The organism is Pseudomonas hunanensis, from assembly GCF_013393325.1.
GTDB lineage: Bacteria > Pseudomonadota > Gammaproteobacteria > Pseudomonadales > Pseudomonadaceae > Aquipseudomonas > Aquipseudomonas putida_P.
Genome location: NZ_QJRC01000084.1, coordinates 112930 through 169663 on the forward strand (window position 1 = coordinate 112930; position 56734 = coordinate 169663).

53 protein-coding genes, 2 tRNA genes and 1 pseudogene (2 of these 56 running past the window's edge) are annotated in these 56734 nt (G+C 62.1%); 18 read left to right on the forward strand and 38 right to left on the reverse strand.

Annotated features, from left to right (window positions below):
* The 3 genes from DM807_RS11645 to DM807_RS11655 form a co-directional block, all read right to left on the reverse strand.
* Positions 1-311: the start of an AI-2E family transporter gene (locus tag DM807_RS11645; protein ID WP_012274423.1), read on the reverse strand. The gene continues 697 nt to the left of window position 1, outside the view; only the first 311 of its 1008 coding nucleotides appear in the window; the start codon lies at positions 309-311; its stop codon lies beyond the left edge, outside the window.
* A gap of 70 nt (positions 312-381) precedes the next feature.
* The gene (locus DM807_RS11650; RefSeq protein ID WP_012274424.1) at positions 382-669 is read right to left on the reverse strand and encodes a PsiF family protein; all 288 of its coding nucleotides are present in this window, start codon (positions 667-669) and stop codon (positions 382-384) included.
* A 63-nt stretch (positions 670-732) separates the two neighbouring features.
* Entirely contained in the window at positions 733-1521 is a 789-nt protein-coding gene (locus DM807_RS11655; RefSeq protein WP_060514279.1) for an AraC family transcriptional regulator, read from the reverse strand.
* 162 nt (positions 1522-1683) lie between these two features.
* Here DM807_RS11655 and DM807_RS11660 point away from each other — a divergent pair, with 162 nt between their 5' ends.
* Entirely contained in the window at positions 1684-2556 is an 873-nt protein-coding gene (locus DM807_RS11660; RefSeq protein ID WP_012274426.1) for a DMT family transporter, read from the forward strand.
* Here DM807_RS11660 and DM807_RS11665 read toward each other — a convergent pair.
* Positions 2553-3443 (reverse strand): esterase/lipase family protein, encoded by an 891-nt coding sequence (locus DM807_RS11665; RefSeq protein WP_012274427.1) that lies wholly within the window; start codon positions 3441-3443, stop codon positions 2553-2555. The genes DM807_RS11660 and DM807_RS11665 overlap by 4 nt on opposite strands.
* A gap of 122 nt (positions 3444-3565) precedes the next feature.
* On the opposite strand from DM807_RS11665, the gene osmE reads away from it, so the two are divergent.
* Together osmE and DM807_RS11675 are read left to right on the forward strand one after the other, a co-directional pair.
* Complete coding sequence (gene osmE, locus DM807_RS11670) at positions 3566-3907, forward strand: osmotically-inducible lipoprotein OsmE (protein ID WP_060493420.1); 342 nt, start codon at positions 3566-3568, stop codon at positions 3905-3907.
* A 36-nt stretch (positions 3908-3943) separates the two neighbouring features.
* On the forward strand, positions 3944-4474 hold the full coding sequence (locus tag DM807_RS11675; protein ID WP_012274428.1) for a ferritin-like domain-containing protein: 531 nt from the start codon (positions 3944-3946) through the stop codon (positions 4472-4474).
* 111 nt (positions 4475-4585) lie between these two features.
* Here the strand turns inward: DM807_RS11675 and DM807_RS11680 are convergent, their stop codons facing one another.
* Positions 4586-6652 carry an AsmA family protein gene (locus DM807_RS11680; RefSeq protein ID WP_179027401.1) on the reverse strand — a complete coding sequence of 689 codons (2067 nt, stop codon included), beginning with the start codon at positions 6650-6652 and terminating at the stop codon, positions 4586-4588.
* Positions 6653-6993: 341 nt separating this feature from the next.
* Between DM807_RS11680 and DM807_RS11685 the strand changes: the two genes are divergently transcribed.
* From DM807_RS11685 to DM807_RS11695, 3 genes are all read left to right on the forward strand, one after another.
* Positions 6994-7491, forward strand: a complete 498-nt coding sequence (locus DM807_RS11685) for a hypothetical protein (RefSeq protein ID WP_012274430.1) — start codon at positions 6994-6996, stop codon at positions 7489-7491.
* A 122-nt stretch (positions 7492-7613) separates the two neighbouring features.
* Positions 7614-8249, forward strand: coding sequence for a TetR family transcriptional regulator (locus DM807_RS11690; protein WP_012274431.1), 636 nt, complete (start codon positions 7614-7616; stop codon positions 8247-8249).
* A gap of 43 nt (positions 8250-8292) precedes the next feature.
* Positions 8293-9390, forward strand: a complete 1098-nt coding sequence (locus tag DM807_RS11695) for an AGE family epimerase/isomerase (RefSeq protein WP_179027402.1) — start codon at positions 8293-8295, stop codon at positions 9388-9390.
* A gap of 127 nt (positions 9391-9517) precedes the next feature.
* Here DM807_RS11695 and DM807_RS11700 read toward each other — a convergent pair whose 3' ends face one another.
* The 6 genes from DM807_RS11700 to DM807_RS11725 all read right to left on the reverse strand — a co-directional run bounded on the left by DM807_RS11700 (position 9518) and on the right by DM807_RS11725 (position 15977).
* The gene (locus DM807_RS11700; RefSeq protein WP_012274433.1) at positions 9518-10285 is read right to left on the reverse strand and encodes an SDR family oxidoreductase; all 768 of its coding nucleotides are present in this window, start codon (positions 10283-10285) and stop codon (positions 9518-9520) included.
* A gap of 594 nt (positions 10286-10879) precedes the next feature.
* Positions 10880-11596: an ABC transporter ATP-binding protein gene (locus DM807_RS11705; RefSeq protein ID WP_004576969.1), complete on the reverse strand. Its 717-nt coding sequence runs from the start codon at positions 11594-11596 to the stop codon at positions 10880-10882.
* Positions 11593-12468, reverse strand: a complete 876-nt coding sequence (locus tag DM807_RS11710; protein WP_010955466.1) for an ATP-binding cassette domain-containing protein — start codon at positions 12466-12468, stop codon at positions 11593-11595. The genes DM807_RS11705 and DM807_RS11710 overlap by 4 nt, the downstream gene beginning before the upstream one ends.
* A complete protein-coding gene (livM, locus tag DM807_RS11715) occupies positions 12465-13766 on the reverse strand; it encodes a high-affinity branched-chain amino acid ABC transporter permease LivM (RefSeq protein ID WP_060494688.1) in 1302 nt (433 codons plus the stop codon). The genes DM807_RS11710 and livM overlap by 4 nt, the downstream gene beginning before the upstream one ends.
* Before the next feature lie 5 nt (positions 13767-13771).
* Positions 13772-14686: an ABC transporter permease subunit gene (locus DM807_RS11720; RefSeq protein WP_012274436.1), complete on the reverse strand. Its 915-nt coding sequence runs from the start codon at positions 14684-14686 to the stop codon at positions 13772-13774.
* Positions 14687-14840: 154 nt separating this feature from the next.
* Positions 14841-15977 carry a branched-chain amino acid ABC transporter substrate-binding protein gene (locus DM807_RS11725; RefSeq protein ID WP_012274437.1) on the reverse strand — a complete coding sequence of 379 codons (1137 nt, stop codon included), beginning with the start codon at positions 15975-15977 and terminating at the stop codon, positions 14841-14843.
* A 448-nt stretch (positions 15978-16425) separates the two neighbouring features.
* Here DM807_RS11725 and pncB point away from each other — a divergent pair, with 448 nt between their 5' ends.
* Both pncB and nadE read left to right on the forward strand, forming a co-directional pair.
* Positions 16426-17631, forward strand: a complete 1206-nt coding sequence (pncB, locus tag DM807_RS11730; RefSeq protein ID WP_012274438.1) for a nicotinate phosphoribosyltransferase — start codon at positions 16426-16428, stop codon at positions 17629-17631.
* 3 nt (positions 17632-17634) lie between these two features.
* Entirely contained in the window at positions 17635-18462 is an 828-nt protein-coding gene (nadE, locus tag DM807_RS11735; protein WP_060494309.1) for an ammonia-dependent NAD(+) synthetase, read from the forward strand.
* A gap of 114 nt (positions 18463-18576) precedes the next feature.
* Here the strand turns inward: nadE and azu are convergent, their stop codons facing one another.
* Positions 18577-19026, reverse strand: a complete 450-nt coding sequence (gene azu, locus DM807_RS11740) for an azurin (RefSeq protein ID WP_008099951.1) — start codon at positions 19024-19026, stop codon at positions 18577-18579.
* A 349-nt stretch (positions 19027-19375) separates the two neighbouring features.
* Here azu and DM807_RS11745 point away from each other — a divergent pair, with 349 nt between their 5' ends.
* Complete coding sequence (locus DM807_RS11745; RefSeq protein ID WP_179027403.1) at positions 19376-19963, forward strand: cytokinin riboside 5'-monophosphate phosphoribohydrolase; 588 nt, start codon at positions 19376-19378, stop codon at positions 19961-19963.
* Between the two features lie 43 nt (positions 19964-20006).
* Here DM807_RS11745 and DM807_RS11750 read toward each other — a convergent pair whose 3' ends face one another.
* Positions 20007-22307, reverse strand: a complete 2301-nt coding sequence (locus DM807_RS11750; protein WP_041166605.1) for a YgiQ family radical SAM protein — start codon at positions 22305-22307, stop codon at positions 20007-20009.
* A 476-nt stretch (positions 22308-22783) separates the two neighbouring features.
* On the opposite strand from DM807_RS11750, the gene DM807_RS11755 reads away from it, so the two are divergent.
* Positions 22784-23722 (forward strand): RHS repeat-associated core domain-containing protein, encoded by a 939-nt coding sequence (locus DM807_RS11755; protein WP_060514284.1) that lies wholly within the window; start codon positions 22784-22786, stop codon positions 23720-23722.
* Positions 23723-23764: 42 nt separating this feature from the next.
* Here DM807_RS11755 and dnaB read toward each other — a convergent pair whose 3' ends face one another.
* From dnaB to rnr, 7 genes are all read right to left on the reverse strand, one after another.
* Positions 23765-25162 (reverse strand): replicative DNA helicase, encoded by a 1398-nt coding sequence (gene dnaB / locus DM807_RS11760; protein ID WP_012274444.1) that lies wholly within the window; start codon positions 25160-25162, stop codon positions 23765-23767.
* A gap of 113 nt (positions 25163-25275) precedes the next feature.
* Positions 25276-25722 (reverse strand): 50S ribosomal protein L9, encoded by a 447-nt coding sequence (rplI, locus tag DM807_RS11765; protein WP_012274445.1) that lies wholly within the window; start codon positions 25720-25722, stop codon positions 25276-25278.
* Between the two features lie 20 nt (positions 25723-25742).
* Positions 25743-26606 carry a hypothetical protein gene (locus tag DM807_RS11770; protein ID WP_179027404.1) on the reverse strand — a complete coding sequence of 288 codons (864 nt, stop codon included), beginning with the start codon at positions 26604-26606 and terminating at the stop codon, positions 25743-25745.
* A 33-nt stretch (positions 26607-26639) separates the two neighbouring features.
* A complete protein-coding gene (gene rpsR, locus DM807_RS11775; protein WP_003249563.1) occupies positions 26640-26870 on the reverse strand; it encodes a 30S ribosomal protein S18 in 231 nt (76 codons plus the stop codon).
* Between the two features lie 28 nt (positions 26871-26898).
* On the reverse strand, positions 26899-27324 hold the full coding sequence (rpsF, locus tag DM807_RS11780; protein WP_003249557.1) for a 30S ribosomal protein S6: 426 nt from the start codon (positions 27322-27324) through the stop codon (positions 26899-26901).
* A 285-nt stretch (positions 27325-27609) separates the two neighbouring features.
* A complete protein-coding gene (gene rlmB, locus DM807_RS11785) occupies positions 27610-28356 on the reverse strand; it encodes a 23S rRNA (guanosine(2251)-2'-O)-methyltransferase RlmB (RefSeq protein WP_060494312.1) in 747 nt (248 codons plus the stop codon).
* A complete protein-coding gene (gene rnr, locus DM807_RS11790; RefSeq protein WP_060494313.1) occupies positions 28353-30926 on the reverse strand; it encodes a ribonuclease R in 2574 nt (857 codons plus the stop codon). The genes rlmB and rnr overlap by 4 nt, the downstream gene beginning before the upstream one ends.
* A 272-nt stretch (positions 30927-31198) precedes the next feature.
* Between rnr and DM807_RS11795 the strand changes: the two genes are divergently transcribed.
* The 4 genes from DM807_RS11795 (at position 31199) to DM807_RS11810 (ending at position 34238) form a co-directional block, all read left to right on the forward strand.
* A tRNA-Leu gene (locus DM807_RS11795) sits at positions 31199-31285 on the forward strand.
* A gap of 88 nt (positions 31286-31373) precedes the next feature.
* Positions 31374-31460 (forward strand) — tRNA-Leu (locus tag DM807_RS11800).
* Between the two features lie 199 nt (positions 31461-31659).
* On the forward strand, positions 31660-32673 hold the full coding sequence (locus tag DM807_RS11805; RefSeq protein WP_012274449.1) for an extracellular solute-binding protein: 1014 nt from the start codon (positions 31660-31662) through the stop codon (positions 32671-32673).
* Positions 32673-34238: an ABC transporter permease gene (locus DM807_RS11810; RefSeq protein WP_060514286.1), complete on the forward strand. Its 1566-nt coding sequence runs from the start codon at positions 32673-32675 to the stop codon at positions 34236-34238. The genes DM807_RS11805 and DM807_RS11810 overlap by 1 nt, the downstream gene beginning before the upstream one ends.
* Before the next feature lie 50 nt (positions 34239-34288).
* Here the strand turns inward: DM807_RS11810 and DM807_RS11815 are convergent, their stop codons facing one another.
* The 14 genes and pseudogenes from DM807_RS11815 to DM807_RS11875 form a co-directional block, all read right to left on the reverse strand.
* The gene (locus DM807_RS11815; protein ID WP_012274451.1) at positions 34289-34759 is read right to left on the reverse strand and encodes a DUF2867 domain-containing protein; all 471 of its coding nucleotides are present in this window, start codon (positions 34757-34759) and stop codon (positions 34289-34291) included.
* A gap of 89 nt (positions 34760-34848) precedes the next feature.
* Complete coding sequence (locus DM807_RS28105; RefSeq protein WP_370739372.1) at positions 34849-35733, reverse strand: methyl-accepting chemotaxis protein; 885 nt, start codon at positions 35731-35733, stop codon at positions 34849-34851.
* A gap of 21 nt (positions 35734-35754) precedes the next feature.
* Positions 35755-36447 (reverse strand): annotated as a pseudogene (locus tag DM807_RS28110) (methyl-accepting chemotaxis protein); the annotation flags it as partial.
* A gap of 522 nt (positions 36448-36969) precedes the next feature.
* Entirely contained in the window at positions 36970-38262 is a 1293-nt protein-coding gene (locus DM807_RS11825) for an adenylosuccinate synthase (protein WP_003249542.1), read from the reverse strand.
* A gap of 56 nt (positions 38263-38318) precedes the next feature.
* Positions 38319-39506: an ATP phosphoribosyltransferase regulatory subunit gene (locus DM807_RS11830; protein ID WP_060494316.1), complete on the reverse strand. Its 1188-nt coding sequence runs from the start codon at positions 39504-39506 to the stop codon at positions 38319-38321.
* A gap of 301 nt (positions 39507-39807) precedes the next feature.
* Positions 39808-40677, reverse strand: a complete 870-nt coding sequence (gene hflC / locus DM807_RS11835; protein ID WP_012274454.1) for a protease modulator HflC — start codon at positions 40675-40677, stop codon at positions 39808-39810.
* Entirely contained in the window at positions 40677-41858 is a 1182-nt protein-coding gene (gene hflK, locus DM807_RS11840; RefSeq protein ID WP_012274455.1) for an FtsH protease activity modulator HflK, read from the reverse strand. Before hflK ends, hflC begins: the two co-directional genes overlap by 1 nt.
* Before the next feature lie 96 nt (positions 41859-41954).
* Positions 41955-43256, reverse strand: coding sequence for a ribosome rescue GTPase HflX (gene hflX / locus DM807_RS11845; RefSeq protein ID WP_012274456.1), 1302 nt, complete (start codon positions 43254-43256; stop codon positions 41955-41957).
* Positions 43257-43268: 12 nt separating this feature from the next.
* Entirely contained in the window at positions 43269-43529 is a 261-nt protein-coding gene (hfq, locus tag DM807_RS11850; protein ID WP_012274457.1) for an RNA chaperone Hfq, read from the reverse strand.
* 94 nt (positions 43530-43623) lie between these two features.
* On the reverse strand, positions 43624-44595 hold the full coding sequence (gene miaA, locus DM807_RS11855) for a tRNA (adenosine(37)-N6)-dimethylallyltransferase MiaA (RefSeq protein ID WP_012274458.1): 972 nt from the start codon (positions 44593-44595) through the stop codon (positions 43624-43626).
* A gap of 1 nt (position 44596) precedes the next feature.
* Positions 44597-46495, reverse strand: a complete 1899-nt coding sequence (mutL, locus tag DM807_RS11860) for a DNA mismatch repair endonuclease MutL (protein ID WP_012274459.1) — start codon at positions 46493-46495, stop codon at positions 44597-44599.
* The gene (locus DM807_RS11865; protein WP_060493949.1) at positions 46495-47925 is read right to left on the reverse strand and encodes an N-acetylmuramoyl-L-alanine amidase; all 1431 of its coding nucleotides are present in this window, start codon (positions 47923-47925) and stop codon (positions 46495-46497) included. Before DM807_RS11865 ends, mutL begins: the two co-directional genes overlap by 1 nt.
* 11 nt (positions 47926-47936) lie before the next feature.
* Positions 47937-48395, reverse strand: a complete 459-nt coding sequence (tsaE, locus tag DM807_RS11870; RefSeq protein WP_256667174.1) for a tRNA (adenosine(37)-N6)-threonylcarbamoyltransferase complex ATPase subunit type 1 TsaE — start codon at positions 48393-48395, stop codon at positions 47937-47939.
* Positions 48396-48397: 2 nt separating this feature from the next.
* A complete protein-coding gene (locus DM807_RS11875) occupies positions 48398-49258 on the reverse strand; it encodes an NAD(P)H-hydrate dehydratase (protein WP_041166606.1) in 861 nt (286 codons plus the stop codon).
* Positions 49259-49323: 65 nt separating this feature from the next.
* Here DM807_RS11875 and queG point away from each other — a divergent pair, with 65 nt between their 5' ends.
* A complete protein-coding gene (gene queG / locus DM807_RS11880) occupies positions 49324-50388 on the forward strand; it encodes a tRNA epoxyqueuosine(34) reductase QueG (protein WP_012274463.1) in 1065 nt (354 codons plus the stop codon).
* 25 nt (positions 50389-50413) lie between these two features.
* Here queG and DM807_RS11885 read toward each other — a convergent pair whose 3' ends face one another.
* Positions 50414-51025: a trimeric intracellular cation channel family protein gene (locus DM807_RS11885; protein ID WP_012274464.1), complete on the reverse strand. Its 612-nt coding sequence runs from the start codon at positions 51023-51025 to the stop codon at positions 50414-50416.
* A 91-nt stretch (positions 51026-51116) separates the two neighbouring features.
* Positions 51117-51659, reverse strand: coding sequence for an oligoribonuclease (gene orn / locus DM807_RS11890; protein ID WP_012274465.1), 543 nt, complete (start codon positions 51657-51659; stop codon positions 51117-51119).
* Positions 51660-51811: 152 nt separating this feature from the next.
* Here orn and rsgA point away from each other — a divergent pair, with 152 nt between their 5' ends.
* The gene (rsgA, locus tag DM807_RS11895) at positions 51812-52843 is read left to right on the forward strand and encodes a small ribosomal subunit biogenesis GTPase RsgA (protein ID WP_012274466.1); all 1032 of its coding nucleotides are present in this window, start codon (positions 51812-51814) and stop codon (positions 52841-52843) included.
* A gap of 134 nt (positions 52844-52977) precedes the next feature.
* Positions 52978-53457, forward strand: a complete 480-nt coding sequence (locus DM807_RS11900; protein WP_012274467.1) for a hypothetical protein — start codon at positions 52978-52980, stop codon at positions 53455-53457.
* 89 nt (positions 53458-53546) lie between these two features.
* Here the strand turns inward: DM807_RS11900 and motB are convergent, their stop codons facing one another.
* Entirely contained in the window at positions 53547-54599 is a 1053-nt protein-coding gene (gene motB, locus DM807_RS11905) for a flagellar motor protein MotB (protein WP_012274468.1), read from the reverse strand.
* A 3-nt stretch (positions 54600-54602) separates the two neighbouring features.
* The gene (motA, locus tag DM807_RS11910) at positions 54603-55454 is read right to left on the reverse strand and encodes a flagellar motor stator protein MotA (protein WP_012274469.1); all 852 of its coding nucleotides are present in this window, start codon (positions 55452-55454) and stop codon (positions 54603-54605) included.
* Positions 55455-55584: 130 nt separating this feature from the next.
* Between motA and DM807_RS11915 the strand changes: the two genes are divergently transcribed.
* Positions 55585-56734, forward strand: the 5' portion of a protein-coding gene (locus DM807_RS11915) for an HDOD domain-containing protein (RefSeq protein WP_179027405.1). The gene runs 386 nt beyond the window's last position; only the first 1150 of its 1536 coding nucleotides appear in the window; the start codon lies at positions 55585-55587; the stop codon falls past the right edge of the window.

Consider the following 56734-nt stretch of genomic DNA (forward strand, 5'->3'; position numbering starts at 1 on the left):
TCGACCAAGGCCATGAACTTGTCCAGCGAGGCGCCGGGGTTCTCCGCCTCGTGCAGCAAAAAGCTGAAGGCACCGGCAATCAGCAGCGTCAGGGTGCTGACCACCAGCGTGCCGAGCAGGGCCACCGCCAGCCAGCGCGCGCGTTGCCCAGCCAACAGCGGCTGCAGGCGCGGGGTCAGCATGTTGACCAGTTCGAACACCAGCAGGCCGGCCAGCAGGCTGGGCAGCAACTTCAGGGGCAAAGCCAGCAGCAGCCCGGCCATGACGATGATCAGGCTGGCCAGGGTGATCTGACGGGGGGTAAAGGTCATACAGCCTCGACGGCAGACAGCGGGAATGCCCGCAGTCTGCCAGCCTTGGCGGCGCAGGCATAGGCGCAGGTCATTTCTTCTTCAAGCAGTCGCTCATGTAGGCTTTACGCTCGTCACCCTTCAGGGCTTTGGTGGTGGCGTCGGCGTTGCAGGTTTTCATCTTCTCTTGTTGGGTTTGCGGCACATCCTTCTTCAGGCAGGTGCTCATGAAGGCTTTGCGCTCATCGCCCTTCAGGGCCTTGGTGGTGGCGTCGGCATTGCAGGTTTTCATTTTTTCCTGCTGCGCGGTATTGGCCGCGAAGCCTTGGGCGCTGAACAACACAGCCAACGCCAGCAATGGAATGTGCAGCACTTTCATGGAGTGGTCTCCTTGGCTCCGCGCCCGATGCACGGGGGTCGAGCTGAGTGTAGCCAAGAATTCTCAGCGCCCCGCCCGCGCCTGCCGGCGGTATTGCTCGGGCGTGCATTGGGCCTGGCGCTGGAACATGGCGATGAACGCCGAAGCGCTGCTGTAGCCCAGGTCGAAGGCGATGGCCTGAATCGGCAGGCCAGCTTCCAGCGCTTCGATGGCGCGCAAAAAACGCAGGCGTAAGCGCCATTCGCCAAAACTGATGCCCAATTCGCGCAGAAACTGGCGGGCCAGGGTGCGTTCGCTGACATGCACTCGGGCAGCCCAGTCGGCCAACGGGCGGTTGTCGCCAGGCTCGGCGCTGAGCGCGTCGAGCACCTGGCGCAAGCCATCGCTGTGGGCAAACGGCAGGTAGCAGGCCTGGGTGGGTGCCAGCAGCAATTGATCGAGCAGAACCTGCACCAGGCGTTGGTCGCGCGGGTCTTCGGCCACCTTGAGGTCGCGGCGGGCGAAGTCGGCGAGGATGGCCTTGAGAATGTCACTGATCATCAAGCTGCACGGTTGCCGTGGCAGCGCGGCGCACAGGCTGCGGTCGAGGTAGATGGAGCGGTAGACGATGGCCTGCGGGTTGTAGCAACCATGCGCGGTGTCGGGCGGCACCCACACGGCGTAGCTTGGCGGTGACAGGAAGCGCTGGCCGGCAACGTCCAGATGCATCACGCCGTGAGCGGTGTAGTTCAGTTGACCCCAGGCGTGGCAGTGCACGGCGCTGTGGGTGTCGGCAACGAACTCATCGTGGCGGAAGTACACCGGGGCCGGGAGCTGGGTGAACTGAGGGATGTCCAGGTATTTGCGCGGCATGCTGTCTGCTTGGCAGGGTGGGTTGTCTGGATGGAAGTATAGGCTTTTAGACAGACAGTTGATAATGGCTGCCATCGGGGCCTGCTGCGCAGGCCTTGTGTCGCAAAAGGGGCGCACAGCGCTCCAAAAAATCATCGCGATACTTCAGAGAATCTCTGCAACATGAATTACCTGTTCCCCCTCACCGCCATCCTCATCTGGGCCGGTAACACCGTGGTCACCAAGATGTCCGCCGGCGCCATCCACCCCGCCGAGATCGGCTTTTATCGCTGGCTGCTGGCTGCCTTGCTGTTCACCCCGTTCCTGCTGCCCGCCGTGTGGCGCAACCGAGCGGCCATCCGCCCGCACCTGGGCAAGGTGTTCGTGCTCGGCGTACTGGGCATGGCGATGTACCAAAGCCTGGCCTACTTCGCCGCCGGCATCACCAGCGCCACCAACATGGGCATCATTCTCTCGCTGATGCCGCTGATGTCACTGGCACTGTCCATCGCCTGGCTGGGCCAGCGCCTGAGCTACGGCGCCCTGTTGGGTGCGCTGGTATCGTTCTTCGGGGTACTGGAGGTGGTCAGCGCCGGCCACCCCGCCAGCCTGCTGCAACAAGGGCTGAACAGCGGCGACCTGCTGATGCTGGTGGCTACCCTGGCCTATGCGCTGTACAGCTTCCTGCTGAAGAAATGGCAGCTCCGCCTGCCGCCGATGCAGTTGCTGTACCTGCAGGTGCTGGTGGCCATCGTCGTGTTGCTGCCGCTGTTCCTGCTGTCGGACAAAACCGGCCTGAACAGCCACAACATCGGCCTGGTGCTGTATGCCTGCGTGCTGGCTTCGATGATCGCGCCACGGGTGTGGATGCAGGCCGTGCACCGCCTAGGGCCAAGCCGCACCACGCTGTTCTTCAACCTGCTGCCGTTGGTCACTGCGCTGATCGCCGCCGGTGTGCTCGACGAGCAACTGGCCAGTTACCACCTGGTCGGCGGCTTGCTGACCCTGGCCGGCGTAGTGCTGGCCGAGCGCTGGACCACGCCGATCCGCCGCTAAAGCCCGGCGGCCTTGAGCCGGGCGGCATGTTCGGTAAACAGCCGCACGGGCTCGGCGCCCTTGCCCACAGCGCCGAGCGACTGGTTGACGATGTCCAGGTGATCGAGCGGGTAATCGTCGCCGATCACCTGCCCCAGGTGCGAACTGAAACGCCCGACCATACCGTCGCACTGGCCCTTTTCCTTGATGAAACTGCGCGCGAACAGGCGGCAGAAACGGTTGCTGCCGTCAAAACGGTTACGCCCCTGGTCGGTTAGGCCGGGCTGCAAGGTGCCCGACCAAGAGTAATAGCGCACGCCGTTGACCTCATGGGCTCCTTCCCCACCCCAGGTCTGCGGCAGGCCCTGTGGATAAGCCTGGTTGAACAGTGCCACCCCGGCACTGGTCAGCGACTGGTGCGAGGCGTGCACATCCACCGGCAGCGGCTCGCGGCGCCAGCCCGTTTCCAGCCATACCAGCAAAACGGCAAAGCCATGCAGCACGGCCTTGAGGATGCGCCCCTGGGGTGAATCGCCCGGTGCCGTGCGCGCCAGGTGGTCGGCCAGTTCCGAACCATGGTTGGGCCCGGCCACCGAGGTGACCGAAGCCACCCGCTCAGGCCGCTTGGCCGCGGCGTAGCGTGCACTCAGGGCGCCCTGGCTGTGGCCGATGAGGTTGACCTTGTCGGCGCCGGTGCGTTGGCAGATGTCTTCGATGATCGCCAGCAACTGCTCACCGCGCACCTCGCTGCAATGCAGCGGCGAAACCTGCACCGGAAATACCTGCGCCCCACCCTTGCGCAGGGCCGGCACGATGCCGAACCAGTAGGGGTAGAGCACCATCCGAACAAACCCGAGCATGCCCGGCACCAGCACCAACGGGTATCGCGTGGCCAATTCCTGTGGCATCACCCAGCCCCTTTGCGTGAACGACCGGCCAACACTACAGCGGCCATCATGACCATCGCAATCGAACTCCCGGCGTGCGCTGTGGTTCCAAACCACACAGACCCTTTGCAAGGAGCGGGACCATGTACAAGCAGACCCTGGCAGTCCTTCTGGCAAGCGCCACCCTGGCCGCCTGCGGCAGCCGCCCGGAAAACCCGGTGGACTACGTCACCTACCGCGACGAGCCGCTGGTCAAGCAGGTGGAGAACGGCATGACCATGCAGAAGGTCATCGCCATTGGCGGCAGCCCGTCGAACGTGATCGACCTGCCGCACGGGGGCACCTGCAACGACTACATCCTCAACCGCGATGGCAAACAGCAGCCCTACTACGTGCGCTTCGACGCCACCGGCCATGTCGACGCCAAAGGCTTCAAGACCTGCAAGCAACGCCAGGAAGACAGCGACGCCTTGCATGGCGCATAAGCCAATGCCCAAACCTGACCCCTGCTGGAGATAACCATGAGCAACGTTGAACTCACCGATGTGAAAACCCTGCGCGAACGTGCCCGCCAGCATGTAGAGCAAGGCGCCGTGACCGAGGGCTATCACGCCGATCGCAAAGAGATCCTGCGCCTGCTGAACGAGTCGCTGGCCACCGAGCTGGTCTGCGTACTGCGCTACAAGCGCCACTACTTCATGGCCAGCGGCATCAAGGCCAGCGTGGCAGCCGAGGAGTTTCTGGAGCATGCCACCCAGGAAGCCGAACACGCCGACAAGCTGGCCGAGCGCATCGTGCAGTTGGGCGGCGAGCCAGACTTCAACCCCGATAACCTGACCAAGAATTCGCATGCCCAGTACGTGGCAGGCAATTCGTTGAAAGAGATGGTGCTGGAAGACCTGGTGGCGGAGCGGATTGCCATTGATAGCTACCGCGAGATCATTCAGTACATTGGCGATAAAGACCCGACTACGCGGCGCATCTTCGAAGACATCCTGGCACAGGAAGAAGAGCACGCGGACGACATGTCCGACCTGTTGCAAGGGTTGTAATCGTTAGGGGCTGCTGTGCAGCCCATCGCGACACAAGGCCGCTCCTACAAGGGATCGCGTACCCCTGTAGGAGCGGCCTTGTGTCGCGATGGGCCGCACAGCGGCCCCCTGCTATTTCCGCCCTTTCACCGCCGCCGGTGCCTTGCCCGCTTTCATCTGCTGCAACAACGGCGTGCACTGGTTTGGATCATCCCCGCTGCTGGGCGCAATCAGTGCCAGCAACCCTGCCGCCGGCCCGGCCACCACACCCAGCGCCACCATTCCCGCGCCGCGCAACGCCAGCGGCAGCGCCTGCACACCGGCACTCGGTTTGGCAAACGGTCCACGCACGTACAACGGCGAGCGCAGCGAGAACAACCGCAGCCCTTTCGACTCCGGGGTGATCTTCAAGTCCAACTGCTCGGAGGCAAAATTGGCGGTGCCGTTGATGTAGATGATCGCGTTCTCGGTATCGAAGATGAACAGCCGCGTAGTCGCCAGGCCATCCTTGATACCCACATCGGCTGCCGCGCAGTTGATCTTCACGTCCTCATCACCGAACAGCTTGCCGACCACATAGTTACCCACGTTCAAACCGGCAATCTCCATCAGGCTGCGGCTGATGGCGCCATCGTTGATCAGCATGCGCAGGTCGCCATTGGCCGTACCCAGCAAGGCTGCCACCGAGTTGCCACGGCCCGTGATGTCGGCATCGCCGTTCAATTCGCCAAAGCTGGTCTGCATCGGCGCAAACGTGGGGAACAGTTGCTTGAGCTTGAAACCCCGTGCCGTCAACTGTGCCCGGCCCTGCAAGGGCACGCTGCGCCCGTCCAGGCGGATATTGGAGGCCAGGCTGCCACCGGCCACGCCAAAACGCAGGGGCTCCAGGCGCAGCAGGCCGTCATCGAGTATCACGTGGGCCGACAGGTCATTGAACGGCAGTTGCGTGCTGTGCACGATGCGCTTGCCAGCAAAAGTGACGTCAGCATCCATCGCGCGCCAGCGCTCGGTGCGGAACTCTTCAACCGGTAGCACCTTGCCCGTCGGCTGCTTGCTGGCACCACCCCGGGCCTTCTGCTCGGCGTTGGAATCGGCGCCGATCAGCGGCGCCAGGTCTTTGAACAGTAACTGGTTCGATACCAGTTTGCCGGACAGTTTGGGCCGTGGCTGGCTGGCGACGAAGGCCAGGTCACCGTGAATATCGCTGTCGCCGATCTTGCCGTTGAAGCCCTGGTAATTGAACGACGCCCCTTGTGCCGCGTGCAGGTTGGCGCTGAGGCGGCCATCGGTGGAGTAGGCCGGCGTGTCCGGCAGGGTTACCCCGGTCAACGGGTAGAGGTTGCCCAGGCTGGCACCCGACAGGCGCAAGCGCAGGTCGAGGGCGCCGAGGTTGCGCGGGTCGGTCAGGGTGCCGGCTAGCACCACGTGGGTGTCGGCGATGCGCACATCGGCCTGCAGCGGGAACGGCTGGCTGGCGTCCTGCAGCGCCAGCAGGCCGCCGATCTTGCCAGTGCCGGACACTGGCTGGCCTTTGTAGCGGCCCTGGGCCTTGAGGCCGAAGGCATAGTCCTGTGCAGCGCCAGCCTTCTCGGCGCTGGCCTTGCCGACAATGTCGCTGAACGGGATTGGCTTGCCCAGCGGGTCGATCTGCACCTTCATGCTGGTTTTCAGTGTCTGGTCGTCGAAGCTGACGTTGCCCTGGTCGAAGCCGATGGCGCCAATATCCAACTGCCACTTTGAAGGTTCCGCGTTTTCATCCTTGGGGCCGAAGTCGAACACCCAGTTAGCGCGGCCATCGGCCAGTCGGGTGAGGCTGGCGGTAGGCTTGGTAAGGTTGATGCGAGGGATGCTGATCTGCTGGAACACCAGCGGCAGCGGCGCCAGGCGGAACTCCACGCGCGCCAGGCCGACCATATCAGGCTCCTTGAGCCAGTCCGGGTTGCCCAAGGTCAGGTCCTCGGCAATGAAGTGTGGCCACGGCACCCAGGCACGCCAGCCACCCTCTTCGGGCTCGGTACGCCAATGCACAGCGAGGTTGCCATTGATTGCGAAAGGCCGGTGCAAGGCCTCGGAGACCTTCTCGTTGAGCAGCGGCTTGACGCGGTTCCAGTCGAAGGTGGCGATCACCACCACCAGGATTGCCAGCAGGGTGAACAGGCTGGTGAGGGTCCAGACGAGAATTCTGGCGGGACGCGTCATTGCGTGAATCTCCTTGCGGTATGACACAGAACAGGCACTTCAGTGGCACTCAATATCTCGGACTCATGAAAACCCATGGGGTTTTATCGATGGCGCCATGATAGCGAAGTTTTTCCTGGCCCTTTGCTCAGCAATTTATCGCGCCAGGCTGTACATGTTACCCAACGGAGGCACGGCCAGCGGTTTGCCTGCGCGCCTGAAAGGCGCTGATTAGAGGCGTTGCGAACCTCTATCAATACGGTCGATTGTTACCATTACCCGTATGAACTTCTCTCTGGCGTTACGCGGCGTAGCATTGGCTTCGTACCCACTTTCCAGCCCCCGAGAGGAGCACCGAAATCATGAAACGCCACCTGCTGACCCTGACCCTGTCCCTTTTGGCCGCCAACGCTTTTGCCCTGCCGGCTTCCGAGCAACACCTGACCGCCGAATCGCGCTCCAGCGCTGCCGAAATCGCCCAGCCACTGAAAACCGTAGCTGAAGGTGGTTCCGATCGGTTGATCGAACGCAGTGGCCGCGTTGCCGAAGGTGGTTCCGATCGCCTGATCGAACGCAGTGGCCGCGTTGCCGAAGGTGGTTCCGATCGCCTGATCGAACGCAGTGGCCGCGTTGCCGAAGGTGGTTCCGATCGCCTGATCGAACGCAGTGGCCGCGTTGCCGAAGGTGGCTCGGATCGCCTGATCGAACGCAGTGGCCGCGTTGCCGAAGGTGGTTCCGATCGCCTGATCGAACGCAATGGCCGCGTCGCCGAAGGTGGCTCGGATCGCCTGATCGAACGCAATGGCCGCGTTGCCGAAGGTGGCTCGGATCGTCTGGTTGAACTCAGCCGTGTGAGCTGATCACCATGGCCGAAAAGAACAACCTCTGTCACAACGCTTGCTCCCCTCCAGGCCCGGTCCATTGACCGGGCTTTGTTTTTTTATCTAGAGTGCCCAGCCTTACCGTCACAGAAGCCCGCATCATGCTACCGCGCGCCGAACAGAAGCTTCAGACCCGCCAGGCCCTGCTCGATGCAGCCTGCCTGCTCATGGAGAGTGGCCGTGGTTTCGGCAGTGTCAGCCTGCGCGAAGTGGCGAAGACCGCTGGCATCGTACCGACCGGCTTCTACCGGCATTTTTCCGACATGGATGCCCTGGGCCTGGCCTTGGTGGCCGAAATCGACACCACCTTCCGCCAGACCATCCGCCTGGTGCGGCAAAACGAATTCGAACTGGGCGGCATCACCGACGCTTCGGTGCGCATCTTCCTCGACGTGGTAGCCGCCCACCGCGCGCAGTTCCTGTTCCTGGCCCGCGAACAGTACGGCGGTTCGCAGGCCGTGCGCCAGGCCATTGCCCGCCTGCGCCAGGACATAAGCGACGACCTGGCCACCGACCTTGCGCGCATGAAGCGCTGGCAGCACCTGGACAGCGCCGCGCTGGCGGTGATGGCCGACCTGGTGGTGAAGACCGTGTTCGCCACCCTGCCCGAACTTATCGACAGCCCGGAAGCGGGTTACCCACAGGCGCTGACGCCGCAGGAAAAGATCACCCAGCAGTTGCGCTTCATCTTCGTCGGGGCGCGGCATTGGCAGGGCTTGGGCAACCCTCAACCCTAGTTCTGCTAACATGGCGCCCTGCCCGACAGCGACGAGCGCCGACATGTCCGACCCCCGCCCCACCCTGCCCGAACTGGCCCGTTTCAACCAGCACTTCGCCGAACGCATCGTGCCAATGTGGCAAGGCCCAGGCTGGAACGCCGACATGGCCCTGCCCTACGAGGCGCTGGACGCCCAGCACCAACCCTTGCCGGTGCAGCGCTACCGGGCCATGGCCTGCGCACGCCAGCTGTACCTGTTCAGCAGCCGTATCGGGCAACCGGGCGCCGCCGAGCGCGCATCAGCCCTGTTCCGTTCGCTGCAAAAGCACTTCCACGATGCCGAGCACGGTGGCTGGTTCTACAGCATCGACGCCCAGGGCAAGCCGCTGGACCGGCGCAAAGACCTGTACACCCATGCCTTCATCGTGTTCGCCTGCGCGCACTACTGGGGCAAGGTGCGTGAAAGCCTGGTGGAATCCACCCTCAACGCCGCGCTCGACATCATCGACCAGCAGTTCGCCCGTGACGACGGCCTGTACGAAGCCAGCCTGGGCGAAGACTGGGCCGACCTGGGCAGCGGCCCACTGCAGAACCCGCAGATGCACTTGGCCGAGGCGTTTCTGCAGGTACTGGCAGTGCGTGACGATGAACATGTCCGCCAGTCACTGCTGCAACTGTGCGAGGCGCTTGAGGCGCACTTCATCGAACCGGCCCACGGCCTGATGCTGGAAAAGCCACGCGGGGCTGTGGATAACTGGTTCGAACCGGGGCACCAGTTCGAATGGTTCTACTTGCTGCACACCTCGCCGCTGCTACGTGACACGCCGCTTTATGCGTCCATCGACCGGGCTTTCGGCTTTGCCGAACAGTTCGGAGTGAACGATGCGGCGGTGTTGGCGATGCTGAATGTGGACGGTCAGGTGCTTGATGCCACCCAGCGCATCTGGGCACAGGCGGAATACCTGCGAGCGCTTGTGTTGCGCGCGGGGGGCAAGGCGAAGCTGTCGGGGCAGTTGCAGGCGCTGCAAACGCGGTTCCTGCGGGAAGCGGGCTGGTATGAGTGCCGCGATGGTGAGGGGGCGGTGAGTCGGCATGATATGCCCTCTACTACGCCCTATCATTTGGCGACCTGCCTGGAAGGGTTGCAGCGCCTGAACTGACGCATTCGCGGGTAAACCCGCTCCCACAGTGATCGCGCCAGCTTTTAGGTTTTGTGCAAGACCGGTGCTCCCACAAGGATTGCACAGTACCTGTGAGAGCGGGTTTACCTGCGAAAAGGCCCTTGGATCAGCCCTTGGCCGACCGGTCGATCGAGAAGCCTGCCCAGTCCTGACTCACCGGCATCAGCTCCAGGCTGTTGATGTTGATGTGCGCCGGCTGGTTAAGGATCCAGAAGATGGTCTCGGCAATGTCCTGCGGCTGGATCGGCTCGGCACCTGCGTAGGTGGCGTCGTACTTGGCCTGGTCACCGCCGAAACGCACCAGCGAGAACTCGCTCTCGCACAGGCCCGGCTCGATGTTGCTCACGCGCACGCCGGTGCCGCGCAGGTCGCAGCGCAGGCTCAACGAGAACTGGCCGACGAAGGCCTTGGTGCCACCGTAGACGTTGCTGCCCGGGTACGGGTAGTTGCCCGCCACGGAACCTACGTTGAGGATCGAAGCGCCGCGGCCATGGGCGATCAGCCGTGGCAGCAGCAGCCGGGTGGTATACATCAGGCCCTTGATGTTGGTATCGACCATGGTTTCCCAGTCGTCCAGGCTACAGTTCTGCGCCGCATCCACACCCAGTGCAAGGCCGGCGTTGTTGACCAGGCCGCGAATCTTCTCGAACCCGGCCGGCAGATTGGCGATGGCCTGCTCCATTGCCTTGCGGTCACGTACGTCGAGCACCAGGCCATGCACTTCGGTCTTTGCCGACAGCTCGGCGCACAGGGCGTCCAGGCGCTCCTTGCGGCGGCCAGTGAGCACCAGCTTCCAGCCAGCTTCAGCGAAACGGCGGGCGGTGGCCTCACCGAAACCGGAAGTGGCACCAGTGATGAATACGGTGGACGTCATGCTCTGTTCCTCAAGGTAGGTTGTCATGGCAGCTTTGCAGCATGCCCTCGCCAAGCGCCGGCAGCAAGCCGTTCAAGGCACTGATCATTTTTTGTTCATATTCGGCAAACCCTTGTGACAGAGGGCTCGGCGACAGGTATGCGCATGTTATCCACAAGGCTTTCCCCACGGATTGGGGGCAACTTTTCCACCGTGCGGAATCCATTCAGCGTTCCGTGGTCGGTGGATATCTTTCAGGTGATGGCGCAAGGCTTTCAAGCATGCCGCCTGCAGCGGTCTGTCCAAGGTTTTTGCACAGAGTTATGCACAGGCTTGGCGCTAATTCCGGCATGCTTTCCGGGCTGTGGGAAACACCGAAAAAACATCCACAAGCGGGATGTGGTCAAAAAATGATCGCATTGATGGAGGGCTTGCTATCACAGGGCTGGAGCGAGATGCCACCATGTTTTCCACAGGCGGTTCCACATTATCCGTGGACAAGATCAAGCCTGTGGAAACAAGGGCTTGCGGGGGAGTATTGGCGTGTGTCGAGAGAAAGACACGGCAAGTTGTCCACATTGAGAATGGGGCTGCCTTGCAGCCCCCGAATACAACTCAGTGCCCGCCAAGGTAGGCGTTACGCACCTCCTCGTTGACCAACAGCTCCTGCCCGGTACCGGTCATGCGAATCTGCCCGTTGACCATCACATACGCCCGGTCCGACAGTTTCAGCGCATGGTTGGCGTTCTGCTCCACCAGGAAGATGGTCATCCCGGTCTTGGCCAGCTCTCGCAAGGTCGAGAAGATCTGCTTGACCACGATCGGCGCCAGCCCCAGCGAGGGCTCGTCCAGCAACAACAACTTCGGCCGGCTCATCAGCGCCCGGGCAATAGCCAACATCTGCTGCTCGCCACCGGACATGGTCATGGCCCGCTGGTTACGCCGCTCCTTCAAGCGTGGGAACAACTCGTACATGCGCTGCATGTCTTCGTCGGCATGTTTGTCGCCGATGGGGATGGTACCCATCATCAGGTTTTCCTCGACGGTCATGTCAGGGAACACCCGGCGCCCTTCCGGCGACTGGGCAATACCGTTGGAAGCGATGTAGTGCGACGACTTGCGGGTAATGTCGGTGCCGCGATAGACGATATGCCCAGACGCTGCCCGCGGCTGGCCGAAAATCGACATCAGCAGGGTCGACTTACCGGCACCGTTGGCACCAATCAGGCTGACCGTCTCACCTTCGTTGATGTGCATCGAGACCTTTTTCAACGCCTGGATCGGCCCATAGAACACGTCCAGGTCCTTCAGCTCCAGAATGGGTGCACTCATACCAGTTCCTCTTCGTCTGCACCCAGGTAGGCGGCGATCACCGTCGGGTTGTGGCGGATGTCCTGCGGCGCGCCTTCGGCAATCACGTTGCCATGGTCCAGCACCACGATATGGTCGGAAATGCTCATGACCATGCCCATGTCATGCTCGATCAGCACCACGGTGATGTCGTGCTCGTCACGCAGTACGCGGATCATGCGGCTGAGGGCTTCGGTTTCCTGGGGGTTCAGGCCCGCCGCCGGTTCATCCAGGCAGATGATTTTCGGCCGTGTGCACATGGCTCGGGCAATTTCCAGGCGCCGCTGCTGGCCGTACGACAACTCGCCGGCCAGGCGGTTGGCGCAGTCGACCAGGTCGACCACTTCAAGCCAGTAGAACGCGTGGTCCAACGCATCGCTTTCGGCCTTGCGGTAGGCCTTGGTGTTGAGCACCCCGGCCAGCAGGTTGCGATTGACCCACATGTGCTGGGCCACCAGCAGGTTCTCCACCACCGACATTTCCTTGAACAGGCGAATGTTCTGGAAGGTGCGCGCCAGGCCCGCGCGGTTGACCAGGTGGGTGCCGCCGAACATCTTGTAGTACATGCGGTTGGCAAAGCGCGCAGGCGACACGAAATCGGCCGCCTGGAAGCGTTCGCCAAGCAGCTGGATGACGTTGGTGTGGCTGCCGCGCACGTTCAGCTCGATACGCCCGCCACTGGCCTTGTAGAAGCCGGTCAGGCAGTTGAATACCGTGGTCTTGCCGGCGCCGTTGGGGCCGATCAAGGCAAAGATCTGATTGCGCCGGACCTTGAGGCTGACGTCGCTGAGCGCCTTGATGCCACCGAACTGCATCATCAGGTTGTCGACCGAGAGAATGATATCGTCGCTCATGGCGCCACTCCTTTACGCGGGGTCACACCGGTACGGCTGATGCGGATCAGCCCACGCGGTCGCCAGATCATCATCAGCACCATCAACACGCCGAACAGCAACACCCGGTACTCGGAGAAGCTGCGCAGCAGCTCCGGCGCCACTGTAAGCACGAACGCCGCGATGACCACGCCCACGGTCGAGCCCATGCCACCCAGTACGACGATGGCCAAGATCAGCGCCGACTCGAAGAAGGTGAACGACGACGGGTTGACAAAGCCCTGGTAGGTGGCGAAGAACACCCCGGCCAAGCCGGCGGTGGAGGCACCCAAGGTAAACGCCGAAAGCTTGACCAGCACGTGGTTCAAGCCCATCGAACGGCAGGCGATTTCGTCTTCGCGCAGCGCTTCCCAGGCCCGGCCGACCGGCATGCGGGTCAGGCGGTGCTTGATGTACAGCACGGCCAGCACAACCAGGAACAGCACGGCGTAGATGAACACGAACTTGAGGTTGGCGTTGTACTCGAAGCCGAAGAACTCGTGGATCGGCACCCCGCCATCCTTGGCCCGGCGGCCGAACTCCAGGCCGAAGAAGGTTGGCGAAGGCGCCGGCATGCCGTTGGGGCCACCGGTGAACGACAGCCAGTTGTTCAGCACCAGGCGGATGATCTCGCCAAAGCCCAGGGTCACGATCGCCAGGTAGTCACCGTGCATTCGTAGCACCGGGAAACCAAGGATGCACCCCGCCAGCGCCGCAGCGATGGCCGCCAGCGGCAGCACGCTCCAGAAGCCCAGGCCGAGGTACTGGTAACCCAGCGCCAGGCCGTAGGCACCGATGGCGTAGAACGCCACGTAGCCCAGGTCGAGCAGGCCGGCCAAGCCGACCACGATGTTCAGGCCAAGGCCCAGCAGCACGTAGATCAGGCCGAGGATGACCACGGTCAGCAGGTACTTGTTGGCGAAGATCGGGAAGACGATGGCAATCACGATCAGTGCAGGGATGATGTAGCGCAGGCGCGACTTGTAGTCCGGGGCATTCACATGCACGCCCGAGCCACCGCTGTCGAAGCCCTGGAGCATGCGCTGCCCAGGGGCGGTCTGCAGGAACAGGCTGAGCAGGAAGCGCCCGACCATCACACCACCGACCAGCCACGCCACGCGGCGCGGCTCGGCATTGAAGGTGTAGCCGTCGAGCACCACGCCAACGACCGGGCCAAACACGATGAGTGCCAGCAGGCCAGCGACGAGGGTCTCCAGCAGGCTGCGTTTAATGTCGAAACCCTTGGTTTCGCTAACAGAGGCAGTTTTGGCAACGGACATGTTCATCACACCTTAGCCACGAGCGGGCGACCCAGCAGGCCTTGTGGGCGGAAGATAAGGATCATCACCAGCAGCGAGAAGCTGAACACATCCTTGTAGTCGGAGTTGATCAAGCCAGAGAACAGCGACTCGGAAATACCCAGGATGATGCCGCCGAGCATGGCGCCAGGCAGTGAGCCGATCCCCCCGAGCACCGCGGCGGTGAATGCCTTGATACCGATGATGAAGCCGGCATAGAAGTCGAACGTGCCGTAGTTCATGGTGATCAGCACGCCGGCCAGGGCGGCCATCACTGCACCGATGACGAACACGTAGGAGATTACCCGGTCGGTGTTGATGCCCAGGATCGAGGCCATCTTGCGGTCTTGCTGGGTGGCACGGCACATGCGGCCGAGCTTGGTGTACTTGATCACGTAGGTCAGCAGGCCCATGCCGACGAAGGCTGCCACCAGAATGAAGATCTTGGTATAGGTCAGTTGCACGAAGCCGGTGCCGACTTCGACACGCATGGCACCTTCCAGCAAGGTTGGCACGCCTTGCTGGCGGGCGCCCTGGCTGATCTGTGCGTAGTTTTGCAGGATCAGCGAAATGCCGATGGCACTGATCAGCGGCGCCAGACGGGTGGAGTTACGCAGGGGTTTGTAGGCGATGCGCTCGATGGTGAAGCCATAGACGCCCGTGACGACGACGGTGAACAACAGCGTGCCCAACATCAGTAGCGGGAACGACTCGACGCCGAAGTAAGCCAGCAATGCCAGGCTGATTGCCGCGAGGTACGCGGAAATCATATACACCTCGCCGTGCGCGAAGTTGATCATGCCGATGATGCCATAGACCATTGTGTAGCCGATGGCGATCAGGCCATAGACCGACCCGAGGGTCAGGCCGTTGACCAGTTGCTGCAGGAAAATACCATCCATAACGCAATCTCACCTGATTGAGATTGCACGAGCGCCGACCACGGCGCGGGCCACCTGAGCGGGGCCCTCGCAGCGCAGAACTGTGCAGATCTACGAATAAAGACTGGTACCGCGGGGCTTGGGCCCGAGCATCAGCCCGGGCCGTGGGCCGTTTTTATTTTTGTTTTTCCAGCTGGTGGTATTTACCGTCTTTGTCCCACTGGTAGACCACATAGTCGGAGACGGTCAGGTCACCTTTGCTGTCCCACTTTTTCTCGCCCATGACGGTCTGCACCGGGTTGGCCTTGAGCCACTTGGCAGCGTCTTCGCCTTTGTTCGACTTGGCGCCATTGAACGCGGCGGCCAGGGCCTGCAGCGAGGCATAGGCGTACAGGGTGTAGCCTTCAGGTTCGGTACCGGCCTTACGGAACTCCTCCACCACCGCCTTGCTGTCTGGCAGCAGGCGCGGGTCGGCACCGAAGGTCATGTACACGCCATCGACGTACTGCGCACCGCCAGCGGTGGACACCAGTTCGTCGGTGACGATGCCGTCATCGGACATGAACTTGACGTCCTTCAGGCCCTGCTCGCGCAGCTGGCGTACCAGCGGGCCAGCTTCCGGGTGCAGACCACCGAAGTAGACCACGTCGGCGCCGGTGGAGCGGATCTTGGTCACCACGGCGCTGAAGTCTTTCTCGCCACGGGTCAGGCCTTCGTACAACACTGGCTTCACGCCGCGTTTTTCCAGCTGCGCCTTGGTCGCGTCCGCCAGGCCCTGGCCATAGGTGTCCTTGTCGTGCAGTACCGCGACTTTCTTGCCCTTGAGCACGTCGACGATGTAGTCGCCAGCGACGATACCCTGCTGGTCGTCACGGCCGCACATGCGGAACATGGCGCTCAGGCCGCGCTCGGTAACCTGTGGGTTGGTGGAGCCCGGAGTAATGGCGATGACACCCGCCTCGTCATACACCTCGGACGCCGGGATGGTGTTGGAGGAACAGAAGTGGCCGACCACGCCGATCACCTTGTCCTGATCCACCAGGCGGTTGGCCACGGCCACGGCCTGCTTCGGTTCACAGGCGTCATCGCCTTTGACCAGGACGATTTTCTCGCCGTTCACGCCACCGGCGGCGTTGATCTTGTCGGCCGCTGCCTGCGCACCTTTCATGTACTGCTCGCCAAACGCTGCGTTTGCCCCGGTCATGGGGCCCGCTACACCGATCTTGACGTCGGCCTGAACATACGAAGAAACACCCAGTGCCGTAGCTACGGCCAGAGCCAGGAAACCTTTCTTGTAAAACGTCTGCGACATGAGGTGGTGCTCCTAGAGTTTTTTTTGGTTGGCACTACAACTTCTCAGCCCTGTGCTCTGAGCAAGGGCCGTGCCATAGGTTTTGTCTTCCGGGAAAACACACTGTGCAGGGTGCCAGCAGGCGACCGGCGGCCTTTTCTTTATTGAGCGTGCAACCGTCTGCCGTGCGGCGGGCGCCACCACACGTACAGACAAGGAGCAACCGCCTGGTGCCATCATTGCAACCTCGGCAAGTGTTTACGTGCAACCGCCCTGTAACAGCGGACGTCACCGAAGTGCACACCGCTGGTGCGCGACTGCTACAGGCGGCACCGTTTGAAGGCTAGCCGGTGCACGGAAAAACACCTCTGTTTTGGCTGTTCTGGCTTCTTCGCGGGCCGGAACAGGCACAACAAGGCGCAAAAGGCTGGCACAATGTCGGCCATTCGCCGCTTCCGGAGCCCCCTTGATGAGCGAAAGCGCATTCGCCGAGCGCATCGTGCACAACCTGCTCGACACCGACTTCTACAAACTCACCATGATGCAGGGTGTGCTGCACAACTACCCGGACGCCGACGTCGAATGGGAATTCCGCTGCCGCAACGGCGAGGACTTGCGCCCTTACCTCGGCGAGATCCGCAACCAGCTGGAACGGCTCAACGACCTTACCCTGGACGATGGCCAACTGCCTTTCCTGGAACGCATCAGCTTCCTCAAGCCCGACTTCCTGCGCTTTCTGCGCCTGTTTCGCTTCAACTTGCGCTATGTGCGCGTCGGCATCGAGAACGACCAGCTGTTCCTGCGCCTGAAAGGCCCATGGCTGCATGTAATCCTGTTCGAAGTGCCGCTGCTGGCCATCATCAGCGAAGTGCGCAACCGCCAGCTGCACCCGCACATGCGCCTGGCCGAGGCGCGCGACCAGCTGTACCGCAAGTTCGACTGGCTGCGCGCGCATGCCAGCGACGAAGAACTGGCCGAACTGCAGGTAGCCGACTTCGGTACCCGTAGACGCTTCTCCAGCCGCGTGCAGGAAGAAGTGGTTCGCGTGTTGCGCGATGATTTTCCGGCCCGCTTCGTCGGCACCAGCAATGTCGACCTGGCATGGAAACTGGATATCAAGCCGCTAGGCACCATGGCCCATGAATGGATCATGGCCCACCAGCAGCTCGGCCCACGGCTGATCGACAGCCAGATTGCCGCGCTGGACTGCTGGGTGCGCGAGTACCGCGGCCTGCTCGGCATCGCACTGACCGACTGCATCACCATGGATGCCTTCCTCGGCGACTTCGATCTGTACTTCGCCAAGCTGTTCGACGGCCTGCGCCACGACTCGGGCGAGCCGGTGGCCTGGGCAGAAAAGGCCATCGCCCATTACCAGAAACTGGGTATCGACCCGATGACCAAGACCCTGGTGTTTTCCGATGGCCTCAACCTGACCCGCTCGCTGGAGATCTTCCGTGCCCTGCGCGGTCGCATCAACGTCAGTTTTGGCATCGGCACCAACCTGACCTGCGACATCCCGGGTGTGGCGCCAATGAGCATCGTGCTTAAAATGACCGACTGCAACGGCGCGCCGGTGGCCAAGATCTCGGACGAAGCCGCCAAGACCCAGTGCCGCGACGAGAACTTCGTCGCCTACATGCGCCACGTATTCAAAGTCCCCAGCAAGGAGTAACCCATGCAAGCGGTTCAGCAAGAGATTGCCCAGGCGCTGAAGGTACAGCCGCCGTTCGCCGACGCTGCAGCGCTTGAGGCCGAAGTTGCCCGGCGCGTGGCGTTCATCAAGGGCTGCCTGGCCAACGCCCGGCTCAAGACCCTGGTGCTGGGCATCAGCGGTGGCGTCGACTCGCTGACTGCCGCCCTGCTCGCCCAGCGCGCCATCAACGAGTTGCGCGCCGAGACCGGCGACAAGGCCTACACCTTCATAGCCGTGCGCCTGCCGTACCAGGTGCAACATGACGAGCATGACGCCCAGGCCTGCCTGGACGTGATCAAGGCCGATGAAGTGCACACCGTGGACATTGCCCCGGCGGTACGGGCTTTGGCGGCTGAAGTGGTGGAGTTGAAGAACGGCTCGCCGACGTTGGTGGACTTCGTGGTCGGCAACGTCAAGGCGCGTACGCGCATGGTCGCCCAATACACCATCGCTGGCGCCCGCGCAGGCCTGGTGATCGGTACCGACCACGCTGCCGAGGCGGTGATGGGCTTCTTCACCAAGTTTGGTGATGGTGCCTGCGACCTGGCGCCGCTGAGCGGGCTGGTGAAGAACCAGGTGCGAGCGATTGCACGCAGCTTCGGCGCACCGGAGTCACTGGTGGAGAAAGTGCCGACGGCGGACCTGGAAGACCTGGAGCCGGGCAAGCCGGACGAAGCGTCGCATGGCGTGACCTACCAGCAGATCGATGCCTTCCTGCATGGGCAGCCGGTTGACCAGGCAGCGTTCGACATCATCGTCGCCACCTACCGCAAGACCCAGCACAAGCGCGAACTGCCGTTCGCCCCATGAAAGCTTCGCGGGCACGCCCGCACCCACAGATACACCACGCAAGCTGAACCTTGTGGTGTACCTGTGGGAGCGGGCGTGCCCGCGAATAGGCCCGAAAGCCCTGCAGCGCTATCGTTACTTGACGATGACCTTGCCTTTCATCATCGAGATGTGGCCCGGGAAGGTGCAGAAGAAGCTGTAGTCACCACCGGCTTCCAGCTTGGAAGTGTCGAACTTCACTTCGGTTTCTTTTTCTGGCGCACCGATCATCGCGGTGTGGGCGATGATGTTGGCGTTATCTTCCTTCAGGTAGCCCTTTTCAATGCCCTGGCTCATGCCTTCGGTAGCAATGCCCTGCATGTCGGCAGTCTTGCTGATCACCAGGTTGTGGCCCATGACGTTCTTCGGCAGGTTGCCGGAGTGGGTCAGTTTGACGGTGAATTCCTTGCAGCTCTTGTCGACGGTGAATTCCTTGGTGGTATAGGACATTTGGTCCGTCGATTCGACAGTTACCGAGCACTCGGCGGCGAAGACAGAGGCGCTGGCGAGGGTCAGCAGGGATACCGCTACAGCTTTCGCAAACATCATGAATCTCCTTGGCAGGGTTTTATCAATTGCGAGACTGCCTGAACCCGTTCAGCCCCTTGCTGATATGGGTCAAGGGGGTGTCAAGTGGCCAGCCAGTAGAATTGTTCAATGGATTGTATACAACCAATCTAAGGGCACATCATGCCCTTTTATTGGACGATGGGACAACCTCTCATTTAGGAGCAATACCAAATGCCCATCTCCAACTTCCTGAATAGCCTGCTCGCTGCCTACGCCCATGGAGCCACCGGCGCCATCTGCGAATTCTCCCGGCCGGAGTGAAAGCGGCCTTGGAAGCGACGGACATGCACCGTACCCTGTGCACCTGAGTGACAGGAGATGAGCAATGCCCGTACGTTCCGTTTGTGTGTTCTGCGGCGCCAGCATCGGCGCCAACCCCGCCTACCGTGAAGCGGCCGTCGCGCTTGGCCAGGCCATTGCGCGTCGTGGGCTGACGCTGGTGTATGGCGGCGGCGCCGTTGGCCTGATGGGTGTGGTGGCTGACGCTGCCATGGCAGCAGGTGGCGAAGTGGTGGGAATCATCCCGCAGAGCCTGCTGGACGCTGAAGTCGGCCACAAGGGCCTGACTCGCCTGGAAGTGGTTGATGGCATGCACGCGCGCAAGGCCCGCATGGCCGAGCTGAGCGATGCCTTCATTGCCTTGCCGGGCGGGCTCGGTACGCTGGAGGAGTTGTTCGAAGTGTGGACCTGGGGGCAGCTGGGCTATCACGCCAAGCCGCTGGGGCTGCTCGATGTGAATGGCTTCTACGACAAGCTGGGCGGCTTCCTCGACCATATCGTCGAAGAAGGCTTTGTGCGGCCGCAGCACCGGGCGATGTTGCTGCTGGCGCAGCAGCCAGATGAGCTGCTAAATGGCATGGACAGCTTCGTAGCGCCGGCGGCGCCGAAGTGGGTCGACAAGAAGCCTGATTGACCTTGAGATGTTGGGACCGCTTTGCGGTCCCAACATGGATCGATCAGCGCGGGATAACAGGCTGACGTGGCTTCTTGTTGCCCTTGCCACCCTTGGCCGCTTCCTTGCGCTCCTTGGCCGCCTTCTCGTTTCGGGCAAACGCTTCGGCCTTGGCCTTCTCACGCTTGTCCCAAGGCTTGCTGCCATCGCTGGCACGCGGCGGCAGACCGGTGTGCTGGGTCAGGATCTTCTGGTCCTTGCCCACCTTGTGGCTACCCGCCGGCGTCGAGTTCTTGCGGCGCGCGCTCTGGTAGGTATCGCTCTGCGGCTGGTGCAGCGGGATCAGTTGGTGCTTACCCGGCCCGATCAGGTCGGCGCGGCCCATGCGCTCCAGCGCTTCACGCAGCATTGGCCAGCCTTTCGGGTCGTGGTAGCGCAAGAACGCCTTGTGCAGGCGGCGTTGCTCGTCGCTCTTGACGATCTCCACCCCTTCGCTCTTGTAGGTCACCTTGCGCAGCGGGTTCTTGCCCGAGTGGTACATGGCCGTAGCCGACGCCATCGGTGACGGGTAGAACGCCTGCACCTGGTCGGCGCGGAAGCCGTTGCCCTTCAGCCACAGGGCCAGGTTCATCATGTCTTCGTCGGTGGTGCCTGGGTGGGCGGCGATGAAGTACGGGATCAGGTACTGCTCCTTGCCCGCTTCCTTCGAGAACTTCTCGAACATGCGTTTGAAGCGGTCGTAGGTGCCGATACCCGGCTTCATCATCTTGTCCAACGGGCCACGCTCGGTGTGCTCCGGGGCAATCTTCAGGTAACCACCAACGTGGTGGGTCACCAGCTCCTTGACGTACTCCGGTGATTCCACCGCCAGGTCGTAGCGCAGGCCGGAGGCGATCAGGATCTTCTTCACACCCGGCAAGGCACGGGCCTTGCGGTACAGCTCGATCAGCGAGCTGTGGTCGGTGTTGAGGTTTTCGCAGATGCCCGGGAACACGCACGACGGCTTGCGGCAGTGCTTCTCGATGTCGTGGCTCTTGCAGGCGATGCGGTACATGTTGGCAGTCGGGCCGCCAAGGTCGGAGACCACGCCGGTGAAGCCCGGCACCTTGTCGCGCATCTCTTCGATCTCGTTCAGGATCGATTCGTGCGAGCGGTTCTGGATGATGCGGCCTTCGTGCTCGGTGATCGAGCAGAAGGTGCAGCCACCAAAGCAGCCACGCATGATGTTCACCGAGAAACGGATCATTTCGTAGGCCGGGATGCGCTCCTTGCCATAGGCCGGGTGCGGCACACGGGCGTAAGGCATGCCGAACACGTAGTCCATTTCCTCGGTGCTCATGGGGATGGGTGGCGGGTTGAACCACACATCCACTTCGCCATGCTTCTGCACCAGTGCGCGGGCGTTGCCTGGGTTGGTCTCCAGGTGCAGCACGCGGTTGGCGTGGGCGTAAAGTACCGGGTCGTTACGCACCTTTTCGAACGACGGCAGGCGGATCACCGACTTTTCCCGGGTCACGCTCGGGCTGTCGAGAATCTGCACCACCTTGGCTTCGTTCGGGTCTTCCTGGTCGCCCTTGGCCTGCTCGATGGCGCAGGCCTGGGTGTCCTGGGTGTTCACGTACGGGTTGATGATCTTGTCGACGCGGCCCGGGCGGTCGATACGGGTGGAGTCGATTTCGTACCAGCCTTGTGGTGTATCACGGCGCACGAAGGCGGTGCCACGCACGTCGGTGATGGTCTCGATCTTCTCGCCGTTGGACAGGCGCTGGGCCACTTCGACCACCGCGCGCTCGGCGTTGCCGAACAGCAGGATATCGGCGCTGGCGTCGATCAGGATCGAATGGCGAACCTTGTCCTGCCAGTAGTCGTAGTGGGCAATGCGGCGCAGCGAAGCCTCGATGCCGCCGAGCACGATCGGCACATGCTTGTAGGCTTCCTTGCAGCGCTGGCTGTACACCAGGCTGGCGCGGTCCGGACGGCTGCCGGCCAGGCCACCTGGGGTGTAGGCGTCGTCGGAACGGATCTTCTTGTCTGCGGTGTAACGGTTGATCATCGAGTCCATGTTGCCGGCGGCCACGCCGAAGAACAGGTTCGGCTCGCCGAGCTTCATGAAGTCGTCTTTCGACTGCCAGTTCGGCTGGGCGATGATGCCCACGCGGAAGCCCTGGGCCTCCAGCAGACGGCCGATGATGGCCATGCCGAACGATGGGTGGTCGACGTAGGCATCACCGGTCACGATGATGATGTCGCAGGAATCCCAGCCGAGCAGATCCATCTCCTCCCTGCTCATCGGCAGGAAAGGTGCTGGCCCGAAGCATTCGGCCCAGTACTTGGGATAGTCGTAGAGTGGTTTGGCTGCTTGCATGTCAGTGACCGGTTCTGGTGTGCAGGGAAATCGCGGGCGCGGAATATAGCACAAATTTTGACCAAATCCGACTGGATTCGTGGGGATTGATGAGCTGGGACGACAGTTGGGGGCGCGGGGTGTCGGCGATCACCGGCGCAGGCGGTGCCATCCTCCGCGCTGGATTCTTCGCGACTGAAGCCGCTCCCAGAGGTGTCCCTGCTAACCCAGTGAATTACGCGCTGCTACACGAAAACAGGCTTTATTCATCATCGAAGTTATACATACCCGGCGCCAAGTTATTGAAGCGGGTGTACTAACAGATAACCGGCTCTGATGTAATAGGAACTAGCAGGTGCGGGATATAGCACAAATTTTGACCTAATCCGACTGCAATGGCCGGCTGATCTCCCTCGAATGATCTGGCAATGTTGCCAGTTTCATCAACTTCCTGGCCCACCTAGCATTTAGGAAACACCCAACCCAGGAAGCAAGTGATGAAAATATTCTACGCGTCTCATCGCCCAACCCTATTGCTGGATGGCCGTGGATTCACCCGTATATTCAATGCAGGGCCAGGCACCCTTACCACGCACCAGGAAAATCACAGCCGCTTGATCGGCAGTGAAATGTCCAATTCACCCTCTTGCACACTTGACCAAAACGGCCGCACCCAGCTGACCTTCAGTGCATACGGCGCTAGGGTCGACCACGGACAAATACCTGCCTTCAAAGGCGAGCTTGAGGATCTGGTCACCGGCCATTACCTGCTGGGAAATGGCTACCGCGCTTACAACCCTCATCTCATGCGTTTCAACAGTCCAGACAGCGACAGCCCATTCGCAAAAGGAGGGTTGAATACCTACTCATTTGCTCTTTGCGACCCGATCAACCGCCGTGATCCGACGGGGCACGCTTTCGAGTTCATTCGTAAGCTATTCGTCAACAAGACCTATCGCGGACCTATCGTGGCGGAGTTCGACGGAATTGTTGTTTTTACTGGGCAAGAACGACCGGACGGAAAATTACCCACCCTGTATATCAGCGCCCATGGCGCTCCAGGCGTGATAGGTGCTGACGGCACCAATATTTACGATGCAACACGCACTTTCAAGGCACTGACAAGCCGCAATATCCAGCTGCACAACAGGCAAATTCATGTACTTGCATGTGACACAGCTTTCCCCGACCCGCTTACCGGCAGCTCATATATCAGCGACCTAAGCGCCCTTACAAAGTTTCAAGTTTCTGGCTACGCGACCACAGTTGCAGTCGTGGAGCGCCGTCAAGGCAACGAATACATTGTAGAGAAACAAAGGGTGCTGCCGCACCATGGAATGACATCGACAAAGACCCGAGCGGGTAAAGGTAGAAAGCAGCAAGACGCCACTGACGACATTCAGGCTGAGATATCGAAGCGGATCAGGACCGCCTGAACATTGAGTCGCTCTAACGAGGCGAGCCTCTACCGACTCTTCTCATTCGTCGTCGTCGAAGTTGTACATGCCCGGTGCGAGGTTCTCGAAGCGGGTGTACTTGCCGATAAACGCCAGGCGCACAAAGCCAATAGGGCCGTTACGCTGTTTACCGATGATGATTTCCGCCACGCCCTTGTGCTCGGTCTCGGGGTGGTACACCTCGTCGCGGTACACGAACATGATCACGTCGGCGTCCTGCTCGATTGCACCGGATTCACGCAAGTCGGAGTTCACCGGGCGTTTGTTTGGGCGCTGTTCCAGGGAGCGGTTCAGCTGCGACAGGGCGATGACCGGGCAGTTGAATTCCTTGGCCAGGGCCTTGAGCGAGCGGGAAATTTCGGAAATCTCGTTGGTGCGGTTATCACCCGAAGAGCCCGGGATCTGCATCAGCTGCAGGTAGTCGACCATGATCATGCCGATTTCACCGTGCTCACGCGCCAAGCGCCGCGTACGCGCACGCATTTCAGACGGGCTGATGCCGGCGGTATCGTCGATGAACAGCTTGCGGTCGTTAAGCAGGTTGACTGCCGAGGTCAGGCGTGGCCAGTCGTCGTCGTCCAGCTGGCCGGAACGGACCTTGGTCTGATCGATACGGCCAAGGGACGAAAGCATACGCATGATCAGCGATTCACCTGGCATTTCGAGGGAGAACACCAGCACCGCCTTTTCGCTGCGTAGCACGGCGTTCTCAACCAGGTTCATGGCAAAGGTGGTTTTACCCATCGACGGACGGCCGGCGACGATGATCAAGTCGGCAGCCTGCAGGCCGCTGGTTTTTTCGTCCAGGTCGGTGTACCCGGTAGAGATACCGGTGATATCACTGTCGGAGTTGAACAGCGTATCGATACGGTCGATGGCCATGGTCAACAGCTCGTTGACGCCTACCGGGCCACCGGTTTTTGGCCGAGCCTCGGCGATCTGGAAGATTTGCCGCTCGGCATCGTCGAGAATCTCTGCAGCGTTGCGCCCCTGGGGGTTGAACGCGTTGTCGGCGATGTCGGTACTGATACTGATCAACTGGCGCAGCGTAGCCCGTTCGCGAATGATCGCGGCGTAGGCCTTGATGTTGGCCACCGACGGGGTGTTCTTGGCCAGCTCGGCCAGGTACGCCAGGCCGCCTACCTGCGAGGACAGGCCTTCCTTGTCCAACTGCTCGTGCAGGGTCACCACGTCGAATGGCTGGTTGGCATCGACCAACTTGTGCACGGCGCGGAAGATCAGCCGGTGGTCATGCCGGTAGAAGTCACCATCCGACACCTGGTCCAGCACCCGCTCCCAGGCATCGTTGTCCAGCATCAGGCCACCGAGCACGGCCTGTTCGGCCTCGATGGAATGCGGCGGTACCTTCAGGGCTGCGGTTTGCAGGTCTAGCTGTTCGGAGGTGGTGATCTCGTTCATGGCCACGAAAGAATTCTGGAGGATGAAAAAGACAAAGGGCACGGCCTGTAAAAAACAGGACCGTGCCCGATGTTAACCGCCTGACTCGCAAGGAGCCAGCCAGTTAGCGCAGCTTAGGCAGCTACGACGACCACACGTACGGTGGCTTCAACGTCGCTGTGCAGGTGCACGGCTACGTCGTATTCGCCAACCTGACGGATGGTGCCGTTCGGCAGACGAACTTCAGCTTTGGCCACTTCTACGCCGGAGGCGGTCAGGGCGTCAGCGATGTCGTGGGTGCCGATCGAACCGAACAGCTTGCCTTCGTCGCCAGCGGTGGCAGTGATGGTCACTTCCAGCTCGGCCAGTTGGGCAGCACGGCTTTCAGCCGACGATTTCTTGTCAGCAGCTGCTTTTTCCAGCTCGGCGCGACGTTCTTCGAACGCAGCCAGGTTGGCGGCGTTGGCAACGGTGGCCTTGCCGAATGGCAGCAGGAAGTTACGGCCGTAACCAGCCTTAACTTTTACTTTGTCGCCCAGGTTGCCCAGGTTAGCGACTTTTTCCAGCAGGATCAGTTCCATTTGGTAAAACCTCTTAACTTTTAACCTTCACCGTTCGCGGAGTCATTCCCCTTGGGGGACTTGCGACCGCGAAAATCAATCAGGCTGTCGACAATGGCCAAAACCATCAGCAAGGGGTAAATCAGCTGCATGATCAGCGGCAGCGTCACGTACATGCCCACCAGCCAGAAACCAGCCAGTCGGCCCTGTGCCACCAGCCCATGTATCAAAGCGATGCCGGCCAGCACCAGAACCAGGCTTGAGGCCGATGCCAGGATGATGAACTGCGGCCCGATGAACGGGGCCACCACCATCACTGCCACCAAGACCGCCATGGTCTGTTTCGGCAACTTCAGCGCGCGAAACTCGCGACCGAAGCCTCCAGGGTTGTACAACGCTGCCTGCCAGTAGCGCGCCAGCACCAAGGCCAGCACACTGAACAACTGCACCGTCACTGCTGTGGAAGCGACCAGCACAGGGCGGATCAGCTCACCGGAGAGCACCGGCTGCCCCTCGATTTTCGGCATGGCTTCGGCAAACGCCTTGGCCAGCACATCGAAGGTTTGCGCCAGCGCCAGATCGAGCACGAGGCTGAAAGCCACGGCGAACACGGCACTGACCAGCAACACACGGCTCCAGGGATGCTCGGCACGCAACAGGGCGGCCAAGGCCACAGCACCCGCAATCACCAAAAAGGTGATGGGATCGCCCATGACCCATACGGCCAGCCCGGCCAGCAGGCCGCCGGCGATGACCGTTGTAGCATCCTTGAACCCACGCCGCAGCAGCACAAGGCTGCAGGCAGCGGCACTCAACCAGAACAGCAGCGGCAGTACCGCGCTGATGACCACCACCAGGGTGGCCTGCACACGACCGCGCATGATGAAACTTGCTAACGCTCGCATGCTAATCCCTTACTGCTTGTCGACGACCCGGTCTCAGCGGCCGTGGCTGTCGGTGTAGGGCAGCAGGGCCAGGAAGCGGGCGCGCTTGATAGCGGTAGCCAGCTGACGCTGATAACGAGCTTTGGTACCGGTGATACGGCTTGGAACGATCTTGCCGGTTTCGGATACGTAAGCTTTCAGGGTGTTGAGATCTTTGAAGTCGATCTCTTTCACGTCTTCAGCAGTGAAGCGGCAGAATTTACGACGACGGAAGAAACGTGCCATTTAATAGGCTCCTCTAAAGGTCCGTGGATTACTCGTCAGCGTTATCGCTGGAGTCGCTGTCATTGCTGTCGTCGCCTTCGGCGGAGTCAGCATGCTCAGGACGCTCACGACGCTCACGGCGCTCGCTGCGGTTTTCTTCAGCCTTCAGCATCTCGGACTGGCCGGTAACGGCTTCGTCGCGACGGATGACCAGGTTACGGATAACGGCATCGTTGTAGCGGAAGTTGTCTTCCAGCTCGGCCAGGGCCTTGCCGGTGCACTCAACGTTCAGCATCACGTAGTGAGCCTTGTGAACATTGTTGATTGCGTAGGCCAGTTGACGACGGCCCCAGTCTTCCAGGCGGTGGATCTTGCCACCGTCTTCTTCGATCAGCTTGGTGTAACGCTCAACCATGCCGCCGACTTGCTCGCTCTGGTCCGGGTGAACCAGGAAGATGATTTCGTAATGACGCATGAATGCTCCTTACGGGTTAGTAGTCTGCCAGCGAATCTGGTCAGACAAGGAGTGAATGACACTGTATGTCTTGCACGGAGGGGAGGCACATAAGCGCCTGCCAGCTCGGCAAGGGGCGCAATTGTAGAGAAGGCGGGGCGCACAAGCAAGGCAATTGGTGAATATTTGAACAGCCTGAAACATATTCAGAATGCGCCCGCCCCCACAAGCAATCCGCATTGCCAAAGGCAACAGTGAACCAGTGGGAGCGGGCGCGCTCGCGAAGACGGTGGAACTGGCTGAAGATCAGCGCTTGGCTTGACGCTGACGCACCGCTTCGAACAGGCAAACCCCGGTCGCAACCGACACGTTCAGGCTGCTGACGCTGCCAGCCATCGGCAATTTCACCAGAAAATCGCAATGCTCGCGGGTGAGACGGCGCATGCCCTTGCCTTCTGCGCCCATGATCATCACCAGGGGGCCGGTCAGGTCCTGCTGGTAGATCTCCTGCTCGGCCTCGCCAGCGGTACCCACTACCCACAAGCCACGCTGCTGCAGCTTTTCCAGGGTACGCGCCAGGTTGGTCACGGCCACCAGCGGGATCACTTCCGCCGCACCGCATGCCACCTTGCGCACAACCGGCGTCAGCGTTGCAGACTTGTCCTTGGGCACGATCACTGCCGTGGCACCCGCCGCATCGGCCGTGCGCAGGCAAGCGCCAAGGTTGTGCGGATCGGTGACACCGTCCAGCACCAGGATCAGCGGCGGCGTTTCAGTGCGCTCGAGCAACTCCTCGAGCATCAACTCGCCCCATACCTGGCTCGGGCTCACCTCGGCGACCACGCCCTGATGCACGCCCTCTACCCAGGCATCCAACTCACGGCGCTCGGCCTGGCCGACCGGCACGCGGTTCTCCGCGGCCAGCGCCAGCAAGGTTTCGAGGCGTGGCTCGCTGCGCCCTTCCGACAGCCAGATCTGCTTGACCCGCTTTGGATGGTGCTGCAGCAATGCCTGCACGGCGTGCACGCCGTAGATCTTTTCCAGCTGACTCATGACTTGCTCTTGCTCTTGCGTGGCGCGCCGGACTTCGGCGGGCCTTTACGGTGCTTGGTCGGTTTGCCGGACGGTTTGCCACCTTTTTCCGCCTTGCTGCCAGCGCTGCTGCGCGCGTCGGTCATCAGGGCTTTTTTCATCTCGCGGCTTTTACGCACTTCAGCATTGCGCTGCACAGCATCCTTGGGGAAATACGCTTCGGACGCTTCGCTTTTGCGGCTGCGCGGCTTGGGCGTGGCTTTCGCTTCGGCAACCGGCGGCTGCTCGGCCTTTTCGGTAGCCTGTGCGGCGCCGCGCTGCTTGCGGCCGATCGGTGCGGCGAGGGTCTTGTCCGACACTTCGAAGTCGATCTTGCGCTCGTCCAGATCGACGCGCATGACCTTGACTTCGATGGTGTCGCCCAGGCGGAAGCTGCGCCCTGTGCGCTCGCCGGACAGGCGGTGATGCACCGGGTCGAAGTGGTAATAGTCGCCCGGCAGCGCACTGACGTGCACCAGGCCTTCCACATAGATATCGGTCAGCTCGACGAACAGGCCGAAGCCGGTCACCGCAGTGATCACACCCGGGAACGTCTCGCCCACACGGTCCTTCATGAACTCGCACTTGAGCCAGTTGACCACGTCACGGGTGGCCTCGTCGGCCCGGCGCTCGGTCATCGAGCACTGTTCGCCGAGTTGCTCCAGGGTGTTTTCGTCGTACGGGTAGATACGCGCCTTGGGGATACTCATGGCACCGGCACGCTTGACGTGCGGGGTATCTACCTTGGAACGGATGATGCTGCGGATGGCGCGGTGCACCAGCAGGTCCGGGTAACGGCGGATCGGCGAGGTAAAGTGGGTGTACGCCTCGTAGTTCAAGCCAAAGTGGCCGTTGTTCTCGGTGCTGTACACCGCCTGGCTCAGCGAGCGCAGCATGACGGTCTGAATCAGGTGGAAGTCCGGGCGCCCGGCGATGCTCGCCAGCAGAGCCTGGTAGTCCTTCGGCGACGGGTCCTTGCCCTTGTGCAGGCTCAGGCCCAGCTCACCCAGGAAGGCGCGCAGCTTTTCCAGGCGCTCCGGCGGCGGGCCGTCGTGCACGCGGTACAGGGCTGGCACGCCATGCTTCTGCAGGAACTCGGCGGTGGCCACGTTGGCCGCCAGCATGCATTCCTCGATCAGCTTGTGGGCATCATTGCGTACGGTCGGGCGAATTTCCGCGATCTTGCGCTGGTCACCGAAGATGATGCGGGTTTCCTGGGTTTCGAAGTCGATGGCACCACGCGTATGACGCGCATCCACCAGCACCTTGTACAGGTTGTACAGGTTCTTCAGGTCCGGCACGACTTCCTTGTACTCTTCGCGCAGCGCTTTGCCCTCACGGGTACGGGCGTGCTCGAGCATGCTGCTGACCTTGTTGTAGGTCAGGCGGGCGTGAGAGTGGATCACGCCTTCGTAGAACTGATAGTCGACCATCTGGCCGGCTTTGTTCATGGTCATTTCACAAACCATGGCCAACCGGTCGACATGCGGGTTCAGCGAGCACAGGCCGTTGGACAGCTCTTCGGGGAGCATCGGCACCACACGCTCGGGGAAGTACACCGAGTTGCCGCGCTGCTGGGCTTCGACATCCAGGGCCGAGCCCAGGCGCACGTAGCTGGAAACGTCGGCAATGGCCACGTACAGACGCCAGCCACCGGAGAACAGGCGCAGCTTGCCCAGGGGCTCGCAATAAACGGCATCGTCGAAGTCGCGGGCGTCTTCACCATCAATGGTGACGAACGGCAGATGGCGCAGGTCGACGCGCTTCTCTTTATCCTTCTCCTCGACTTCGGAGCGGAACTTGCGTGCTTCCTTGACCACATCAGCAGGCCAGACGTGCGGGATGTCGTAGCTGCGCAGGGCTACGTCGATTTCCATGCCTGGGGCCATGTAGTTACCGATGACCTCGACCACATCGCCTTGCGGCTGGAAGCGCGGGGTTGGCCAGTGGGTGATCTTGATTTCGACGAACTGACCGATCTTGGCACCGCCGTTACGCCCGGCGGTCACCAGCACTTCCTGCTGGATCTTCGGGTTGTCCGGCGTCACGTAGCCAATGCCGCCTTCTTCGAAATAGCGACCGACCACGCTCTCATGGGCGCGGGAAATGACCTCGACGATCACCCCTTCACGGCGCCCACGGCGGTCTGTGCCGGAAACCCGCGCCAACGCGCGGTCGCCATCGAAGGCCAGACGCATCTGCGACGGGCCAAGGAACAGGTCATCACTGCCATCATCGGGGATGAGGAAACCAAAACCGTCGCGGTGGCCGGAGATACGGCCGCAGATCAGGTCCAGCTTGTCCACCGGGGCATAAGTGCCGCGCCGGGTATAGATAAGCTGGCCATCGCGCTCCATGGCACGCAGGCGGCGGCGCAGGGCTTCGATCTGGTCTTCCTCATACAGACCAAACTCTTTCGCCAGCTCCTCGCGGGCAGCGGGTTCGCCACGGTCGGCGAGGCGCTGCAGGATCAGCTCACGGCTGGGAATGGGGTTGTCGTATTTTTCCGCTTCGCGAGCGGCCTCGGGATCGAGGGATTGCCAATCGGCCATCAGAAGGGGTTCACCTTGGGGTATATAGATAGGAATTCTGGCATAGGCGTATTGAAACCGGAAATGTCTGCCTTGGACAGCCCCCGCTGCAGTGCATAGACAGCCGTAATAGGCCTGTGGAATCAACAAGTTGAATTTTTTGAATTTTTTTTTGATTGGGGGCTTTACAGCCTTGGGGAGCGTCCGTATAGTGCGCACCACAACGACGGACAACCCCGAAGTTGTAGTAGAGATGAACGGCGCTGTAAAGCATCTTGTAATCTCGAATGTGTGCCCAGGTGGCGGAATTGGTAGACGCGCTGGTTTCAGGTATCAGTGACCGCAAGGTCGTGGAAGTTCGAGTCTTCTCCTGGGCACCAAATATTTTCAAGTAACAGATGACCAAGGATCTGTTACTACTGTGTGAAAGCGAACGATAGTCGCCTTCTGCAGATGATGTAAAGCTTTGCCCAGGTGGCGGAATTGGTAGACGCGCTGGTTTCAGGTATCAGTGACCGCAAGGTCGTGGAAGTTCGAGTCTTCTCCTGGGCACCATACAAAAACCCACTAGCTTGCTAGTGGGTTTTTTCTTGCCTGCGTTTTGTGCATCCCTCCCCTTTCGGCCATTGGTGCAAACCCATTTCGACGGTTACACCATCGTCTGACCATGAATTTCTCGTCACCCGGCCACTTGAGAAACGATTTCGTTTACCATTGTTTCCAAATATGTAGCCGTAAGCGAGGAAGTACCCGCATGACGATCCGCCCGCAACCGCTGATGCGCACCTTGGCCGCCGCCGTGCTGAGCCTGGTCATCGGCGCTCCGGCCGCCATGGCAGACGCACCGGTCAGCCTGACCATGTACAACGGTCAGCACAAGGAAATCGGCGAAGCCATCGCCAAGGCCTACGAGGCCAAGACCGGTATTCATATCGACATCCGCAAGGGCAGCAGCAACCAGCTGGCCAGCCAGATCATCGAGGAAGGCGACCGTTCGCCGGCCGACATCATCTACACCGAAGAGTCCCCACCCCTGAACAACCTGGGCGAACTGGGCCTGCTGGCGAAGATCGACGACGCCACCGCGAACATGATGCCCAAGGAGTACGTTGGCGCCAACGGCACCTGGATGGGTATCACGGCCCGTACGCGCATCGTGGTGTACAACCCGAAGAAGGTCGACGAAAAAGACCTGCCAACCACGGTGATGGACTTCGCCAACCCTGAGTGGGAAGGCCGCGTCGGCTACGTGCCCACCAGTGGTGCGTTCCAGGAGCAGGCCGTGGCCATTCTGAAGATGCATGGCCGCGAAGCCACCGAAGAATGGCTGACCGGCCTGAAAGCTTTCGGCAAGACCTACACCAACAACATGGTCGCCCTCAAAGCCGTGGAAAAAGGCGAAGTGGCGGCGGTCCTGGTGAACAATTACTACTGGTACGCGCTTGAACGCGAGCGCGGCAAGCTGGACACCAAGCTCTACTACCTGGCCGACGGCGATGCCGGCAACCTGGTCACCATCTCTGGCGCGGCCGTGGTCAAGGCCAGCAAGCACCCGAAAGAAGCCCAGGCTCTGCTCAACTGGATGGCCAGCGAAGAGGGCCAACGCGTGATTACCCAGACTACCGCCGAGTACCCGCTGCACAAGGGCATGGTTTCGGACCGTGGCCTGAAGCCGTTCAACGAGCTGCGCCCGCCGAACATCTCGCCAGCCGACCTGGGTAATGCCGAAGAAGCCATCGAGCTCGAGCGCGAGGTCGGTCTGCTCTGATGACTGCCGCTCTGTCCGAACCGGCGCCGGTACGCTTCGTTCCGCGCCGCAAGCGCCCGTCCATCTGGGTGGTGCTGCCTGTGCTGTTCCTGGTGGCGATGAGCTTGCTGCCACTGGCTTACGTCGCCATCAAAGCCTGGGAAGCAGGCTGGCGCGAAGCCTTGCACCTGCTGTGGCGGCCCTTTGTCTGGGGGCTGATGCGCAACACCCTGATGCTGATGGTCGGGGTGACACTGACCTGCATGGTGGTCGGCCTGGCGCTGGCCTGGTTGCTGGAGCGCAGCAACCTGGCCGGCCGTCGGCTGTGGGGCGTGGTGTTGTGCCTGCCGTTCGCCGTGCCATCGTTCGTCAGCAGCTTCACTTGGGTGTCGCTGAGCTCGGACTTCGAAGGCCTTGGTGGGGCGATCATGGTCATGGCCCTGTCCAAGTATCCGCTGGTGTTCCTGCCCGTTGCCGCGACCCTGCGCAACCTCGACACCTCGCTTGAGGAATCGGCGCGCACCCTGGGCTGCAGCCGCTGGGGCGTGTTCAGCAAGGTCACCCTGCCACTGCTTTGGCCGTCGATGCTCGGCGGTGCGCTACTGATTGCCCTGCATATGCTGGTGGAGTTTGGCGCGCTGTCGATCCTAGGCCTGCAGACGTTCACCACGGCCATCTACCAGCAGTTCGAACTGGAGTTCAGCAATGCCAACGCGGCCATGCTGTCTGCTGTGCTGCTGGCGATGTGCCTGGTGATGCTGTGGTTGGAACTGCGCGTACGCGGCAAAGCCCGCCATGTGCGCATCGGCCAAGGCGTAGCGCGGCGCGCGCAACCCTTGCGGCTGCGGGGTTGGGCGGTGCTGGCGCAGCTGTTCTGCATTGGCTTGGCAGTGCTGGGCAGCGGTATTCCGCTGGCCATGCTCGGCTACTGGCTTAGCGTCGGTTCATCGGCAGCGTTCCCGGTGGCAGCCATTTCCAAGGCGCTGTTCACTTCGCTGTCGGTGTCACTTGGCGGTGCAGGTTTCTGTGTGTTGCTGGCCCTGCCGATCAGCTTCCTGGTGGTACGTTACAAAGGTCGCCTGGCGATCTGGGCCGAGCGCCTGCCGTACCTGTTGCACGCCCTCCCCGGCCTAGTGATTGCCCTGACCTTGGTGTTCTTCGCCCTGCACTACGTGCCGGCGCTGTACCAGACCACGGCATTGCTGCTGCTGGCTTATGCGCTGCTCTTCTTGCCATTGGCCCAGTCGCCAGTGCGCACCGCGCTGAACAAGGCCTCGCCGACGCTGGAGGAAGCCGCGCGCACGCTGGGTGCCAACAGCTTCGCGGCGTTCTGCCGGGTGACCTTGCCAATCATCTTCCCAGCCATGGCGGCAGCGTTTGCGCTGGTGTTCCTGGATGCCATGAAAGAGCTGACCGCTACCCTGCTACTGAGCCCGACCGGGATGACCACCCTGGCGACCGAGGTATGGGCACACACCGCCAACGTCGAATTCGCCGCAGCGGCGCCTTATGCGGCATTGCTGATTGTGGTGTCGGGGCTGCCGGTTTATCTGCTGACCACGCGGATGTACCTGAACAAGGCATGAGTCGTGTAGCCCTCATCACCTGCAAGGCAGCGATGAGGGCACCCCAGCCATCACGCGATATTGCGCAGCATGCGCCGCACGATTGGCCCGTGAGCCATGCCGACAGGCAGCATGTAGTAGCGACCGAAACGATTGAAGCACTGCACCGAGGTGGTGACGCTAAGGCGCTGCCGGCCTTGCTCTGCTTCATCCAGGTCCATGCTCACCATGACCGCCAAGTGCGTGTCACGTGAAGTCAGGACCAGTTGCTGGTCGCTGATCGCCTCAACGGTGAAGAAATCCAGAAGCCCACCCACTACCGGAGCCCGCTCGGGGTTAAGTGACGAGAAGCCGTGGATAGCAGCGACGTTGAACCGGCGCGAGATGAAGTCGCGCAGGCGGAAGGCTGCAGCCAACCAGCCCGGCACGTCCGAGGTCATGGCGTAATAGGCCTTGATGGCAGTCATTGGCGCAGTGACGTTTATGCCATCGCTATGAAGAAAATCCAGCTCCGCCGGAGCGGCGACCAGTTGGGCGGACATGAACAACTCCTTTTGTCACGTGTCGCCGCCATCATAGCAATGCCGCCCACGGAGTAACGGCCCTGTGTGCCGCTCCCACAACGCTCACCTTATGCCCTGAATTGTCCCAGGCTTGCCCGCAACTGCGCCGCCAAGTCATCCAGCACCTTGCTGCTGGCCGTGGTCTGCATCACCACCTCAGCCGAGCGCTCAGCCTGGGCATGGATGGTTTCCACCCGGCCACGCACCGCCTGCGCGCCATTCGCCTGCTGCTCAGCAGCGCGGGTAGCAAGGCCAATGGCCGCATGCACCTGCTCGACCGCCGCCTGCACCGACTGTTGCCGGCGTTCGTTGTCACGCAGCACCAGCAACCCTTCGCTGGCCTTGAGCCCGGCCTGGCTGATAGTCGCCACTGCTTCCTTGGCGCCCTTCTGCAACGCGGCAATATGCGCCTGGATATCCCCGGTGGAGCTTTGCGTCTTGCTCGCCAGCGCCCGCACTTCGTCGGCTACCACGGCAAAACCGCGCCCGGTTTCACCAGCTCGGGCCGCCTCGATGGCAGCATTCAAGGCCAACAGATTGGTCTGCTCGGCGATGCCATGGATCACTGTCAGCACCACTTCGATCTGCTCACTCTGCTTGGCCAGCCGCTCGATCACCTGGGAGCCGGTATTCACTTGCCCGGCCAGGTTCTCGATCAAGCCGGCGAGCTGGGTCGAGGTGCGACTGTTCTCGTCAGTGGCCTGGCGGATATCCACCACCTGCTGCAAGGCCGCCTGCATCGCATGGCTTTCGGCCTGAGCCTCATCGGCCATGCTCGACAGGTCACGCAGGCTGGCCGCCACTTCATCGCGCTGCAGCGCAGCAGCGGCATCGGCACCCGCATTGCGCTGGGCCATTGCACCAATTTCCACGCCGGTGCGCTGCGCCACTTCACCCGCCTCGCGCACGATCGGTTGCAGCTTGTCGACAAAGCGGTTCACCGCCGAGGCCATGTCGCCAATTTCATCGCGGCTGTCGAGCGGCACGCGCTTGGTCAGGTCACCTTCACCGGCCGCCAGATCGTCCAAGGCGCCAATTAACAAACGCAGCTTGCTCAACACTCGACGACCCAGCACTAAAGCCACCACCAACAGTACGCCCAGGCCAACCAGCACCAGGCCCAGACCGATGCGCCAGCGCAGCTCGGCGGCGGCTTCGCGCACGGTCTGCGCGGTATTGGCCTGCATTGCGGCCGCGCTGCCTTGGGCTTTCTCCAGGCGTTCGCGCAGGGTCTTGCCACTGTCGGCAGCAGCGCCGACCAGGCTGTCACCAACCAGCTGTTCACCACTGGCGATCAGTGCCGCAAAGCGTTGATCCAGGGCTTTGAGCTCCTGATCGATACCGGCCGTGGAAACCCCCATCACCACCTTGCCGATTTCTGCGCCATTGGGGTTGATCGAGGCTTCGACAAAGTACACCGCCGGGTCGCGCCGGGCGGCATCGATCACCTTGTCCAGCGCACGCTCGCCTTGGCCCTTTTCCATCAGCGCCTGATTGATCGGGTTTTGCCGGTTGAGGTAGCGGGTCAGGTGCTGGCCCTGGGCGTCGTCGTACACCACGAACAGCACGTTAGGGTTGCGCTGGGCGCGCCGGGCGAAGTCGGAGAGTACCGGCACATCGTTGTCCCAGATCGCCCTAGGCGCAACCGAAGCCAGTAGCTCGGCCATGTCGTTGGCGGAGTCCTTGAGGTTCTTTTCCAGGGTGTTGCGCAGTTGCTGCTGTTCGCTTTGCAGGCGTTCCGACAACCCTGCACTCAGGCGCTGACGGGTGCTGCTGGACAGGCCGTCGAGCCCCGTGCGCACATCTTGCCCAGCTTGCTCCAGGTCGCTGGCGAGCTGGCGGCTGTCATTGCCCAGGCGCTCGCCAAGGTCGGCCTCCAGAGCAGTGACTGTGCTTCGGGTAAGCGCAACGGCCACCAGCACCTGCACCAAAAGAGCGATACCAAGGGCAACAAACACAGGCCGCAAGAGGCGGCTTCGTAACAGTGAGAGGATGGCAGACACGGTGTAACCCTCGTGTTTTCTGGCGCCACTATTTTGATGGCATCTACAGAAACTTCTTACAGCAAGGGTTGTGCCGGAGGCAGCAGGGATAAACGCCAAGGTTCAGCAAGGCGGTTACCTGCCCCACAAATGAAAACGCCGCGGCCCCTTTCAGGGCCACGGCGTCAGATCAGCCTGGAGGGCAGATCAGGCGAACGGGTGACGCAGCACGATGGTCTCGTTGCGGTCCGGGCCGGTCGAAATGATGTCGATCGGTGCGCCGACCAGCTCTTCAATGCGCTTGATGTAGTCACGCGCAGCTTGCGGCAGCTCTTCCAGGGTTTTCACGCCCAGGGTCGACTCGCTCCAGCCTGGCATCTCTTCGTACACCGGCTCCAGGCCAATGTAGCTGTCGGCGTCGGAAGGCGCGTCGATGACAGCACCGTTCTCGTTCTTGTAGCCCACGCAGATGTTGATGGTTTCCAGGCCGTCCAGTACGTCCAGCTTGGTCAGGCAGATGCCCGAGATGCTGTTGACGTCGATGGCGCGACGCAGGATCACGGCATCGAACCAGCCGCAACGACGGGCACGGCCAGTGGTGGAACCGAACTCGTGGCCACGCTTGGCCAGGGTAGCGCCGGTCTCGTCGAACAGCTCGGTCGGGAACGGACCGGAACCTACGCGAGTGGTGTAGGCCTTGGTGATACCCAGGATGTAGTCCAGGTACATAGGACCAACGCCGGAACCGGTGGAGATACCGCCAGCAGTGGTGTTGGAGCTGGTGACGTACGGGTAGGTACCGTGGTCGATGTCCAGCAGCGAGCCCTGGGCGCCTTCGAACATGATGTCCTTGCCGGCGCGACGCAGGTTGTGCAGCTCGGCGGTGACATCGAGCATCATCGGCTTGAGCTGTTCGGCGTAGGCCATGCACTCATCCAGGGTTTGCTGGAAGTCGATGGCCGGCTCTTTGTAGTAGTTCACCAGCTGGAAGTTGTGGTAGTCCAGCAGTTCACCCAGCTTGGCAGCGAAACGCTCGCGGTGGAACAGGTCACCCACGCGCAGGCCGCGGCGCGCGACCTTGTCTTCGTAGGCTGGGCCGATGCCACGGCCGGTGGTGCCGATCTTGGCTTCGCCACGGGCTTTTTCACGGGCCTGGTCCAGGGCCACGTGGTACGACAGGATCAGCGGCGCAGCCGGGGAGATGCGCAGGCGCTCGCGCACCGGTACGCCCTTCTCTTCCAGCTTGGTGATTTCACGCATCAGTGCGTCCGGGGCAACGACCACGCCGTTGCCGATCAGGCACTGTACGCCTTCACGCAGGATGCCGGACGGAATCAGGTGCAGAACGGTCTTCTCACCGTTGATCACCAGGGTGTGGCCCGCGTTGTGGCCACCTTGGTAGCGCACTACGGCGGCAGCATGTTCGGTCAGCAGATCGACGATCTTGCCTTTGCCCTCATCACCCCACTGGGTGCCCAGGACGACGACATTCTTACCCATTACATTGGTCCTCATTCACGCAAACTTGGTTGCCGGCCTGTTGCCGACGCAGAAACTCACTGGGCCAGCGGCAGAACCTGCCAGCGCCCGTCTTGCTGAATCAATTGCCGATCACAATCCGCCTCGAGAGCAGCACTCAACGGCTGGCCAGGCAAAGCCTGGACCACACGCTGGCCCTCGTTGCGCAACTGGCAGACTTGCTGCCAGAGGGCCGCGTCGCCACTGTCCGGCATCCAGATGCCGCCCGTAGGCAATACGACCTCCGCTCGCCCCAGTGTGACCAGGGTCTTCAAATCCGTGGAGAAACCGGTGGCCGGGCGTGCCCGGCCAAAGTCGGCGCCGATGTCGTCGTAGCGCCCGCCCTGGGCGATCGATTGACCCTCGCCCGGCACGAACACGGCGAACACCACGCCAGTGTGATAGTTGTAACCGCGCAGTTCGCCGAGGTCGAAGTACAGCGGCAGGTCGGGGTAGCGCGACGCCAGGCGATCAGCGATCGCCAGCAGGTCGTCCAGCGCCGCCAGCACGCTGGCCGGGGCACGGCCCAGGCGCACGCGGGCGTCGGCCAGCACTTCACGGCCACCGCACAGCTCGACCAGTGCGCGCAGCATGTTGCCCAGATCCTTCGGCAGGTCAGCGGTCAGCGCCTGCACTTCATCGACGGCCTTGCGCTGCAGGGCGTCGAACAGCTGCTGCTCGACCGCGCCGGACAAGCCGGCAGCACGGGCCAGGCCGCGGTAGATACCGACGTGGCCCAGGTCCATGTGCACGTCCGGCACATCGGTCAGTTGCAGCGTGGCAAGCATCAGGCTGATGACTTCGACGTCGCTGGTCGGGCTGGCATCGCCATACAGTTCAGCGCCCAACTGGATCGGGCTGCGCGAGGTGGACAGTGCACGCGGCTGAGCGTGCAGCACGCTGCCGGCATAGCACAGGCGGCTCGGGCCTTCACGGCGCAGGGTATGGGCGTCGATACGCGCCACCTGCGGAGTGAAGTCGGCGCGGAAGCCCATCAGGCGGCCGGACTGCGGGTCCACTACCTTGAAGGTGCGCTGATCCAGGTCCTGGCCGGCGCCGGTGAGCAGCGACTCCAGGTACTCGATATGCGGGGTGACGACCAGTTCGTAGCCCCAACTCTGGAACAGGTCCAACACCTGGCGACGCGCGATCTCGATGCGCGCAGCCTCAGGTGGCAGTACTTCCTCGATGCCATCTGGCAGCAGCCAGCGGTCTACCGTTGCCATTACGCCATTTCCCCTCTGGTCCGGGCGGCTTGCCAGCAGGCGAGCCGTCAGTAAAGCCGGTATCGCGCACAGCAGCGGGCAGCACTGATCCCAGCGCAGCCACCGTACCCGACACCCTCGAATTGCCTTGCGACCTGACCAAACCGTCAACTGGCGCGGTGCCAATCAACCTTGCAGACGCAAAAAAGCCGGGAAATTTCCCGGCTGCCTCATCATACACCCCTTTTCATTCAGGATGCACCCCGCCTGGTGTTTTAGCTGCCAGGCGGGGCGCCGCTGCATGAAAATCAGGGCCTGAGCATCACGGCTTGCTCTTGTCCAGGTAACGGAAGAACTCGTTCTTCGGGTCCAGGACCAGCACGTCGCTCTTGCTCGAGAAGCTTTCGCGGTATGCCTGCAGGCTACGGTGGAACGCATAGAAATCAGCGTCCTGGCTGTAGGCCTTGGCATAGATGGCGGCCGCCTGGGCGTCACCATCACCGCGGGTTTCTTCTGCTTCGCGATAGGCCTCGGCCAGCAGCACACGGCGCTGACGGTCGGCATCGGCACGGATACCTTCAGCCAGCTCGTTACCTTTGGCACGGTGCTCGCGGGCTTCACGCTCACGCTCGGTGCTCATGCGATCGAACACGCTGCGGTTGACTTCCTTCGGCAGGTCGATGGCCTTGACGCGCACGTCGACCACCTCGATACCCAGCTCCTTGTTGGCCATGCGGTTCAGCGATGCAGTGATGTCAGCCATCAGTGCGTCACGTTCACCGGAAACCACCTCGTGCAAGGTACGTTTACCGAACTGGTCACGCAGGCCGCTTTCCAGACGACGCGACAGACGCTCGTCGGCGATCTGCTTCATACCGGACGTGGCAGTGTAGAAGCGCTCGGCATCCTTGACGCGCCACTTGGCGTAGGCGTCGACCATCACGGCTTTCTTCTCCAGGGTCAGGAACCGCTGGGTCGGGGCGTCGAGGGTCATGAGGCGGGCGTCGAACTTGCGCACCTGGTTCACGTACGGAATCTTCACGTGCAGGCCAGGCTGAACGTCCGCCTGGACCACCTTACCAAAACGCAGCAGTACCGCACGTTCGGTCTGGGACACGATGTAGAAGCTGTTCCAGGCCACGATGGCCAGGACCACGGCGGCGATCAGGGCGATCAGCGATCTATTGCTCATCAGCGGCTCTCCCTAGTACGCAGCGGCTGCTGTTGCTGTTGCATGTCCTGCGCCGCACGGGCGGCCGCATCGTTGACCGATGGCGACACAGTGCTGCTTGGCGTGGACGGGTTGCGGCTGCCTTCGACCATCTTGTCCAGTGGCAGGTAGAGCAGGTTGTTCTGCCCGTCCTTGGTCGCCACCATGACCTTGCTCGAATTGCTGTAGACCTCTTGCATGGTCTCCAGGTACAGACGCTGACGGGTCACGTCAGGTGCCTTGTGGTACTCGGCAACCAGCTTGGTGAAACGGTCGGCCTCACCCTTGGCGCGGGCGATGACTTCGTCGCGGTAACCGTTGGCGTCCTCGATGATGCGCTGGGCCTGACCACGGGCTTCCGGCACCACGCCATTGGCGTAGGATTCGGCCTGGTTGCGGGCACGCTGCTCGTCTTCGCGGGCACGGATCACGTCATCGAAGGCTTCCTGCACTTCACGCGGGGCTGCCGCGCTCTGTACGTTGACCTGGGTAACGGTGATACCGGTACGGTAGTTGTCGAGGAAGCGCTGCAGACGTTCGCGGATATCCACGGCCATCTGTTCACGGCCTTCGGTCAGCACCTGGTCCATCGAGGTGGAACCCACCACGTGGCGCAAGGCACTGTCGGTCGCGTGCTGCAGGCTCACCTCAGGCTGGTCGACGTTGAGCACGAAGTCCTGAAGGTTGCTGATCTTGTACTGGACGGTCAGCGGCACCTCGACGATGTTCTCGTCTTCGGTCAGCATCTGGCCCTGCTTGGTATAGGCACGCTCGCGCGTGACGTTTTCCATGTACTTGCGATCGATCGGCGGGAAGTAGATGTTCAGGCCGGGACCGACCGTCTCGTAGTACTTGCCGAAGCGCAGCACCACGGCCTGCTCCTGCTCGTCGACCACGTACACGGCGCTGTACAGCCAGATGGCCGCCAGTACCGCCAGGCCAATGCCCAGCAGGCCCAGGCCACCGCCCTTGCCGACATTGCGGTCACCGCCGCCACGTTTTTTGCTACCGCCGAACATGCCGTTGAGGCTGTCCTGCAGTTTGCGGAAGGCCTCGTCCAGATCCGGCGGACCTTTTTTGTCACCACCACCGCCACCGCCACCACGGCGGCCGCCCCAGGGATCCTGATTGTTCGAGTTGCCACCCGGCTCGTTCCAAGCCATAGCGCTCTCCATCTGATAAAGCAAAGACGCGCCCACGGCGCGCCGTCCAATGCTACAGAATGCCTGTCACTGCTGCCCGGCGACCTCGACGAGCATTTATTGCAAAGTGTGTTGCTCGACAAACACTTGCGGCTCCATGCCTTCGCGGCTGACCAGGCGATTCAGTTCGACCATGGGCAGTCGCACGCTCAGCAGGCTGCGCCCTTCTTCATCATGCTCTTCACTCTGCACGGCACCCAGGGCAAAGAATTGCGCGCGCAAGCGGGCAAAACGCTGCTCCAGGCACAGGGTACCGACAAACAGATCATCCCCCAGCAACTCGGCAACCGCCTGGCCAACCAGCTCCAGGCCACGCCCATCGCGTGCCGATACCCAGACCCGTTCCGGCTTGCCATCGGCGTTGCGCTGGATCTGTGGCTCGACATCTTCGAGCAGGTCGAGTTTGTTATACACCTCGAGGATCGGCAAGCCTTCAGCGCCAATCTCGCCCAACACGGCCAGCACCTGCTCGATCTGCTCCATGCGCTCTGGCTCATGGGCGTCGATCACATGCAGCAACAGGTCGGAGTTGCTCGACTCTTCGAGCGTAGCCCGAAATGCCTCGACCAGCTTGTGCGGCAGGTGGCGAATGAAGCCCACGGTGTCGGCCAGCACGATTGGCCCCAGGTCATTGAGCTCGAGCCGGCGCAGGGTCGGGTCGAGGGTGGCGAACAGCTGGTCCGCAGCGTACACCTCGGACTCGGTCAGGGCGTTGAACAGTGTGGACTTGCCGGCGTTGGTGTAACCCACCAGCGACACGGACGGAATATCCGCACGCTTGCGTCCACGCCGCGCCTGCTCGCGCTGGCTGCGCACTTTCTCCAGGCGTGACTTGATCTGACGTATGCGCACCCGCAACAGTCGGCGGTCGGTTTCGAGCTGCGTTTCACCCGGGCCGCGCAGGCCGATACCACCTTTCTGTCGCTCAAGGTGAGTCCAGCCGCGCACCAGCCGCGTGCTCATGTGCTCCAGCTGGGCCAGTTCGACCTGCAGCTTGCCTTCATGGGTACGCGCCCGTTGGGCGAAGATATCGAGGATCAGCCCGGTACGGTCGAGCACACGACACTCGAACACACGTTCAAGGTTGCGCTCCTGACTGGGCGTGAGGGTGTGATTGAAAATCACCAGGTCTACCTGCTCGGCATGGACCAGGTCGTGCAATTCCTCGACCTTGCCACTGCCAATCAGGTATTTGGCGGAAGGCTGATGCCTTGTCACCGTGACCAGCGAGACGATGTCGGCACCGGCCGACAATGCCAACTCCTGAAACTCCTGCGGGTCTTCGCGCGCCTCAGGGTTCTGACCTTCCAAGTGAACGAGCAACGCTCGCTCACCACCACCGTGGCGCTCAAAGAACAATGCAGGCTCCTATCAGGCGTTGCCTGGCTCGCTGTCGCCGTGCTCGCCATCGGTCGGGCTTGGCAGGCGGACCGGACGGGCCGGAACCACGGTCGAAATGGCGTGCTTGTAGACCATCTGGCTGACGGTGTTCTTCAGCAGAACCACGAACTGGTCGAACGATTCGATCGAACCCTGCAGCTTGATACCGTTGACCAGGTAGATGGATACCGGGACCTTTTCTTTTCTCAAGGTGTTCAAGTAAGGGTCTTGTAGCGAATGCCCTTTTGACATATGCCGCACTCCTGTAAGGATAAATAATAGAAAATCAATAAAATCGATAAATTAGGCCGCCCCTTCGCAAGAATAGACGGCAATCAGCAGGGACTCAGCTCAATATGGAGATGGCCCCAAGGTATTTCAAGGTGCGGGACAGATTGTCGCAGGCCAGGCTGTCAAGCCAGTGCACTTCAGGCCAGCCACGCAACCAGGTGAACTGCCGTTTGGCCAGCTGCCGAGTAGCAATGATACCGCGTTCACGCATCTCATTCTCAGTCAGCTTGCCGTCCAGGTAATCCCAGACTTGCCGATAACCCACTGCCCGTATAGACGGCAGCCCGGCGTGCAAGTCACTTCTGGCTCGCAGCGATCGGACCTCCTCAACGAAGCCCTGTTCCAGCATCTGCGAAAATCGTAACGCAATTCGCTGATGCAAAATGTGACGATCTGTAGGAGCAATCGCCAAACTGGCGACAGTATAGGGCAAATGTCCGCCAGCGCCTGCGTCTGCGCCGCGACTTTCCGCGAATTGACGTTGACGATGGGCCGTCATGCTCTCGCCGCTCACCCGGTATACCTCCAGCGCCCGGATCAGCCGCTGCGGGTCGTTGGGGTGGATGCGCGCCGCCGACACCGGGTCGACCTCGGCCAGTTGACGGTGCAACTCGGCCAGCCCCAAGGCTTCGGCCTGGGCTTCCAGCTCGGCGCGCACTGCGGCATCAGCCGCCGGCATGTCGGCCAGGCCATCGATCAACGCCTTGTAATAGAGCATGGTGCCGCCGACCAGCAACGGGATCTTGCCGCGCGCAGTGATCTCGGCCATGGCCTCCAAGGCATCGGCACGGAACTGTGCGGCCGAATAGCTCTCGGCCGGGTCACGAATGTCGATCAGCCGGTGCGGGTGAGCGGCGAGGATTTCTTTCGAGGGTTTGGCCGAGCCGATGTCCATGCCCCGGTAGACCAGTGCCGAATCGACGCTGATCAGTTCACAGGGCAGCACTTTGGTCAGCTCGATGGCCAGGTCGGTCTTGCCGGCCGCCGTCGGGCCCATCAGGAATATTGCAGGGGGCTTGCTGCTCATTTCATCGACCGCGCAGGAAGAGTTTGTCCAGGTCGTCCAGGCCCATCTGGGTCCAGGTGGGACGGCCATGGTTGCACTGGCCGCTGCGCTCGGTGTTTTCCATGTCGCGCAGCAGGGCGTTCATCTCGGGAATTGCCAGGCGCCGGTTGGCGCGCACGGCGCCATGGCAGGCCATGGTACCGAGCAGTTCGTTGAGGTGCGCCTGAATACGGTCGCTGGTGCCGTATTCCATCAAGTCGGCCAGCACGTCCTGCACCAGGCGGTTGGCCTCGGCCTGCTTGAGCAAGGCCGGGATCTGGCGAACCGCCAAGGTCTCGGGGCCCAGGCGTTGCAATTCGAAGCCCAGGCGCTGGAACCACTGAGCATGCTCTTCGGCACAGTCGGCCTCACGCTGGCTCAGGGCCAGGGTTTCCGGCACCAGCAGCGGCTGGCCACTGAGGCCCTCGCTGGCCATGGCCACCTTGAGCCGCTCGTACATGATCCGCTCATGGGCGGCGTGCATGTCCACCAGCACCAGGCCGACGGCATTCTCGGCCAGGATGTAGATACCCTTGAGCTGCGCCAGCGCGTAGCCAAGCGGGGGAATGTCACCTTGGCTTTCGGGCAAGGCCGTCGCAGCTGCGGCACCGTTGTCCAACGGCTTGTAGAACTCGCGATACACCGCCTGCGCCTCGGCGGCCGGCAGCGGCTGCGAAGGACGCGGGGTGTACTGGTACTGGTAACCGGCGCCACTGCCGCCATTGGAAAATGACTGTTGCGGGGCTCGCGGCTGTTCGAGCACCGGCGAGGCCAGGCGCATTTCACCCTGGGGGCCGAACTCACCAGCCTGCTGGCCAGTGGGGCGAGCCAGCTCGGGCACGGCGGCAGGCGCGGCCAGTTGGTCTTCCGGGCGAACATCAGCCAGGGCTCGGTGCAAAGTGCCATACAGGAAATCGTGCACCGAGCGCCCTTCGCGGAAGCGCACTTCATGCTTGGTCGGGTGCACGTTCACATCGACGCCGTTGGGCTCCAGCTCCAGGAACAGCACGAACGTGGGGTGACGACCATTGAACAACACATCGCGGTAGGCCTGGCGCACGGCGTGGGCGACCAGCTTGTCGCGCACCGCACGGCCATTGACGAAGAAGTACTGCAAGTCGGCCTGGCTGCGCGAGAACGTCGGCAGGCCAACCCAGCCCCACAGGCGCAGGCCGTTGCGCTCGACGTCGATCGGCAGCGCCTGCTCCATGAAGCCAGGGCCGCAGATGGCACCCACCCGCCGTGCACGGGCGGTTTCGTCGTGAGCCTCGTGCAGGCTGAGGATGCTCTTGCCGTTGTGGCGCAGGTGGAAGCCGACATCGAAACGCGCCAGCGCCAGCCGGCGGATCACTTCCTGCAGGTGGTCGAATTCGGTTTTTTCGGCCTTGAGGAACTTGCGCCGGGCCGGGGTATTGAAGAACAGGTCGCGCACTTCCACCGAGGTCCCGACCGGGTGCGCCGCTGGCTGCACCCGTGGGGTCATGTCGCGGCCTTCGGTTTCCACCTGCCAGGCCTCGCTGGCACTGGCAGTACGGGAGGTCATGGTCAAACGCGCCACCGAGCTGATCGAGGCCAGCGCCTCGCCACGGAAGCCCAGGCTCATGACGCCTTCCAGGTCCTCCAGCTCACGAATCTTGCTGGTGGCGTGACGCGCCAGGGCCAGCGGCAGGTCATCGGCAGAAATACCGCTGCCATCGTCCCGTACCTTCAGCAGCTTGACGCCGCCCTGCTCCACTTCCACATCGATGCGCCGGGCACCGGAGTCCAGGCTGTTTTCCAGCAATTCCTTGGCGACAGAAGCCGGCCGCTCGACAACCTCGCCGGCGGCAATCTGGTTGGCCAGCCGCGGGCTAAGCAGCTGAATGCGCGAACCGCCGCTCATTATTGCGCCGCCAGGGTCGTGGCGGGTACATCAAGGCGTTGGCCGACCTTCAGCTCATCGGTCTTGAGGCTGTTGGTGCTGCGCAGGCTGGCCACGCTGACCTGGTAGCGTACAGCCAGCATCGCCAGGGTTTCGCCAGGCCGGACGGTGTGCTCACGCGGCCCAGCCGCAATCTTGCCGGTGTCGCGCAGCCAGGCGATATAAGTGCCTGGCGGCGGGTTCTGCTGGAAGTACTGGCGTACACCGGTGTGGATCGAGCGGGCCAGGGCTTGCTGGTGGCTCGCAGTGGCCAGCTTGGCGGCTTCGTTGTTATTCGAAATGAACCCGGTTTCAACCAGGATCGACGGAATATCCGGCGACTTCAGCACCATGAAGCCGGCCTGTTCCACGCGCTGTTTGTGCAGCGAGGTGACACGCCCCATGTTGCCCAGCACTTTCTGCCCCACATTGAGGCTGGAGCTGAGCGTGGCGGTCATGGAGAGGTCGAGCAGCACCCCCGCGAGCATACGGTCCTTGTCGTCGAGGCTGACGTTACCCGCACCACCGATCAGGTCGGAGCGGTTTTCCGTGTCGGCCAGCCAGCGCGCAGTCTCGGAAGTGGCGCCGCGGTCGGACAGGGCAAATACCGAGGCGCCAAAGGCCGCACGCGACGGCGCGGCGTCGGCGTGGATCGAAATGAACAGGTCGGCGCCCTTCTTGCGGGCGATTTCCGTGCGTTTACGCAGTGGAATGAAGTAGTCGCCAGTGCGGGTCAGCTCCGCCCGGAAGCCGCGTTCGCTGTTGATCTGGCGCTGCAGTTCCTTGGCGATCTGCAGCACGATGTCTTTTTCATGCTGGCCACGCGAACCGGATGCACCGGGGTCTTCGCCACCGTGACCGGCATCGATGGCCACAACGATTTCACGCTTGCCGCTCGGCACCGGTGGCAGCTTGATGGCAGGCTGGGCCGGGCTTACCGGCACCGCAGGCGTGGTCGCAGGTGTTTGTACCGGGGTCGGGGCAGGAGGTGGCGCGCTGGCTGCAATGGCGTCGGCTTCCTGGTCGTACAGGTCGACCACCAGGCGATTGCCGTACTGGGCATTGGGCGCCAAGGTGAAGCTTTTTGGGGTAACCGACTTTTTCAGGTCGACCACCACGCGCAGGTCGGTCGGGGTACGTTGTGCCGAACGCACGCTGCTGATCGGCGTGTTGGAGGTGGCCACGTTCAATGGCGCGGCCAGGGTCGCACCATTGATGTCGATAACCAGACGATCCGGTGCGCTCAAGGTGAAGACGCTGTGCTGCACGGGGCCAGACAGGTCGAAGACCAGCCGCGTGTTGTCTGGCGCGCGCCACAGGCGCATGCTCTTGACTTGTGTGACGGCCAGAGCGTCAACGGTCACCGTTGTCAGCAGCAGCCCAACGATGGCGACCAGTGCGCGTATGCGCATACCTACCCCACTTACTGTTTATAGTGTTCGGCCAGTGCCACGCACCAGGCCTCGCCGCGAGCCCCCTGCGGCGAAAGGATCAGCGAGCGTCCGCCCGCTTGGGGGCTTATGGTAATGGTCAGGTCAGGCTTTGGCAAAACGCCCGCACCCTTTTGTGGCCACTCGAACAGGCACAGCGGGTCGCCCTCGAAATAATCACGAATACCCATGAACTCAAGCTCCTCCGGGTCGACCAGGCGATACAGGTCGAAGTGAAAGGCTCGGACCTCGCCGATTTCGTAGGGTTCGACCACGGTAAAGGTCGGGCTTTTCACTGCACCAGTATGGCCCAGGCCACGGATCAGCCCCCGGGAAAGCGTAGTCTTGCCCGCCCCCAGGTCGCCTTCAAGAAAGATCACGCCGCGACCACCGGTCACCTCGGCCATTTTTGCACCGAAGTCGACCGTGGCCGCTTCATCGGCCAGAAACAGATTTAAGCCAGACACGCAGAATGCTCCTCCAACAACTCACGAATGACCGGCGCCAGATCACTGGCCGCCAGGCCTCTACCTTTTACCCCCAGACGCTCGCCCGCACAGGCGTGCAGCCATGTTCCCAAGCAACCCGCGCTCCAGGCGTCCAGGCCTTGGGCCAACAGTGCCGCCAGCACGCCGGTCAGCACGTCGCCCAGCCCGGCGCCAGCCATCGCCGGGTGGCCGCGCTCGCATAGCGCCAGTTGCCCGGCCGGTGCGGCCACCAGGGTGCCGGCACCTTTGAGTACGCAGACGCTGTTGTAACGGCGCGCCAACTTGCGCGCAGCCCCTGGGCGGTCGGCCTGCACGGCCTCGGTGGAAATGCCCAGCAGCCGCGCCGCCTCCCCCGGGTGAGGGGTGAGGATACTGCCACTGGGCAAGGCCAGCGGGGTGCGCGCCAGCAAATTCAGGGCATCGGCATCCCACACCTGCGGCCGCTCGGCGTTGGCCACCGCCGACAACAGGCTGCGGCCCCACGCCGCCTGCCCGAGGCCCGGACCGACCACCAGCACCGAGGCGCGCTCCAGCACGCCCATCAGCTGGTTGGCCGAACTGGCGCCAAGGCACATGACTTCGGGCAGGCGCGCCAGGCTGGCCGCTACATGCTCCGGCCGGGTTGCCACGCTGACCAGCCCGGCCCCGCAACGCAGGGCGGCTTCGGCACTGAGCAATACGGCGCCACCCGTGCCGAGGTCGCCACCGACCACCAGCACATGGCCAAAGTCACCTTTATGGGCAAGCGCGTGGCGTGCCGGCAGGTGCGCCACGGTCACGCTGCTGAGCAATTGAGGGGCATTGCTGGGGTGTTTGGTCTGCGGCATGGGGTCAAAGGCTCCAATGTCTGGCAGAATTATACGCACCTGAGCCCGTATTGCCTTGCCCATCCATGTCCGCCTCTACACCTGACCTCGCCCAACTGGCCCAATCGATCAAGATTTGGGGCCAGGAACTCGGTTTTGCCCATGTTGGCATCGCCGGGGTTGACCTTGGCGAACACGAACACCACCTGCAGCGCTGGCTCGACGCCGGCTACCAGGGCGAAATGGAATACCTGGGCGCCCACGGCAGCAAAAGGTCACACCCCGACCAACTGATCCCCGGCACGGTACGCGTGGTCTCGCTGCGCATGGACTACCTGCCTGGCGACACACAAATGGCGCAGCGCCTGGCACAACCGGAAAAGGCCTACATTTCGCGCTATGCGCTGGGCCGGGACTACCACAAACTGGTGCGCAAGCGCGTGCAGTTCCTTGCCGATCGTATTCAGGAAGCCATCGGCCCGTTCGGGTACCGCGCCTTCGTCGACAGCGCCCCGGTGCTGGAAAAGGCCTTGGCCGAACAGGCCGGGCTGGGCTGGATCGGCAAGAACACGCTGTTGCTCAACCGCAAGGCGGGTAGCTATTTCTTCCTTGCCGAACTGTTTGTCGACCTGCCGTTGCCGGTGGACGAAGCCACCACCAGCGAGCACTGCGGGCGGTGCCAGGCCTGCCTGGACATCTGCCCGACCCAGGCGTTTGTCGGGCCCTATGTGCTGGATGCACGGCGCTGCATCTCGTACCTGACCATCGAGCTGAGGGGCGCGATCCCTGTCGAGCTGCGCGCGAAGATGGGCAACCGGGTGTTCGGTTGCGACGACTGCCAGATCGTCTGCCCCTGGAACCGCTTCGCCAAGCACAGCCAGGAGCAGGATTTCCAACCACGGCACGGGCTGGAGAATGCCGAGTTGGCGGAAATGTTCCTGTGGGATGAACGCACCTTCCTGCGCAAGACCGAAGGTGGGCCGTTGCGGCGGGCGGGGTATGAACGGTTCTTGCGCAACCTGGCGGTGGGGTTGGGCAATGCGCCGTCCACGATTCCAGTGATAGAGGCACTGAAGGCGCGGCGTGAAGATGCATCTGAGCTGGTACGCGAGCACGTTGAATGGGCGCTGGCCCGACACGACATTCAGTAGCTGGGGCCGCGGCGCGGCCCAGAATTCACTGCTGGTCGTTGTAGTGGAACTTGGGCATTTCCCAGTGGAAGCGAATCGCCAACAGGCGCAGCAGGAAACCGCCAAACAAGGTCAGCAGCATCGCCTGCTCCGCCGGCACCTTGAAATACACGCAGCCCAGATAGAACCACGCCGCCGCGAACGACACGCTGGCATACAGTTCGCGACGGAACACCAGCGGGATGTCGTTGCAGAAGATATCCCGCAGGATGCCGCCAAACACCCCGGTGATCACCCCGCTGATGGACGCCACCAGCATGCCCTGCCCCATTTCCAGCGCCGTCATGCAGCCAATCAGGGTAAACGCCACCAGCCCCAGGGCATCGAGCACCAGAAACAGCGAGCGCAGGCGGCGCATCATCGGCGCAATGAAAATAGTCAGCAGCGCCGCAAAGCTGGTCAACACGAGGTACTCGGGGTGCTTCACCCAGGTCAGCGGGTAGTGCCCGAGCAGCACATCACGCACCGAGCCGCCCCCCAGGGCGGTGACGCAGGCAATCAGCACCACGCCGAACCAGTCCATGCCGCGACGCCCGGCAGACAGCGCGCCAGTCATGGCTTCGGCGGTGATGGCAACGAGATAGAGCATCAACAACATGGTGCGGGTCCGTGCAGGAAAGGCGCGCAGTCTAACCAGTTGCCCAAGGCACCAAAAGGGGGCGCAGACACAATATCTGCGCCGTTTCGGATCACAGCTTGATGAAGTGCTCGCGGTAGTGACGCAGTTCGGCGATCGACTCGCGAATATCGTCCAGCGCCAGGTGGGTATTGCCCTTCTTGAAGCTGTCACGCACATTCGGCGCCCAGCGCGCGGCCAGCTCCTTCAGAGTGGAAACATCCAGGTTGCGATAGTGGAAGTAGTTTTCCAGGTTGCGCATGTGACGGTAGAGGAAACGGCGGTCCTGGCAGATGCTGTTGCCGCAGATCGGCGACTTGCCTTTGGGTACCCACTGTTCAAGGAAGGCGATGGTCTGCGCCTCGGCTTCAGCCATGCTGACCTTGCTCTCGCGCACGCGCTGGGTCAGGCCCGAAGCGCCATGGGTGCGGGTGTTCCACTCATCCATACGCGCCAGCACGTCGTCACTGTGGTGGATGGCGATCACCGGCCCTTCGGCCAGGGTGTTCAGCTCGCTGTCGGTGACGATGGTTGCCATTTCGATGATGACGTCGCTGTCTGGATCCAGGCCGGTCATTTCCAGGTCGATCCAGATCAGGTTCTGTGGGTTTTGCATGCAGGGGCTCCTCGTATAGCCCGTCATAGTAGCCTAGTGGCCCAGGCACGCCCATTCACCGCTCAAAGGTTAGCGGAATAGTCCAGCGCCTGGCGTGCTAAACTGCCTGCCGTTTTCAATGCCCCACCCCGGGCCTTTCTCACGGTACCTTCATGGCCAAACGCCAGCTCAATCGCCGCCAGAACTGGCGGATCGAAAAAATCCAGGGCGAGCGCGCCGCTCGTGCAGCCAAACGCGAGCAGCATGCGCTGCAGGAACTGGAGGGAGGCGACCTGGGGCCGGAGCAACTGGGCCTGGTGATCGCGCACTTCGGCGTGCAGGTAGAAGTAGAAGCCCAGGACGGCGAAGGCGCAGGCCAGGTATTCCGCTGCCACCTGCGCGCCAACCTGCCGGCGCTGGTTACCGGCGACCGCGTCGTGTGGCGGGCGGGCAACCAGGGCATTGGCGTGATCGTGGCGCAGATGCCTCGCAGCACCGAGCTTTGCCGGCCGAACAACCACGGCCAGCTGAAACCGGTGGCGGCCAACGTCGACCTGATCGTGATTGTCTTTGCCCCGGCCCCGGAGCCACACCCGAACCTGATCGACCGCTACCTGGTAGCTGCCGAGCACGCCGGCCTGCGCCCGCTGCTGCTGCTGAACAAAGCCGACCTGATCAACGACGAGAACGGCCCCGGCCTGCATGCACTGCTGGAGGTCTACCGCGAACTGGGCTACCCGCTGCTGGAAGTATCGGCACACCAGGGTGACGGCATGCAGCGCCTGCAACAGCAACTCGACGGTCACATCAGCGTGTTCGTCGGCCAGTCGGGGGTGGGCAAGTCATCGCTGGTCAACAGCCTGCTGCCAGACGCTGGCACTCGCGTCGGCGACCTGTCGGAATGGTCGGGCCAAGGCACTCACACCACCACCACGGCGCGGCTGTACCACTTCCCGAACGGCGGCGACCTGATCGACTCGCCGGGTATTCGTGAGTTCGGCCTTGGCCACGTCAGCCGCGACGACGTGGAAGATGGCTTCATCGAGTTCCGTGACCTGTTCGGTACATGCCGTTTCCGCGACTGCAAGCATGACCGAGAACCGGGCTGTGCGTTGCTCAAGGCCCTGGACGAGGGGCGTATCAAGCCGCAGCGCATGAACAGCTACCGCTCGATCATCGCCAGCCTCACAGAAGACAGCTACTGACTGGGCGGCGGGCCAGAGCAATCTGTAGGATTTATTACCGAGCCGTGTAGGACGGCTCTGGTTTCGCCGTCATCTATTGCCCACACGTCCGCTTTCCCTGATGGTCATGGCTTCTATCAGGGAGGGTAACCGCCATGCCGGTTCTTATCAGCTACCGCCACGAAGTGCGGCTCGACGCCTTTATTCTCAACGAGCGCCTGCTGCTCGAAGGCATCCCCACCCAAGTGGTGCAGTTGGACTGCGACGGGCAAACCCATGACGACCTGTATGGCAGTTTCTGCCAGCAGATGAACGATGCCACCCACTGGATCGGAGTATTGCCGACCGATACCAACGACGCCTGGTGGACCGCCTGGCTGCTGGGGGCGGCAGCGATTACCTGCCGGCGAGTGAGTTTCTTCCGCAAAGGTTCAGGCGCACTGCCGGTTTGCCTGAGCAAATGGCCGGCCATGCGCGAACGTACGCATATCGACCTGTTCGTGCGGGCTTATCATGACGAACGCATGTTCGAGCGAGCCATGACACTGCCGCCGGGGCGCGGCTCTTGCACTGACAGGGATAATGCAGCCTTCTTTCATGCTGATCTCAAGGCCAAGATCAGGCGGGGGTTCTGACGGAGATGCAGCCGCAAACACCGGCTACGCCGGTGATCGCGAACCCCCTGGATGTTGAGCAAGACAGTTGTGCCCGCGAAATGCCGGGCTTACTGGTCCTTGGCCTCATCCATCTTCAACGTACCATCCTCGAAGATGTTCAGTTTCTGGCGCAGTTCGCGCGGCTGCATCGGTGCCTGTTCGGCCTCGCCACCCGTCCCCGATGCAGCTGGCGCGGCCGGTGCCGAAGCCCCTGGCGCAGCGTCATTGGCTGGCGGTGCGGCAGGCGGGGCGGCCGGTGCCTCCGGCGCTCCCTGCTCACCCTCGATGTTGCGCTGGGCCTTCTTGGTCAGCACGATGATGTCGATGCGGCGGTTGACCGGGTTGAACGGGTCCTTGCGGTCGAACAGCGACGACGAGGCGTAGCCCACCACCCGCGCCACCTGGCCGTCCGGGTAACCACCGGCCACCAGCGCACGACGTGCGGCGTTGGCGCGGTTGGCCGACAGCTCCCAGTTACCGAACTCGCCAGTGCCGGCATACGGCTTGGCATCGGTGTGGCCGCTGATGCTGATCTTGTTCGGCACCGCCTTGATGGTGTCGGCCATGGCCAGCAGGATGTCTTCGAAGTACGGCTGCAGGCGCGCACTGCCAATGTCGAACATCGGCCGGTTCTCGGCGTCCATGATCTGGATACGCAGGCCGTCCTGGGTGATCTCGAACAGAATCTGGTCCTTGAACTTCTGCAACTGCGGGTTCTCTTCCACCTTGTTCTGCAGTTCTTGCAGCAGCAGTTCCAGGCGCTCACGCTCCACCTGCTCGGCCATGGTCTCGACCTGGTCCTTGCTCAGTTGGGTGGTGGACTCTTGCGTCGGTTCGGCCTTCACTTCCGGGTTGATGGTCTTTTCCGGTGCCAGCTCAGGCGAGCCGCCCAGGTCGATGACGTAGGGCGTGCCGCTTTCCGAAAAGCCGATCGGGTCTTTGAAGTAGCCGGCAATAGCGATCTTCTGTTCTGGCGTGGCCGTGGACATCAGCCACAGCACCAGGAAGAACGCCATCATCGCCGTGGCGAAGTCGGCGAAGGCGATTTTCCAGGCGCCGCCGTGGTGGCCGCCGCCAAAGCGCTTGACGCGCTTGACGATAATGGGCTGGTTGTTTTCCATGACTCAGCGACCGCGAACCGCTTGTTCCAGTTCGGCGAAGCTTGGGCGGTGCTTGGGGTACAGCACCTTGCGCCCGAACTCGACCGCCAGCGAAGGCGGCATGCCCGAGGCAGAGGCCACCAGCGAAGCCTTGATCGATTCGTACAAGTTCAGCTCTTCCTTGGCGTCGTGCTCCAGGCACTTGGCCAACGGGCCGAAGAAGCCGTAGGCCGCCAGAATACCGAAGAAGGTACCGACCAGCGCCGCACCCACGTGCATGCCGATGGCCGCCTGGTCACCTTCGCCCAGCGAGGCCATGGTCACCACGATACCCAGTACCGCCGCGACGATGCCGAAGCCCGGCATGCCGTCGGCGATGCCGGTCACCGCGTGCGACGGGTGCTCCAGCTCTTCTTTCATGCTCAGCAGTTCCATGTCGAACAGGCCCTCGAGCTCGTGCGGGGCCATGTTGCCGGTAGACATGATGCGCAGGTAGTCGCAGACGAACGCAGTCATGCGTTCATCGGCCAGTACCGTCGGGTACTTGGCGAAAATCGGGCTGGCGGCGGCGTCCTCGATGTCGGCCTCGATGGCCATCATGCCTTCGCGACGGCTCTTGTTGAGGATCTCGTACACCAGGCCCAACACCTCCAGATAGAAGGCATGGCTGAAGCGCGAGCCGAACATTTTCATCGACTTCTTGATGACGTGCATGGTCATGTGGCCAGGGTTGGCCTGCAGGAACGCACCAAAGGCCGCACCGCCAATGATCAGTACTTCGAACGGCTGGATCAGCGCTGCGATTTTGCCGTGGGAGAGCACGTAGCCGCCGAGCACGCTCGCGAATACGACGATGATGCCGATAATTTTAGCCATAGGTTCAAAGCACTTGCTGTCGTGGTCAGGGGAAGAGACGGGAGCTTTAAAACTCTTCTTCTACTTATCGGCAGAACTGCGCCAGACTATAGCCACTCAATGCGAAAAGCCAGTTCGGACTGATGTCAAAATGCCAATTGAAACCAAGGTGCCCGCTCAGGCCCCGCGTACGTTAGAGGCCTGGGTAAAGCTGCTCGAGAGTGTTCGCATCCCCGTGCCGAAGCACAGCTACGACCGGGTCATGGCCGCCATAAACGATAGCCGCCGCTCGCTGCGCGATATCGCCGAACTGATGCAGGACAGCCCGGCACTGGTGCTGTCGGTGATGCGCGAAGCCAATCACCCCACCAATGCCAGCCTGGCCGAGCCCGCCGAAAGCCTGGAAGTCGCACTCAACCGTCTGGGCCTGGAGCGCAGCGAACAGCTGCTCAGACGCCTGCCAGCGTTGCCTGTGGAAGAAATCCCGCCGGTACTGTGCCAGTTCCAGATGATCAGCCAGCACGCCGCACAGCAGGCCAGTGGTCTGTTCGCCAGCCGCCTGGCACGGCTCTGGCAAGAAATTCACTGGGGCAGCCTGCTGTTCCTTTCGCCACTGTGGCCGCTGGCGCTGGCCTACCCCAAGTTGCTCGATACCTGGGAGTTGCGGGTAATCCACAAGGGGGAGGCCGCAGCAGGGGTGGAGGAAGAACTGTTTGGCGTGCGCATCATGGCGCTGTGCCAGACCATGGCCGAGTACTGGCGCCTGCCACAATGGGTCACCCAGGGTTACCGCCTGCTGCTGGAAGAACGCGATCAACTGGCCCAGGTGCTGAACATCGCCCGCGACGAAGACCTGCTCAGCCAGCAGCACCGCCTGGACGCCGAGCCCGGCCTGCGGCGCTGGTTCAACCAGCCGGCCAATACCGTGTTGCTGGCCAACAACCTGGCCCTGGCAGCACAGGTCGGCTGGGACAACCCACACTTGCTGCGCTGGCAACTGCTGACTGCGTTGTACCTGCAGACCTCGCTGGAAGACGTGCAGCAGCAGGTGCACCAGCAGGCCGCTGCCAGCGCCCGCCGCCACGCCCGACATGCCTTGTTCCATCCGGCAGAAGCGTTGATCTGGCCGTGGCACCAACGCCGCCCGCACCCGGACATGCTGGCCCCGCCACCGCCCAGCAGCGACGACCTGGCACGCTGGCGCACACTGTGCCAGGACCTGCTGGCCCAACCCAGCCCGTTCACCAACACCGTACACCTGGCCACCCAGGCCCGCGAGGCCCTGCTGGCCTGCGGCATGC

Bases quoted from the DNA above. Each gene is read 5' to 3' on its own strand.
- DM807_RS11650 (WP_012274424.1), bottom strand. From the start codon at position 669: ATGAAAGTGCTGCACATTCCATTGCTGGCGTTGGCTGTGTTGTTCAGC.
- DM807_RS11655 (WP_060514279.1), bottom strand. From the start codon at position 1,521: ATGCCGCGCAAATACCTGGACATCCCTCAGTTCACCCAGCTCCCGGCC.
- DM807_RS11660 (WP_012274426.1), top strand. From the start codon at position 1,684: ATGAATTACCTGTTCCCCCTCACCGCCATCCTCATCTGGGCCGGTAAC.
- DM807_RS11665 (WP_012274427.1), bottom strand. From the start codon at position 3,443: ATGCCACAGGAATTGGCCACGCGATACCCGTTGGTGCTGGTGCCGGGC.
- osmE (WP_060493420.1), top strand. From the start codon at position 3,566: ATGTACAAGCAGACCCTGGCAGTCCTTCTGGCAAGCGCCACCCTGGCC.
- DM807_RS11675 (WP_012274428.1), top strand. From the start codon at position 3,944: ATGAGCAACGTTGAACTCACCGATGTGAAAACCCTGCGCGAACGTGCC.
- DM807_RS11680 (WP_179027401.1), bottom strand. From the start codon at position 6,652: ATGACGCGTCCCGCCAGAATTCTCGTCTGGACCCTCACCAGCCTGTTC.
- DM807_RS11685 (WP_012274430.1), top strand. From the start codon at position 6,994: ATGAAACGCCACCTGCTGACCCTGACCCTGTCCCTTTTGGCCGCCAAC.
- DM807_RS11690 (WP_012274431.1), top strand. From the start codon at position 7,614: ATGCTACCGCGCGCCGAACAGAAGCTTCAGACCCGCCAGGCCCTGCTC.
- DM807_RS11695 (WP_179027402.1), top strand. From the start codon at position 8,293: ATGTCCGACCCCCGCCCCACCCTGCCCGAACTGGCCCGTTTCAACCAG.
- DM807_RS11700 (WP_012274433.1), bottom strand. From the start codon at position 10,285: ATGACGTCCACCGTATTCATCACTGGTGCCACTTCCGGTTTCGGTGAG.
- DM807_RS11705 (WP_004576969.1), bottom strand. From the start codon at position 11,596: ATGAGTGCACCCATTCTGGAGCTGAAGGACCTGGACGTGTTCTATGGG.
- DM807_RS11710 (WP_010955466.1), bottom strand. From the start codon at position 12,468: ATGAGCGACGATATCATTCTCTCGGTCGACAACCTGATGATGCAGTTC.
- livM (WP_060494688.1), bottom strand. From the start codon at position 13,766: ATGTCCGTTGCCAAAACTGCCTCTGTTAGCGAAACCAAGGGTTTCGAC.
- DM807_RS11720 (WP_012274436.1), bottom strand. From the start codon at position 14,686: ATGGATGGTATTTTCCTGCAGCAACTGGTCAACGGCCTGACCCTCGGG.
- DM807_RS11725 (WP_012274437.1), bottom strand. From the start codon at position 15,977: ATGTCGCAGACGTTTTACAAGAAAGGTTTCCTGGCTCTGGCCGTAGCT.
- pncB (WP_012274438.1), top strand. From the start codon at position 16,426: ATGAGCGAAAGCGCATTCGCCGAGCGCATCGTGCACAACCTGCTCGAC.
- nadE (WP_060494309.1), top strand. From the start codon at position 17,635: ATGCAAGCGGTTCAGCAAGAGATTGCCCAGGCGCTGAAGGTACAGCCG.
- azu (WP_008099951.1), bottom strand. From the start codon at position 19,026: ATGTTTGCGAAAGCTGTAGCGGTATCCCTGCTGACCCTCGCCAGCGCC.
- DM807_RS11745 (WP_179027403.1), top strand. From the start codon at position 19,376: ATGCCCGTACGTTCCGTTTGTGTGTTCTGCGGCGCCAGCATCGGCGCC.
- DM807_RS11750 (WP_041166605.1), bottom strand. From the start codon at position 22,307: ATGCAAGCAGCCAAACCACTCTACGACTATCCCAAGTACTGGGCCGAA.
- DM807_RS11755 (WP_060514284.1), top strand. From the start codon at position 22,784: ATGAAAATATTCTACGCGTCTCATCGCCCAACCCTATTGCTGGATGGC.
- dnaB (WP_012274444.1), bottom strand. From the start codon at position 25,162: ATGAACGAGATCACCACCTCCGAACAGCTAGACCTGCAAACCGCAGCC.
- rplI (WP_012274445.1), bottom strand. From the start codon at position 25,722: ATGGAACTGATCCTGCTGGAAAAAGTCGCTAACCTGGGCAACCTGGGC.
- DM807_RS11770 (WP_179027404.1), bottom strand. From the start codon at position 26,606: ATGCGAGCGTTAGCAAGTTTCATCATGCGCGGTCGTGTGCAGGCCACC.
- rpsR (WP_003249563.1), bottom strand. From the start codon at position 26,870: ATGGCACGTTTCTTCCGTCGTCGTAAATTCTGCCGCTTCACTGCTGAA.
- rpsF (WP_003249557.1), bottom strand. From the start codon at position 27,324: ATGCGTCATTACGAAATCATCTTCCTGGTTCACCCGGACCAGAGCGAG.
- rlmB (WP_060494312.1), bottom strand. From the start codon at position 28,356: ATGAGTCAGCTGGAAAAGATCTACGGCGTGCACGCCGTGCAGGCATTG.
- rnr (WP_060494313.1), bottom strand. From the start codon at position 30,926: ATGGCCGATTGGCAATCCCTCGATCCCGAGGCCGCTCGCGAAGCGGAA.
- DM807_RS11805 (WP_012274449.1), top strand. From the start codon at position 31,660: ATGACGATCCGCCCGCAACCGCTGATGCGCACCTTGGCCGCCGCCGTG.
- DM807_RS11810 (WP_060514286.1), top strand. From the start codon at position 32,673: ATGACTGCCGCTCTGTCCGAACCGGCGCCGGTACGCTTCGTTCCGCGC.
- DM807_RS11815 (WP_012274451.1), bottom strand. From the start codon at position 34,759: ATGTCCGCCCAACTGGTCGCCGCTCCGGCGGAGCTGGATTTTCTTCAT.
- DM807_RS28105 (WP_370739372.1), bottom strand. From the start codon at position 35,733: ATGGCCTCGGCGGTGAACCGCTTTGTCGACAAGCTGCAACCGATCGTG.
- DM807_RS11825 (WP_003249542.1), bottom strand. From the start codon at position 38,262: ATGGGTAAGAATGTCGTCGTCCTGGGCACCCAGTGGGGTGATGAGGGC.
- DM807_RS11830 (WP_060494316.1), bottom strand. From the start codon at position 39,506: ATGGCAACGGTAGACCGCTGGCTGCTGCCAGATGGCATCGAGGAAGTA.
- hflC (WP_012274454.1), bottom strand. From the start codon at position 40,677: ATGAGCAATAGATCGCTGATCGCCCTGATCGCCGCCGTGGTCCTGGCC.
- hflK (WP_012274455.1), bottom strand. From the start codon at position 41,858: ATGGCTTGGAACGAGCCGGGTGGCAACTCGAACAATCAGGATCCCTGG.
- hfq (WP_012274457.1), bottom strand. From the start codon at position 43,529: ATGTCAAAAGGGCATTCGCTACAAGACCCTTACTTGAACACCTTGAGA.
- miaA (WP_012274458.1), bottom strand. From the start codon at position 44,595: ATGAGCAGCAAGCCCCCTGCAATATTCCTGATGGGCCCGACGGCGGCC.
- mutL (WP_012274459.1), bottom strand. From the start codon at position 46,495: ATGAGCGGCGGTTCGCGCATTCAGCTGCTTAGCCCGCGGCTGGCCAAC.
- DM807_RS11865 (WP_060493949.1), bottom strand. From the start codon at position 47,925: ATGCGCATACGCGCACTGGTCGCCATCGTTGGGCTGCTGCTGACAACG.
- DM807_RS11875 (WP_041166606.1), bottom strand. From the start codon at position 49,258: ATGCCGCAGACCAAACACCCCAGCAATGCCCCTCAATTGCTCAGCAGC.
- queG (WP_012274463.1), top strand. From the start codon at position 49,324: ATGTCCGCCTCTACACCTGACCTCGCCCAACTGGCCCAATCGATCAAG.
- DM807_RS11885 (WP_012274464.1), bottom strand. From the start codon at position 51,025: ATGTTGTTGATGCTCTATCTCGTTGCCATCACCGCCGAAGCCATGACT.
- orn (WP_012274465.1), bottom strand. From the start codon at position 51,659: ATGCAAAACCCACAGAACCTGATCTGGATCGACCTGGAAATGACCGGC.
- rsgA (WP_012274466.1), top strand. From the start codon at position 51,812: ATGGCCAAACGCCAGCTCAATCGCCGCCAGAACTGGCGGATCGAAAAA.
- DM807_RS11900 (WP_012274467.1), top strand. From the start codon at position 52,978: ATGCCGGTTCTTATCAGCTACCGCCACGAAGTGCGGCTCGACGCCTTT.
- motB (WP_012274468.1), bottom strand. From the start codon at position 54,599: ATGGAAAACAACCAGCCCATTATCGTCAAGCGCGTCAAGCGCTTTGGC.
- motA (WP_012274469.1), bottom strand. From the start codon at position 55,454: ATGGCTAAAATTATCGGCATCATCGTCGTATTCGCGAGCGTGCTCGGC.